The 56,522-nt window shown below is 65.9% G+C and carries 54 protein-coding genes (1 of these 54 only partly in view); 33 read left to right on the top strand and 21 right to left on the bottom strand.

What is annotated here, in order from left to right; genetic code table 11:
• The 7 genes from QCE48_RS21185 to QCE48_RS21155 all read left to right on the top strand — a co-directional run.
• Positions 1 to 703: the final stretch of a sugar ABC transporter ATP-binding protein gene (locus tag QCE48_RS21185; protein WP_309783933.1), read on the top strand. 872 nt of this gene lie to the left of the window's left edge; the window shows 703 of its 1,575 coding nt (coding positions 873–1,575); its start codon lies beyond the left edge, outside the window; it ends in the stop codon at positions 701 to 703.
• Complete coding sequence (locus QCE48_RS21180) at positions 700 to 1,683, top strand: ABC transporter permease (protein WP_309783932.1); 984 nt, start codon at positions 700 to 702, stop codon at positions 1,681 to 1,683. Before QCE48_RS21185 ends, QCE48_RS21180 begins: the two co-directional genes overlap by 4 nt.
• A 19-nt stretch (positions 1,684 to 1,702) precedes the next feature.
• Complete coding sequence (locus tag QCE48_RS21175; RefSeq protein WP_309783931.1) at positions 1,703 to 2,659, top strand: ABC transporter permease; 957 nt, start codon at positions 1,703 to 1,705, stop codon at positions 2,657 to 2,659.
• 240 nt (positions 2,660 to 2,899) lie between these two features.
• Positions 2,900 to 3,172 (top strand): hypothetical protein, encoded by a 273-nt coding sequence (locus QCE48_RS21170; protein WP_309783930.1) that lies wholly within the window; start codon positions 2,900 to 2,902, stop codon positions 3,170 to 3,172.
• A 73-nt stretch (positions 3,173 to 3,245) separates the two neighbouring features.
• Positions 3,246 to 4,298, top strand: a complete 1,053-nt coding sequence (locus QCE48_RS21165) for a Gfo/Idh/MocA family oxidoreductase (RefSeq protein WP_309783929.1) — start codon at positions 3,246 to 3,248, stop codon at positions 4,296 to 4,298.
• A 108-nt stretch (positions 4,299 to 4,406) separates the two neighbouring features.
• Positions 4,407 to 5,942 carry an FGGY-family carbohydrate kinase gene (locus tag QCE48_RS21160; protein ID WP_309783928.1) on the top strand — a complete coding sequence of 512 codons (1,536 nt, stop codon included), beginning with the start codon at positions 4,407 to 4,409 and terminating at the stop codon, positions 5,940 to 5,942.
• A gap of 117 nt (positions 5,943 to 6,059) precedes the next feature.
• Entirely contained in the window at positions 6,060 to 7,178 is a 1,119-nt protein-coding gene (locus QCE48_RS21155; RefSeq protein ID WP_309783927.1) for a 3-deoxy-7-phosphoheptulonate synthase, read from the top strand.
• Between the two features lie 7 nt (positions 7,179 to 7,185).
• On the opposite strand, the gene QCE48_RS21150 is transcribed toward QCE48_RS21155, so the two are convergent.
• Positions 7,186 to 8,640: an NAD-dependent succinate-semialdehyde dehydrogenase gene (locus QCE48_RS21150; protein ID WP_309783926.1), complete on the bottom strand. Its 1,455-nt coding sequence runs from the start codon at positions 8,638 to 8,640 to the stop codon at positions 7,186 to 7,188.
• A 282-nt stretch (positions 8,641 to 8,922) separates the two neighbouring features.
• Here QCE48_RS21150 and QCE48_RS21145 point away from each other — a divergent pair, with 282 nt between their 5' ends.
• The 11 genes from QCE48_RS21145 (at position 8,923) to QCE48_RS21095 (ending at position 20,172) form a co-directional block, all read left to right on the top strand.
• A complete protein-coding gene (locus QCE48_RS21145) occupies positions 8,923 to 9,306 on the top strand; it encodes a tautomerase family protein (protein WP_309783925.1) in 384 nt (127 codons plus the stop codon).
• 9 nt (positions 9,307 to 9,315) lie between these two features.
• Complete coding sequence (locus QCE48_RS21140; RefSeq protein WP_309783924.1) at positions 9,316 to 9,906, top strand: TetR family transcriptional regulator; 591 nt, start codon at positions 9,316 to 9,318, stop codon at positions 9,904 to 9,906.
• 194 nt (positions 9,907 to 10,100) lie between these two features.
• Positions 10,101 to 10,745 (top strand): GntR family transcriptional regulator, encoded by a 645-nt coding sequence (locus tag QCE48_RS21135; RefSeq protein ID WP_087631467.1) that lies wholly within the window; start codon positions 10,101 to 10,103, stop codon positions 10,743 to 10,745.
• A gap of 25 nt (positions 10,746 to 10,770) precedes the next feature.
• A complete protein-coding gene (locus QCE48_RS21130) occupies positions 10,771 to 11,577 on the top strand; it encodes an SDR family oxidoreductase (RefSeq protein WP_309783923.1) in 807 nt (268 codons plus the stop codon).
• A 31-nt stretch (positions 11,578 to 11,608) separates the two neighbouring features.
• Entirely contained in the window at positions 11,609 to 12,541 is a 933-nt protein-coding gene (locus QCE48_RS21125) for a 3-keto-5-aminohexanoate cleavage protein (protein WP_309783922.1), read from the top strand.
• 13 nt (positions 12,542 to 12,554) lie between these two features.
• On the top strand, positions 12,555 to 13,325 hold the full coding sequence (locus QCE48_RS21120) for an N-acyl homoserine lactonase family protein (RefSeq protein ID WP_309783921.1): 771 nt from the start codon (positions 12,555 to 12,557) through the stop codon (positions 13,323 to 13,325).
• A gap of 30 nt (positions 13,326 to 13,355) precedes the next feature.
• A complete protein-coding gene (locus QCE48_RS21115) occupies positions 13,356 to 14,483 on the top strand; it encodes a sugar ABC transporter substrate-binding protein (RefSeq protein ID WP_309783920.1) in 1,128 nt (375 codons plus the stop codon).
• Positions 14,484 to 14,508: 25 nt separating this feature from the next.
• Positions 14,509 to 16,017: a sugar ABC transporter ATP-binding protein gene (locus tag QCE48_RS21110; RefSeq protein WP_309783919.1), complete on the top strand. Its 1,509-nt coding sequence runs from the start codon at positions 14,509 to 14,511 to the stop codon at positions 16,015 to 16,017.
• A gap of 28 nt (positions 16,018 to 16,045) precedes the next feature.
• Entirely contained in the window at positions 16,046 to 18,145 is a 2,100-nt protein-coding gene (locus QCE48_RS21105; protein WP_309783918.1) for an ABC transporter permease, read from the top strand.
• A gap of 145 nt (positions 18,146 to 18,290) precedes the next feature.
• The gene (locus QCE48_RS21100; RefSeq protein WP_309783917.1) at positions 18,291 to 19,238 is read left to right on the top strand and encodes a 3-hydroxyacyl-CoA dehydrogenase; all 948 of its coding nucleotides are present in this window, start codon (positions 18,291 to 18,293) and stop codon (positions 19,236 to 19,238) included.
• 31 nt (positions 19,239 to 19,269) lie between these two features.
• The gene (locus QCE48_RS21095; protein ID WP_309783916.1) at positions 19,270 to 20,172 is read left to right on the top strand and encodes an SMP-30/gluconolactonase/LRE family protein; all 903 of its coding nucleotides are present in this window, start codon (positions 19,270 to 19,272) and stop codon (positions 20,170 to 20,172) included.
• A gap of 5 nt (positions 20,173 to 20,177) precedes the next feature.
• Here QCE48_RS21095 and QCE48_RS21090 read toward each other — a convergent pair whose 3' ends face one another.
• Positions 20,178 to 21,110, bottom strand: a complete 933-nt coding sequence (locus QCE48_RS21090; protein ID WP_309783915.1) for a helix-turn-helix domain-containing protein — start codon at positions 21,108 to 21,110, stop codon at positions 20,178 to 20,180.
• A 92-nt stretch (positions 21,111 to 21,202) separates the two neighbouring features.
• Between QCE48_RS21090 and QCE48_RS21085 the strand changes: the two genes are divergently transcribed.
• The gene (locus QCE48_RS21085) at positions 21,203 to 22,450 is read left to right on the top strand and encodes a DUF1479 domain-containing protein (protein ID WP_309783914.1); all 1,248 of its coding nucleotides are present in this window, start codon (positions 21,203 to 21,205) and stop codon (positions 22,448 to 22,450) included.
• 50 nt (positions 22,451 to 22,500) lie between these two features.
• Here the strand turns inward: QCE48_RS21085 and QCE48_RS21080 are convergent, their stop codons facing one another.
• Complete coding sequence (locus QCE48_RS21080; protein ID WP_309783913.1) at positions 22,501 to 23,415, bottom strand: SMP-30/gluconolactonase/LRE family protein; 915 nt, start codon at positions 23,413 to 23,415, stop codon at positions 22,501 to 22,503.
• Positions 23,412 to 24,233 (bottom strand): NAD(P)-dependent oxidoreductase, encoded by an 822-nt coding sequence (locus QCE48_RS21075; protein WP_309783912.1) that lies wholly within the window; start codon positions 24,231 to 24,233, stop codon positions 23,412 to 23,414. Before QCE48_RS21075 ends, QCE48_RS21080 begins: the two co-directional genes overlap by 4 nt.
• 192 nt (positions 24,234 to 24,425) lie before the next feature.
• Here QCE48_RS21075 and QCE48_RS21070 point away from each other — a divergent pair, with 192 nt between their 5' ends.
• Positions 24,426 to 25,418, top strand: coding sequence for a LacI family DNA-binding transcriptional regulator (locus tag QCE48_RS21070; protein WP_309783911.1), 993 nt, complete (start codon positions 24,426 to 24,428; stop codon positions 25,416 to 25,418).
• A 43-nt stretch (positions 25,419 to 25,461) separates the two neighbouring features.
• On the opposite strand, the gene QCE48_RS21065 is transcribed toward QCE48_RS21070, so the two are convergent.
• The 5 genes from QCE48_RS21065 to QCE48_RS21045 all read right to left on the bottom strand — a co-directional run bounded on the left by QCE48_RS21065 (position 25,462) and on the right by QCE48_RS21045 (position 29,695).
• Positions 25,462 to 26,751 (bottom strand): MFS transporter, encoded by a 1,290-nt coding sequence (locus QCE48_RS21065; protein ID WP_309783910.1) that lies wholly within the window; start codon positions 26,749 to 26,751, stop codon positions 25,462 to 25,464.
• 363 nt (positions 26,752 to 27,114) lie between these two features.
• Positions 27,115 to 27,540, bottom strand: a complete 426-nt coding sequence (locus QCE48_RS21060) for a cupin domain-containing protein (protein WP_309783909.1) — start codon at positions 27,538 to 27,540, stop codon at positions 27,115 to 27,117.
• A gap of 29 nt (positions 27,541 to 27,569) precedes the next feature.
• Positions 27,570 to 28,241, bottom strand: a complete 672-nt coding sequence (locus tag QCE48_RS21055; RefSeq protein WP_309783908.1) for an NAD(P)H-dependent oxidoreductase — start codon at positions 28,239 to 28,241, stop codon at positions 27,570 to 27,572.
• Positions 28,242 to 28,319: 78 nt separating this feature from the next.
• A complete protein-coding gene (locus tag QCE48_RS21050) occupies positions 28,320 to 28,757 on the bottom strand; it encodes a carboxymuconolactone decarboxylase family protein (protein ID WP_309783907.1) in 438 nt (145 codons plus the stop codon).
• Positions 28,758 to 28,918: 161 nt separating this feature from the next.
• Complete coding sequence (locus QCE48_RS21045) at positions 28,919 to 29,695, bottom strand: NAD(P)H-dependent oxidoreductase (protein WP_309783906.1); 777 nt, start codon at positions 29,693 to 29,695, stop codon at positions 28,919 to 28,921.
• A gap of 85 nt (positions 29,696 to 29,780) precedes the next feature.
• On the opposite strand from QCE48_RS21045, the gene QCE48_RS21040 reads away from it, so the two are divergent.
• Positions 29,781 to 30,674 (top strand): LysR family transcriptional regulator, encoded by an 894-nt coding sequence (locus QCE48_RS21040; protein WP_309783905.1) that lies wholly within the window; start codon positions 29,781 to 29,783, stop codon positions 30,672 to 30,674.
• A gap of 37 nt (positions 30,675 to 30,711) precedes the next feature.
• On the opposite strand, the gene QCE48_RS21035 is transcribed toward QCE48_RS21040, so the two are convergent.
• On the bottom strand, positions 30,712 to 31,635 hold the full coding sequence (locus QCE48_RS21035) for an AlkA N-terminal domain-containing protein (RefSeq protein ID WP_309783904.1): 924 nt from the start codon (positions 31,633 to 31,635) through the stop codon (positions 30,712 to 30,714).
• Positions 31,636 to 31,814: 179 nt separating this feature from the next.
• Here QCE48_RS21035 and QCE48_RS21030 point away from each other — a divergent pair, with 179 nt between their 5' ends.
• Positions 31,815 to 32,483 (top strand): DNA-3-methyladenine glycosylase I, encoded by a 669-nt coding sequence (locus QCE48_RS21030; protein WP_309783903.1) that lies wholly within the window; start codon positions 31,815 to 31,817, stop codon positions 32,481 to 32,483.
• Between the two features lie 21 nt (positions 32,484 to 32,504).
• Here the strand turns inward: QCE48_RS21030 and QCE48_RS21025 are convergent, their stop codons facing one another.
• On the bottom strand, positions 32,505 to 33,329 hold the full coding sequence (locus QCE48_RS21025) for an isocitrate lyase/phosphoenolpyruvate mutase family protein (RefSeq protein ID WP_309783902.1): 825 nt from the start codon (positions 33,327 to 33,329) through the stop codon (positions 32,505 to 32,507).
• Between the two features lie 152 nt (positions 33,330 to 33,481).
• Between QCE48_RS21025 and QCE48_RS21020 the strand changes: the two genes are divergently transcribed.
• Positions 33,482 to 34,237: a YoaK family protein gene (locus tag QCE48_RS21020; protein ID WP_309783901.1), complete on the top strand. Its 756-nt coding sequence runs from the start codon at positions 33,482 to 33,484 to the stop codon at positions 34,235 to 34,237.
• 19 nt (positions 34,238 to 34,256) lie between these two features.
• Here the strand turns inward: QCE48_RS21020 and QCE48_RS21015 are convergent, their stop codons facing one another.
• Entirely contained in the window at positions 34,257 to 35,003 is a 747-nt protein-coding gene (locus tag QCE48_RS21015) for an SDR family oxidoreductase (protein WP_309783900.1), read from the bottom strand.
• Between the two features lie 34 nt (positions 35,004 to 35,037).
• A complete protein-coding gene (locus QCE48_RS21010) occupies positions 35,038 to 35,784 on the bottom strand; it encodes a glucose 1-dehydrogenase (protein ID WP_309783899.1) in 747 nt (248 codons plus the stop codon).
• 159 nt (positions 35,785 to 35,943) lie between these two features.
• On the opposite strand from QCE48_RS21010, the gene QCE48_RS21005 reads away from it, so the two are divergent.
• The gene (locus QCE48_RS21005; RefSeq protein WP_309783898.1) at positions 35,944 to 36,831 is read left to right on the top strand and encodes a LysR substrate-binding domain-containing protein; all 888 of its coding nucleotides are present in this window, start codon (positions 35,944 to 35,946) and stop codon (positions 36,829 to 36,831) included.
• On the opposite strand, the gene QCE48_RS21000 is transcribed toward QCE48_RS21005, so the two are convergent.
• From QCE48_RS21000 to QCE48_RS20970, 7 genes are all read right to left on the bottom strand, one after another.
• A complete protein-coding gene (locus tag QCE48_RS21000; RefSeq protein ID WP_309783897.1) occupies positions 36,828 to 37,508 on the bottom strand; it encodes a DUF5074 domain-containing protein in 681 nt (226 codons plus the stop codon). The genes QCE48_RS21005 and QCE48_RS21000 overlap by 4 nt on opposite strands.
• Positions 37,509 to 37,543: 35 nt before the next feature.
• Positions 37,544 to 38,764, bottom strand: coding sequence for a helix-turn-helix domain-containing protein (locus QCE48_RS20995; RefSeq protein ID WP_309783896.1), 1,221 nt, complete (start codon positions 38,762 to 38,764; stop codon positions 37,544 to 37,546).
• 242 nt (positions 38,765 to 39,006) lie between these two features.
• The gene (locus QCE48_RS20990) at positions 39,007 to 40,659 is read right to left on the bottom strand and encodes an FAD-dependent oxidoreductase (RefSeq protein ID WP_309783895.1); all 1,653 of its coding nucleotides are present in this window, start codon (positions 40,657 to 40,659) and stop codon (positions 39,007 to 39,009) included.
• 163 nt (positions 40,660 to 40,822) lie between these two features.
• Positions 40,823 to 41,494 (bottom strand): glycoside hydrolase family 19 protein, encoded by a 672-nt coding sequence (locus QCE48_RS20985; protein ID WP_309783894.1) that lies wholly within the window; start codon positions 41,492 to 41,494, stop codon positions 40,823 to 40,825.
• A 253-nt stretch (positions 41,495 to 41,747) separates the two neighbouring features.
• Positions 41,748 to 42,602 carry a FecR family protein gene (locus QCE48_RS20980; RefSeq protein WP_309783893.1) on the bottom strand — a complete coding sequence of 285 codons (855 nt, stop codon included), beginning with the start codon at positions 42,600 to 42,602 and terminating at the stop codon, positions 41,748 to 41,750.
• Complete coding sequence (locus QCE48_RS20975) at positions 42,589 to 44,283, bottom strand: TIR domain-containing protein (RefSeq protein ID WP_309783892.1); 1,695 nt, start codon at positions 44,281 to 44,283, stop codon at positions 42,589 to 42,591. Before QCE48_RS20975 ends, QCE48_RS20980 begins: the two co-directional genes overlap by 14 nt.
• Before the next feature lie 229 nt (positions 44,284 to 44,512).
• The gene (locus QCE48_RS20970) at positions 44,513 to 45,934 is read right to left on the bottom strand and encodes an MFS transporter (RefSeq protein WP_309783891.1); all 1,422 of its coding nucleotides are present in this window, start codon (positions 45,932 to 45,934) and stop codon (positions 44,513 to 44,515) included.
• Positions 45,935 to 46,114: 180 nt separating this feature from the next.
• Between QCE48_RS20970 and QCE48_RS20965 the strand changes: the two genes are divergently transcribed.
• Entirely contained in the window at positions 46,115 to 46,795 is a 681-nt protein-coding gene (locus QCE48_RS20965; protein WP_309783890.1) for a hypothetical protein, read from the top strand.
• 30 nt (positions 46,796 to 46,825) lie between these two features.
• Here the strand turns inward: QCE48_RS20965 and QCE48_RS20960 are convergent, their stop codons facing one another.
• On the bottom strand, positions 46,826 to 47,668 hold the full coding sequence (locus QCE48_RS20960) for a DMT family transporter (RefSeq protein WP_309783889.1): 843 nt from the start codon (positions 47,666 to 47,668) through the stop codon (positions 46,826 to 46,828).
• A gap of 102 nt (positions 47,669 to 47,770) precedes the next feature.
• Between QCE48_RS20960 and gcvA the strand changes: the two genes are divergently transcribed.
• The 8 genes from gcvA (at position 47,771) to QCE48_RS20920 (ending at position 56,415) form a co-directional block, all read left to right on the top strand.
• On the top strand, positions 47,771 to 48,697 hold the full coding sequence (gcvA, locus tag QCE48_RS20955; RefSeq protein WP_309783888.1) for a transcriptional regulator GcvA: 927 nt from the start codon (positions 47,771 to 47,773) through the stop codon (positions 48,695 to 48,697).
• Between the two features lie 81 nt (positions 48,698 to 48,778).
• Positions 48,779 to 49,228: a hypothetical protein gene (locus tag QCE48_RS20950; RefSeq protein ID WP_309783887.1), complete on the top strand. Its 450-nt coding sequence runs from the start codon at positions 48,779 to 48,781 to the stop codon at positions 49,226 to 49,228.
• A gap of 141 nt (positions 49,229 to 49,369) precedes the next feature.
• Entirely contained in the window at positions 49,370 to 50,383 is a 1,014-nt protein-coding gene (gene deoC, locus QCE48_RS20945) for a deoxyribose-phosphate aldolase (protein WP_309783886.1), read from the top strand.
• Positions 50,384 to 50,426: 43 nt separating this feature from the next.
• Positions 50,427 to 52,823 (top strand): aldehyde dehydrogenase family protein, encoded by a 2,397-nt coding sequence (locus tag QCE48_RS20940; RefSeq protein WP_309783885.1) that lies wholly within the window; start codon positions 50,427 to 50,429, stop codon positions 52,821 to 52,823.
• A 63-nt stretch (positions 52,824 to 52,886) separates the two neighbouring features.
• On the top strand, positions 52,887 to 53,357 hold the full coding sequence (locus QCE48_RS20935; RefSeq protein ID WP_087631393.1) for an RbsD/FucU family protein: 471 nt from the start codon (positions 52,887 to 52,889) through the stop codon (positions 53,355 to 53,357).
• Positions 53,354 to 54,304: a ribokinase gene (gene rbsK / locus QCE48_RS20930; protein ID WP_309783884.1), complete on the top strand. Its 951-nt coding sequence runs from the start codon at positions 53,354 to 53,356 to the stop codon at positions 54,302 to 54,304. Before QCE48_RS20935 ends, rbsK begins: the two co-directional genes overlap by 4 nt.
• Before the next feature lie 3 nt (positions 54,305 to 54,307).
• Positions 54,308 to 55,351 (top strand): ABC transporter permease, encoded by a 1,044-nt coding sequence (locus QCE48_RS20925; RefSeq protein ID WP_309783883.1) that lies wholly within the window; start codon positions 54,308 to 54,310, stop codon positions 55,349 to 55,351.
• A gap of 59 nt (positions 55,352 to 55,410) precedes the next feature.
• Positions 55,411 to 56,415: an autoinducer 2 ABC transporter substrate-binding protein gene (locus tag QCE48_RS20920; protein WP_309783882.1), complete on the top strand. Its 1,005-nt coding sequence runs from the start codon at positions 55,411 to 55,413 to the stop codon at positions 56,413 to 56,415.
• Positions 56,416 to 56,522 lie beyond the last annotated feature (107 nt).

Raw genomic sequence — 56,522 nt, 5'->3', positions numbered from 1 at the left:
AGCGGTCGGGCTGGCGGGTCTGCTCGGCTCGGGCCGCACGGAGACGATGCGGCTGTTGTTCGGCGCCGACCGCCCGGAGCGCGGCTCGCTCTCGATCGGCGGCGAGACCGTGACGCTGAGGTCGCCGCAGGACGCGATCGCGCGCGGCATCGCGTATCTCACGGAAGACCGCAAGGCCGAAGGCATCGTGCCGGAGCTTTCGGTGCGCGACAACCTCACGCTCGTCTGCCTGCGCACGCTGACGAAGAACGGCGTCGTCGACGTGGCGCGGCAGCGCGAGATTGTCGATCGGTTCATCGAATCGCTCGGCATCAAGCTGCGCTCGCCCGACCAGCCGATCCGCGAACTGTCGGGCGGCAACCAGCAAAAGGTGCTGCTCGCGCGCTGGCTCGCCACCAACCCGAAACTGCTGCTGCTCGACGAACCCACGCGCGGCATCGATGTCGGCGCGAAAGCCGATGTCGCGAAGATCGTGCGCGAGTTGCGCGACTCGGGGCTCGCGGTGCTGCTGTCGGCGTCGGAACTGGAAGAACTGACGGCGGTGGCGGACCGCGCGGTCGTGATCCGCGACGGCGAAACGGTCGCTGAACTCGACGGCGCGCGCATGAGCGAGGCGTCGATCATGGACGCGATCGCCTACGGCTCGGGCGAGCAATCGACGCTCGCGCAGGCCGTCACGACAAGCGAAGGAACGAGGCCATGACGCAGCAGAAGACGCAACCCGCCGTGGCGCTTTCGCAGACCGCAACGAAGAAGCGGCATCGCCTGACGATCCAGCGCGAGATTGCCGTGCTGCTCGCGATGATCGTGTTCAACCTGCTTTTCACCGACCACTTCTGGTCGCTGCAAACCTTCAACGTCAACCTGACGCAGGTCGTGACGATCGTGATCGTCGGGATCGGGATGACGCTCGTCGTCGCGACGGGCGGGATCGACTTGTCCGTGGGCGCCTCGATGGCGATTTCCGGTGCGCTCGCGCCGATGCTCTTCATGAACATCGACGGGCCGCTCGGCATCGTGCTCGCCTTCACGCTGCCGATTCTCGCGGCCGCCGCGTGCGGCGTCTTCAACGGCTTTCTCGTGACGCGGCTCGAGGTGCAGCCGATCGTCGCGACGCTCGTGCTGTTCATCGCCGGACGCGGCATCGCGCAGGTCGTCACGGACGGCAGTTTGCAAGCGTTCAACAATCCGGCCTTCCAATGGATCGCGCTCGGCAAGGTCGCGGGCGTGCCGTTCCAGATCCTGCTGATGTTCGCGCTCGTCGCGCTGTTCGCGTGGATCGTGAGGAAGACGCTCTTTGGCAAGTATCTGCTCGTCACGGGCGGCAACGAACAGGCGGCGTATCTCTCCGGCATCCCGACCGCGCGCGTGAAGATGATCGCGTACACCGTGTGCGCCGCGCTCGCGGGACTCGCCGGGCTGATCTCGATTTCGGTGAATTCGTCGTCGGATGCGAACGTGATCGGCCTCGGCTCCGAACTCGATGCGATCGCGGCCGTCGCCGTCGGCGGCACGGCGCTGACGGGCGGCAAGGCGTATATCGCGGGCACGCTGATCGGCGCGCTCATCATCCAGCTGCTGCGCTACACGCTGCTCGCGCATGGCATCCCGGACGCCGCCGCGCTCGTCATGAAGGCGGGCATCATCATCGCAGCGGTGTACGTGCAGCGGCGCCGCGCGTGAGCGGCCAGGGAACGACGACATGAAAAAGAACCTTCCGATTCTCATCGCGCTCGTGGCGCTCCTCGTGCTCGGCGTCACGCGCTACGAGCATTTCGCCTCCGCCTACAACATCACGTCGTTCTGGCGCTACAACGCGATGTTCGCGCTGATTTCGATCGGCATGGCGTTCGTCATCATGACGGGCGGCATTGATTTGTCCGTGGGCGCGGTCGCCGCGCTCGGCAGCGTGGTCGCGGCGCTCGCGAGTTCGCACGGCGGCGTGGCGGCGGTGCTCGCGGGATCGTGCGCGGGGCTCGCGGTCGGCGTGCTGAACGGCCTCGTCATCACGCACATGCGCATCCTGCCGTTCATCGTCACGCTCGCGACGAGTCTCGGCGCGCACGGCCTCGCGCTGCTGCTCGGACACAACGATGCGGTCGCGATTTCCGCCGAATCGAACTTCGCCGACTTCGGCCAGGGCGACCTGTTCGGCCTGCCGATCCCGGGTCTCGTCGCGGCGGCGGCGGCCGTGCTCGGCTGGATCGCGTTGCGCAGTACGCGTTTCGGCCGGCACGCGCTCGCGATCGGGGGCAGCGAGGAGGCGTCGCGGCTGATGGGCCTCAACGTCGACCGCACGCTGGTCTCGGTCTACGCGATGAGCGGCCTGCTCGCGGGCATCGCGGGCGCGATCCTCGCCGCGCAGTTCGGGGCGGGGCAGCCGAACGAAGGCGTCGGCTGGGAGCTGTTCGCGATTTCGGCGGTGGTGCTCGGCGGCACGCGACTGACGGGCGGCGAGGGCTCCATCGCGATGACGATCGCCGGCGTCGCGCTGCTCGGACTCGTCTTCAATCTGCTCAATTTCGAGAACGGGCTCGGCTACATCAGCTTGTCGGCGTATTGGCAGTCCGTGATTCGCGGATTGTTCTTGCTGCTCGTCATCGTGCTTCAGGCGCGCGTGCTCCGGCGACGAACAGCGCCGGCAAAAGTCGCGCACTGAGAAAATTTCGTGGATTTTGTCGTGGTCAAATCTGTTTAAAGGAAACGCGGGATTATCGTTTTCGTATGTAGTTCGGCCTCTCCAGGCATCGATGACCGATCGTTCGGAAAATATTTACCGAAACAAGGGAAAACCCCGAATGATTCGATGTTTATGTTTATCGACAATAGGTAAACATAACCGACGCTCCGGGGAACATTTACCGGAGTGAAAAAGGCCAGAACCTGGAGAGAATCGACAATGCGAGATACCGAGGTCGCATATAAGAACGTTGTCCTGATTCCGCTCGCTGCTTACGACGAAGGTTTATACGCCGCCATGCTGATCGTCAGGGAAGTGAACGGATTGCAGCGCGCGAGCGGCGTGCTGGGTCATTTTTCGGGGCCGATCGAGGCCCGCCAATTCGCGCTGACCTATGGCATGGCCGAAATCGACGACCGCGCGCCGGGCGCGCACGCCGCGCTGCGGCAGTCGTCGGGACCTGAAGGCGCCATGCTGAGGTGCGCGGCGTGAGGCCCGCTCGTTAGCTGATCCGTCAGAAGCTCGATACACACCCGAATCGTCGCCACCGGTCGACAGGATAAGCATGGAAACGACCCGCATCGCCGTGGCAGGCGCCGGTTATATCGGACTCGCGCATATCGGCGTGATTCAGGCGAACCCGGCGTGCACGCTCTCGGCGATCGTCGATCCTTCACCGGGCGCGGCAAGCGTCGCGCAGAAGGCGGGCGTGCCGCTTTATCGCTCGCTCGACGAACTCCTCGACAAGGCGCGTCCCGACGGCGTCTTGCTCGCGACGCCGAACGCGCTTCACGTCGAGCACGCGCTGACGTGCATCGCGGCCGGCGTGCCGATGCTGCTCGAAAAGCCGATCGCGCCGAGCGTCGCGGAAGCCGAGACGCTCGTGGCCGAAGCGGAGCGCGCAGGAGCGACAATCCTGATCGGCCATCACCGCGCGCACAGCCCGATCATGGCGCGCGCGAAACAACTGATCGACGAGGGCCGGCTCGGCCGGCTCGTCGCGGTGATGGGCAGCGCGGTCTTCTTCAAGCCCGATTCGTATTTTGCCGACGCGCCGTGGCGCAGTCAGCCGGGCGGCGGTCCGATCCTGCTCAACCTGATCCACGAGGTGCACAACCTGCGCATGCTGTGCGGCGACATCGTCGCGGTGCAGGCGTTCGCGTCGAACGCGACGCGCGGCTTCGCGGTCGAGGACACGGTCGCGATCAACCTGCGCTTCGCGAACGGCGCGCTCGGCACGTTCATGCTGTCCGATACGGCGGCGAGCGCGCGCAGCTGGGAACAGACCTCGCAGGAGAACAAGGCCTACGCGACCTACCCGGACGAAGACTGCTACGTGATCGCGGGCACGTCGGGCTCTCTGTCGGTGCCGACGATGCGCCTGAAAACCTACAGCCGCGCCGAAGACCGTTCGTGGTGGAAGCCGTTCGACGAGCGCGTTGTGGCAGTCCGGCGCGACGATCCGCTCGCGAACCAGATCGCGCATTTCGTGCGGGTCGTGCGCGGCGAGGCCGAGCCGATCGTCAGCGCGCGCGACGGTTTGCAGAACCTGCGCATCACCGAGGCGATCGCGAAGGCCGCGCGGACCGGCGCAATCGTCGATACGACGCCCGCCTGATCCGCCCGACCCTGCCGCTCCGCTCCCGTCGATATAAGATGGCAAATCACGCCGGACCACGCGCGTCCGGACGATGAGCCAAATACAAGAAACCCGGAGCGAGACGAAATGGACCATGTGATCGGCATCGACATCGGCACGCAGAGCACGAAGGCGCTCGTCGTGAATGCGAACGGCGACATCGTCGCGCAGAGCACGCGAGCGTATCACCCGGACACGCCCCGGCCGCTGTGGGCGCAGCAATGGCCGGATGTCTGGTTCGACGCGGTGGCCGAATGCATCGCCGAATGCGTGAAGAAGGCGAACGTGAAACCCGGCTCGATCCGGAGCCTCTGCGTGAGCAGCCTCTACGGCGGCTCGGGCATTGCGGTCGGCGAGAACATGGAGCCGCTCTATCCGTGCCTCATCTGGATGGATCGGCGGGCGACGAAGGAAGTCGAGTGGGTGAAGGCCCAGGTCGATCTGGCGCGGCTCGGCGCGATCACGGGCAACGGCGTCGACAGCTACTACGGTTATACGAAGATGCTCTGGCTGCGCAACAACGAGCCCGACGTCTGGGCGAAGACGCGCTATTTCGTACCGCCGAACGCCTACGTGATCCAGCGGCTGACGGGCGAACTCGCGGTCGATCACAGCTCGGCGGGCAACATCGGCGGCGTGTACGACATCGCCAAGCGCGCGTGGTCGCCGGAAGCGCTCGACATGCTCGGCATTCCCGCCGCGCTGATGCCGCCGCGGCTCGTCGAATCGACGGAAGTCGTCGGCGGATTGTTGCCGGACTGGGCCCAGCGGCTCGGCCTCGCGGCGGGAACGCCGGTCGTCGCGGGCGGTATCGACGCAGCCGTCGCGACCTTCGCCGCGGGCGTCACGAAGTCCGGCGAACACGTCGCGATGATCGGCACCAGCATGTGCTGGGGCTACATCAACCAGAGCGTCGATGCCGGGCACGGACTCGTCAGCTTCCCGCACGTCTTCAACGGCCTGAAGGACCTGTACGTGTTCGGCGGCGCGATCACGGCGGGCGCATCGGTGACGTGGTTTCGCGAGCAGTTCTGCCACGGCGAGACCGAAGCCGCGAAGGCGCTGCCTCACGGCGATCCACACCGTATTCTGGAAGAAGAGGCGTCGAAGGTCGCGGCGGGCTCGGACGGCGTCGTGTTCCTGCCCTATCTGATGGGCGAACGCAGCCCGGTGTGGGACCCGAAGGCGAGCGGCACGTTCGTCGGCCTGAGCCTCTTTCACACGCGCGCGACGCTCTACCGCGCGGTGCTGGAAGGCGTCGCGTATGCGCTGCGGCACAACATCGAAGCGGGGCGGCGCGGGGCGCGCTCGCTCGACGAACGGCTGATCGTGGTCGGCGGCGCGGCGCATTCCGATTTGTGGATGCAGATCATCGCGGACGTGACGGGCTTTCCGGTGCTGTCGATCGAAGAGGACGTGGAGGCCGCGATGGGCGCCGCGATGCTGGCGGCGCTCGGCATCGGGCTCGTTTCGCGCGAGACGGCCGACGCGGGCTGGGTGACACTCGTCGAGCGCGCGCAGCCGGATGCCGCGCGCAAGAAACTGTATGACGAGCGCTTCGGCGTCTATGTCGATCTGTATCCCGCGCTCAAGCCGCTGATGCATCGGCTGCAGGCGAATTGAGCGGAGCGCCGGGTCGAGCCGGCCGGCGGTTCGATTGCCGTCGCGCAAAATGACATGCCTCAGCGGATGCGAATGCGATAATCGCCGTTTGCTTACCGCCAGCCCGGGAGAACGACCTTGAGCCGCATCGACAATCCGCAACTCGATCAGGAAGTCGGCCTCGCCGATTCCACGCAGGACACGACCCGCATCGACGACGTGCGGATCGGCGCCGTGCGCCCGCTGATCTCCCCGGCGCTCCTTCAGGACGAACTGCCGGTGCCGACCGCCGTGCAGGCGCTCGTCGAACAGAGCCGCGTCGCGATCGCCGATATCCTGCACGGCCGCGACGACCGGCTCGTGGCGGTGGTCGGCCCGTGCTCGATCCACGATCACGATCAGGCGCTCGACTACGCGCACCGCCTGAAGGCCACCGCCGACGCACTGTCCGACGACCTGCTGGTCGTAATGCGCGTGTACTTCGAGAAGCCGCGCACGACGGTGGGCTGGAAAGGCTATATCAACGACCCGCGCCTCGACGGCAGCTATCGCATCAACGAAGGCCTGCGGCGCGCGCGGCAGTTGCTGCTCGACGTGAGCAGCATCGGCCTGCCGACCGCGACCGAGTTCCTCGATCTGCTGAGTCCGCAATACATCGCGGATCTGATCGCGTGGGGCGCGATCGGCGCGCGCACGACCGAGAGCCAGAGCCATCGGCAACTGGCTTCCGGCCTCAGTTGCCCGATCGGTTTCAAGAACGGCACCGACGGCGGCGTGCAGATCGCCGCGGACGCCATCGTCGCGGCGGGCGCGAGCCACGCGTTCATGGGCATGACGAAGATGGGCATGGCCGCGATCTTCGAGACGCGCGGCAACGACGATGCGCACGTGATCCTGCGCGGCGGCAAGAAAGGACCGAACTACGACCGCGAATCGATCGAGGCGTGCTGTGCCGCGCTGAAGACGGTCGGCTTGCGCGAGCAGGTGATGGTCGACTGCTCGCACGCGAACTCGGGCAAGTCGCACCTGAAGCAGCTCGACGTGGCCGCGGACGTCGCGGGGCAGCTTGCGAACGGCGACACGCGCATCATCGGCGTGATGATCGAGAGCAATCTCGAGGAAGGCAGGCAGGATCTCAAGCCGGGCGTGCCGCTGCGCGCGGGCGTGTCGATCACCGACGCGTGCCTCGGCTGGGCGCAGACCGAACCCGCGCTCGAAGCGCTCGCGAGCGCGGTGCGCGAGCGGCGCGCGCGCTGAGCGGGGTTTAGCTCACGTTGCCATAGCAGACGTACTTGGTGTCGAGATATTCCTCGACGCCATAGTGCGAGCCTTCCCGGCCGATGCCCGATTCCTTCACGCCGCCAAACGGGCCCATTTCGCTGAACACGAGGCTTTCGTTCACGCCGACCACACCGCATTCCAGCGCTTCCATCATGCGAAACGAGCGGTTCAGGTCGGCGGTATAGAAGTACGCGGCGAGTCCGGTACGCGGCCGGTTCGCAAGACGCAGCGCTTCGGCTTCATCGTGGAAACGGGTCACGTTCGCCACCGGACCGAGAACTTCATCGCCGCAAATCGCCATCTCGGGGCTGACGTTTGTGAGCACCGTGGGCTGATAGAAGTTCGGGCCAGCCGCGTGGCGCTGGCCGCCCGCCATCACCCTCGCGCCCGATTCGATGGCGTCCCTCACCAGCGCGTCGATCCGTTCGACCGACGCGCGGTCGATCAGCGGGCCGACCTGCGTCTCGTCGCGCATACCGTCGCCCGTCTTGAGCGCCTTCACCTTGTCGACCAGTCGTCGCACGAATTCGTCGTGCACGCCGTCCTGAATCAGAAAACGGTTCGCGCACATCGCCGCCTGACCCGTATGACGAAAGCGCGCCGCAATGGCGCCGCTCACGGCGAGGTCGAGATTGGCGTCGTCGAAGACGATGAACGGCGAACTCGCGCCGAGTTCGAGCGAAACCCGCTTTACGGTTTCCGCGCAACGGGCCATCAGCTTTTTGCCCGCTTCGATGCTGCCAGTGAACGACACTTTCCTGACCTGCGGGCTGTCGATCAGTGCGCCGACGAGCGTTTCGTCGTCGCCCGTGAGTACCGAGAGCACGCCGCGCGGCAAGCCTGCGTTCTCGGCCAGCACGCAGAGCGCGAGCGCGGAGAACGGTGCCTGCGAAGCCGGCTTGAGCACGACCGTGCAGCCGGCGGCGAGCGCGGCGCCGATCTTGCGCGCGACCATCGACGACGGAAATGTCCACGACGTGATCGCCGCGCACACGCCGAGCGGCTCGCAGATCACGCGTATGCGCTGGCTGCGGCGCGCGGCCGGGAGGGTGTCGCCGTGAATGCGCCGCGCCTCTTCCGAGAACCACTCGATGTAATTCGCGGCCTGCGCGACTTCGGCGCGTGCTTCGTGGATTGGCTTGCCCTGCTCGGAGCTCAGGATGATCGCGAGGTCGTCGCGATGCGTCTTCAATAACTGCGCCCATTCGCGCAGCACGCACGCGCGCTCGCGGCCACTCCACTCGCGCCACTCTTCGAAGGCCGTCGCCGCGTGCGCAATAGCCTCCTTCGCCTGCGCGGCGGTCAGCCGGGGCACGTGGCCGATCGGCTCGCCGTTGGCCGGATTGACGACGGTGTCGTGCGGCTGCGAGGCCGCTTCGATCCACGTTCCGCCGACATACGCGGACTGCTCGAACAGGTTGGCGCACTTGAGTTGCATGAGTGTTGCTCCGATCGGATGTTTGCGCGACGTCGCGTGTCCCGCGCGGGATTCACTTTAGCGGAGTTCGCCGCCCGGTGACAAAGGGAACGTGTCGAGTGAGCCGCGATATTCGGATCGCGATATGAGGCGTCTCACGCGCATGTAAGCGTCTGCTGAGATTCGTCACGACAGCGACCACGTGCTTAGCTTGCCAAAAATGACGATCATCATCTATTGAATAAAGTACGGTCATCATCTATTGTGGAAAGCCAACCTGACCCACATCGAAAGGAGCTGGACATGCCGCTCGTACGCATCGATCTCGCACAAGGCCAATCGGCCGAATACCGCGCCGCGCTCGCCGACGAGGTCTATAACGCGATGACCAAAACGCTGAACGTCCCGGCCAACGACCGCTTCATGGTCGTCACCGGGCACGAAGCCGGCGACTTCATCGCGGACCCGAGCTACCTCGGCATCGAGCGAACGCCGGAATGCGTGATCGTGCAGATCACGCTGAATGCGGGGCGCGACGTGAACATGAAGCGCGCGTTCTACAAGGCGCTCGCGGACGGCCTGCATGAACGCGTCGGGCTGAGACGGGAGGATTTGTTCATCAGTCTCGTCGAGGTGGCGAAGGAGAACTGGTCGTTCGGCAACGGCGAGGCGCAATACGCGACCTGAACCACGACCATGCCACGCGTCTCTCGCGAACAGACCGAGCGCAACCGCCTGCTGATCGAGGCGGCTTCGGCGCGCCTCTTCAAGGAGCACGGGCTCAACGGCGTGTCGGTCGCCGACATCATGGCGGGCGCGGGCCTCACGCATGGCGGCTTCTACGGGCATTTCGAATCGAAGGACGAACTCGCGTCGATTGCCTGCGCGCGCGCCTTCGAGGAATCCGCGGCGCGCTGGGAGGCGTTCGGCGAGCACGGCGCCACCGAACAGGCCGCGCTCGCGACGCTGGCGAAGCATTATCTGAGTGCAAAGCAGCGCGACGATCCGGGCTTTAGCTGTCCCGCGCATTCGCTCGCTGCCGACGTGGGACGCGAAGAGGCGTCGAAGCCGGTTCGCAGCGCCTACGCGCGCGGGCTGAAGACGCTGTTGGGCGTGCTGATGTCGTATTCGAAAGCGCGCCGGACCAGGCGCGAGCGACGCCGCGCGCTCGCGCGCATGTCGATGCTGGTAGGCGCCGTGACACTCGCCCGGGCGGTTCGCGGTGACCCGCTTTCCGACGAAATTCTGGAAGCCGCGCGCGAGCATCTCGCGCTCGAAGCGCGGTAGTCACGGCAATCGACGTACCGCTCCGCCTCCGCGTTTATCCCTATCCCCCACGGGTTGACTCCCACGTCCTCAAGGTCGAAACTGCGACACATCATCTGTGATCACAGGTCACACAATTCGCAGGGAGGCACGAAGTGGCAACACGTTCTGCTGGCAACGACCTGCCCGCGCTCGAACTCGTGGCGCGCGAAACGATGGCGGGCCGCGTCTACGCCCAGTTGCGCGAGGCGATCATGACCGGCCGCTTTGCGCCCGGGCAGTTGCTCTCGCTGCGCGGTGTCGCCGAAGCGGTCGGTTCGTCGACGATGCCCGTGCGCGCCGCGCTGACGCGGCTGCAGGCGGAAGGCGCGTTGATCGACGGTCCCGGCCGCGCACTGATGGTCCCGCCGATGACGCTCGATCTGCTCGACGAACTACGCGATGTGCGCATCGCGCTCGAAGGCTGCGTGGCGAAGCGCGCCGCCTCGCGCATGACGCAGGAGCATCTCGCCGCGTTGCAAGCCGTCTTTGACACGATGGACGCGCACGTCGAAGCAGGCCATGTCGCAGCCTATCTGCGCAGCAACTTCGAGTTCCACATCGCCATCTACACGCACGGCGCAAGCGACCTCACGCTCGCGACGATCCAGAACCTCTGGATGCGCATCGGCCCGTTTCTCAACCTCGTCGCGCCGGACATTCCGCATATGCGGCGCTCGATGGCGGCGCACCGCAAGATCGTTGATGCGCTCTGGCGCGGCGATGGCGAAGGTGCGCGCGCGGGGATCGAGCAAGACATCGGCGACGCAGCCGCCGATTTGCAGGAGCGCCTGCAGGGCAGGGAAGCCGCGAGCGCCTGAGGCTTTTAAAAACAACGGAGGCAGCATGACGGTTCTACAGATGTTGAAACCGCACGCCGGCTTGCGCGTGCTCGTCACGGGCGGCGCTTCGGGCATCGGGCTCGTGATCGCGCGCGCGTTCGTCGATGCCGGGTCGCGCGTGCATGTCTGCGACGCGAGCCAAGCGGCCATCGACGCGCTGCTCGAAGTCGAAAGCCAGGCGGAGTGCAACGCGATCACCGCAACGCTCGCCGACGTCGCCGACAAGGACGCGGTCGAGCGCGTCTTTGCCGATGCCGATGCGCAACTCGGCGGCCTGGACGTGCTGATCAACAACGCGGGCATCGCGGGTCCGACGGCCGGCATCGACGAGATCGACGTGAGCGAGTGGGAACAAACCATCGACGTCAATCTGAACGCGCAGTTCTATTTCGCGCGCCGTGCGGTGCCACTCCTGCGCGGCGCGCGCGACGGCGGCGCGATCATCGCGCTCTCGTCCGTGGCGGGGCGTCTCGGCTACGCGTACCGCACGCCGTATTCCGCGACGAAGTGGGCGGTCGTCGGCCTCACCAAGAGTCTCGCGATCGAACTGGGACCGGCGGGTATCCGCGTGAACGCGATCCAGCCGGGCATCGTGAAGGGACCGCGCATCCAGCGCGTGATCGAGGCGCGCGCGAAGCAGCTCGGCCTCTCCTACGAAGACATGGAGAAGGAATATCTCGCGAAGATTTCGCTGCGCCGGATGACGACACCCGAGGAAGTCGCGGCCACCGCGCTCTTTCTGTGCTCGCCGGGCGGCAGCGGCATCTCGGGACAGGCGATCTCCGTGTGCGGCAACGTCGAAGTGCTTTGAACGAATTCGAGTCTCCAGTCGAGAGGATCATATGGCAACGAAACGCAAGGTCATCATCACCTGCGCGCCCACGGGCGCGATTCACACGCCATCGATGTCGCCGTACCTGCCGGTGACGCCGCAGGAAATCGGCGACGCGGCGCTCGCCGCCGCCAAAGCGGGCGCGGCGATCCTGCACCTGCATGCGCGCGATCCCGAGGACGGTCATCCGACGCAGGACCCTGCGGTGTTCCAGCAGTTCCTGCCGCGCATCAAGTCCGAGACGGACGCGGTCATCAACCTGACGAGCGGCGGCAGTCCGCACATGACGGTCGCCGAGCGTTTGAAGCCCGCGCATCACTTCAGGCCGGAAGTGGCGTCGCTCAACATGGGGTCGATGAACTTCGGGCTTTATCCGATGCTCGATCGCTTCAAGGAACTGAAGTACGACTGGGAACGCAAGCATCTGGAAAACAGTCGCGATCTGGTCTTCAAGAACACGTTCGCGGACATCGAATACATCCTCACGTCATGCGGCGCGAACGGCACGCGCTTCGAGTACGAGTGCTACGACATCTCGCATCTCTACAACCTCGCGCATTTCGTCGATCGCGGGCTCGCGAAGCCGCCGTTCTTCGTGCAGAGCGTGTTCGGTTTGCTCGGCGGTATCGGCGCGCATCCGGAAGACCTCGCGCACATGAAGCGCACAGCGGACCGGCTCTTCGGCAACGACTACGTGTGGTCGATCCTCGGCGCCGGACGCAACCAGATTACGCTCGGATCGATCGGTCTTGCGCAGGGTTCGAACGTGCGCGTCGGGCTGGAAGATTCGCTGTGGATCGAGCCGGGCAAGCTCGCGGAATCGAGTGCCGCGCAGGTCGTGAAAATCCGCCAGGTGATCGAAGGACTCTCGCTCGAGATCGCGACGCCCGCCGAAGCGCGCGCGATGCTCGGCCTGAAGGGCGCGAGCGAAACGAACTTCTGACCCGGAGGCCGCCTTGAACAAGCTGAAGGTTGTCGCGATGCCGACGGGCTGGCTCACCGTCGACCGCTCGTCGCAAGTGTATGGCCGCTACTTCGGCCAGCAGATGAAAGTGCCGGTCTGGTCGACGGCGATCGTGGGCGCGCAGAAGAAGATCGTCGTCGATACCGGCATTCACGATCCCGCGTGGGTGTCGAGCTTCGTGTGTCCGTGCGAGCAGGCGCCCGAGGAAAAGCTCGAACGCGCGCTGAAGGAATATGTCGGCTGGAGCGCGGACGAGGTCGATATCGTCATCAACACGCATCTGCATTACGACCACTCGGGCGGCAACACGCTCTTTCGCAACGCGCGCTTCGTCATTCAGGCCGCCGAGTGGGAATACGCGGGCCGCCCGTTGCCGACGCAGGCCACGTACTACCAGGAGTTCCTGATCGGCCGCGAGCCGCTTGCGTACTTTCGCTGGCAGTTCGTCAACGGCGTCGCGGACATCGTGCCCGGCGTGCGCGTCGTGCCGACACCGGGCCACACGCCGGGCCATCAGTCCATTGCAGTCGATACCGACGACGGCGTCGTGATGATCGCGGGCGACTGCGCGAACTGCATGGAGAACATCGTCGACCTCGTGCCGGTGGGGATCGTCCACGAGACCTTCGCCGAACTGGCTTCGCTTAAGCGCATCCGGCAGATCGCCGATTTCGTGATTCCCGGACACGACCCGAATGTCGTGCCCGGATCGTCGGGCATCGAACTGCCCGCAAGTGCACGTCTGCAACACGTCGAAAGCTAGAACACAAACATACGTTGGATGGAGGAAGACATGAAAGCACTGACGCACACGATTCGTCATGCGGGCCGGCTCGCGCTCGGCGCCGCTTTCCTGGGCGCGCTCGCGCTGTCGGGACCGGCTTCGGCCGCGGACAAGTACAAGATTTTCCTGTCGATGAGCTATGTCGGCAACGACTGGCAGACCGAAGCCGCGAACATGGTCAAGGCGATGGCGGGCACGCCTGCGCTAAAGGACAAGGTCGATCTCGAAGTGCAGGTCGCGGGCACCGACGCGCAAAAGCAGATCCAGCAGATCAACTCGATGGTGCAGGCGGGCGCGAAGGCGATCGTCATCTATCCAATCTCGCCGACCGCGCTCAATCGCGCGATCAAGAACGCGTGCTCTAAGGGCGTCGTGGTGGCCGCATACGACGGCGAAGTGACCGAGCCGTGCGCGCACAACGTGACGATCGACCAGCATCAGGCGGGAACGGTGACGGCGGAGTGGCTTGCGAAGACGATCAACGGGAAGGGCAATATCGTGATGATCAATGGCGTGCCCGGCACCTCCGTGGACCGCGCGCGCACCGAGGCCGCGAAGGCGGTGTTCGCGAAGTTTCCGGGCATCAAGGTCGTGGCCGAAGGCACCGGCATGTGGAGCCAGGCGACGGCGAAGACGGAGCTCTCGAAGATCCTCGCGACGAATAGCTGGGACAAGATCGACGGCTTGTGGATGCAGGTCGGCTGCTTCACGGCGGCGTCGATGCAGCTCGAAGCGGGCGTCGCCGACGACAAGGTGAAGCCGTGCGCGGGCGAATCGTCGAACGGGCATCGCGTGCAGATGCTGCCGCCGGGCACCGTGAAGGGCGAAGGCGCATACCGCTCGATCGGCTACCGCTCGATCTCGTATGGCGCGCCGCCGTACTCGGGTGCGATGGCGCTCAAGATGGCCGTGCAGAAGCTCGATGGCAAAGACTTTCCGCAGCGCGTGACGCTCAAGCTGCCGCTCGTCGAGACGCCGCAGTCGAAGCTTTGCAAGACCGGTTCGATCGACGAACTCAAGGCGGGTTGCACGGCGTTCATGCCGGACAAGGTGCCGCCGGGCTGGTTCGCGGACATCTACTCGGACGACACGCGTGAGGTCGGCTTCAACGCGGCGTTGACCGGCAAGCAGGATTGAGTTCATCACGAAGGAGAGACACGAGATGACGACCGACCTGGCGATCGATCTGTCGAAAGTCACGAAGCGCTTCGGTGCGACAGTCGCGCTCGACGGCGCGTCGTTTCGCGTGAAGCGCGGCGCCGTTCACGCGCTGCTCGGCGAGAACGGCGCGGGCAAGTCGACCACGGTCAAGCTGCTCTCGGGACTCATGCAGCCGGACTCGGGCAGCATCGCCGTGATGGGGCGCGACGTGTCGATGAAGAACCCGATGGACGCGCATCGCGCCGGTGTGCAGACCGCGTTTCAGGAGATGACGCTCGTGCGCGACCTGACCGTCGCGCAAAACCTGATGATGTCGTATGAACCGACGGGCTGGTTCGGCCGCATCAAGAAACGCGAGTCGCAGCGCATGGCGGCCGAATGGCTCGAACGGCTCGAACTCGACGACGTGCGGCCCGGCGCCTACATCCGCGATCTCGCGCTTCCCGTGCGGCAGAAGATCGAGATCGCGAAGGCCATCGTGCGTGGCCCGCAAGTGCTGCTGCTCGACGAGCCGACGTCCGCGCTTTCGGGACGCGATGTCGCGTGGCTCGCACGGCGCATCGACGAGATGAAGTCACGCGGCGTCACGTTCGTCTTCATCTCGCATCGCATGCAGGAAGTGCGCGAGTTTTGCGACAGCCTCACGGTGTATCGCAATGGCAAGGACGTCGGTGCGTTCGATACCGCTTCCATTTCCGATGACGAGGTGATCCGCCTCGTCATCGGCCGCTCGATGGAGGCGAAGTATCCGCCGAAGGTGCCCGCGAACATCGAGAGCGAAGTGCCCGCAATGGAAGCGCGCGGCATCAAGGTCGACGGCGTGGTGAGCGACTTCAACCTCACGCTCAAGGCGGGCGAAGTGCACGGCATCGCGGCGTTGCAGGGCATGGGCCAGCGCGAACTGTTCGAAGCGCTCTTCGGCGCCGAGTTCATCGACGACGGCGAGATTCTGATCGACGGCAAGCCGGTCACGCTCACGTCGACCGCCGATTCGCTGAAGGCGGGCGTATCGACGAGCTTTCTTCCCGAGGACCGCAAGACCGAAGGCCTTTTTCTGCGCTTGCCCGGCGGTGAGAACGTCTCGCTGCCGGTCATCACACGATTCACGCGCTTTGGCCTGATCGACCGCAAGCGCGAGCAGGCCGCGATCAAGCGGGCGCTCGCGCAGATGGAAGTCAACCCCCGCGCGGTCTATAAGCCGTGCCTGTCGTTCTCGGGCGGCAATCAGCAGAAGATCGCGATGGCGAAGTGGCTCCTCACGCAAAGCCGCGTGTGGCTGATGTTCGATCCGACGCGCGGCATCGACGTCGGCACCAAGCATCAGATTTTCGTGCTGATGCGCGCGTTCGCCGCGGCGGGCGGTTCGGTGCTGTTCTATTCGACCGACGTGCCCGAACTCGTCAATGTCTGCGACCGCGTGTCGGTGGTGTATCGCGGCCGCAACGTCGCCGAGCTAGAAGGCGATGCGCTGACCGAAGAAAACGTGATGCGCAAGATGCTGGCGAGCTAAGACCGATTCAAGCAAACAGAGGTGTTTCATGAACAACGCCATTGCGTCGCCCGATAGCGAGATCGTGCGGCCCGGCGCGCGCGTCGGACTGGGCGCGCGCATCGATCATTATCGCGGTCTGATCATCGCCATCGGTGCGTTGCTCGCGATGCTGATCGCGTGGGTGTCGCTCTCCGGGACGCCCGTCGGCATGTATGACATCGGCTCGGTCATATCGAGCAGCACGACGCTCGCGCTCGCGGCGATCGGACAGACCATCGTCGTGCTCTCGGGCGGCTTCGATCTGTCGGCGTCGGCGGTCGTCTCGCTCTCCAACGTGCTCGCGGTGCGCTTCGTGCAGGGGACGCCGCTCGAACAGTGGGGCGGCGTCGCGCTCATCATCGCGATAGGCGGCGGCATCGGGCTCGTCAACGGCGCGGTGATCGCGTGGTTCCGCTTGCAATCCATCGTCGTCACGCTCGCGACGATGTTCATGGTGCAAGGCCTCACGCTCCTGATCCAGAACAAGCCGGGCGGCACCATCGGCGAGCAGTTCGGCGCGTTCGTCACATCGGACCTGATTGCCGACAAGGTGCCGATGTCGGCCGCGGTGCTCGTGCTCGCGCTCATCGTCTGGTCGTTCGTGAAGCGCACGCGCTTCGGCGTGGGCCTCTATGCCCTCGGCAGCGATCCGGACGGCGCGTATGCGAACGGCATGCCGGTGACGCGTTACCGCATCGCGACCTACGCGCTAGCGGGCATGTTCTACGCGGCGGCGGGTTTATACGTATCCGCGCAGACCGGTTCCGCCGATCCGCTCGTCGGGCGGCCGCTGCTGCTCTCGATGTTCACGGCCGTGGTGCTCGGCGGGACGTGGCTCGGCGGCGGACGAGGCGGCTGCGTCGGCACCGTATTCGCCGCGATGACGCTCATGATCACCGTGAACATCCTGCTCGTCTTGAACGTGTCGGCGTTCTTCACGACGATCGCCGAAGCGGTGATCCTGATTCTCGCCGTCCTGGGTTCGTCGATCGGCAAGCAGTCCGCCGCGCATCACTGCGCGCGCTATGCATCGCAATGGCTCAAGGCGCTGCGAACCGGCACGCGCGCGAAGGATGCCAGCGATGCGCGCCGTGTCAGTTTCGAAGTGGAGAACTTTCGTCCGATCGACAATACGGAGCTGAAAGGCCGTGCGATCGGCGACTGGATCGAGCGCAATCGCGAATGGGTCAAGTATGTGATGCCTGCGTATCTGCTGTTCGTCGCGGTGGTGGCTATCACCGGCTTCGTCTACGGTCCGGGCGTGCTCGCGAGCGCGAACTTCTATAGCAGCCTGCTCACGCTCACGCTGTTTCTCGCGATCCTCGGTCTCGGCCAGGGCGCGGTGATCCTGACGGGCGGCCTCGACTTGTCGATGCCGTGGCTCATCACGCTGTCGGGCGTGCTGCTGACCGGTCTCACGCATGGCATCAACGGCGCGGCGGTGTGGGCGGTGCCGCTCGTGCTGGGCGTCGGGCTGCTTGTCGGTGTGTTCAATGGCGTCGGGGTCGTGGTGCTGGGGCTGCCGCCGATCGTCGTCACGCTTGCCGCGAACGGTCTGCTTCAAGGTCTTACGCTGATCTATTGCAACGGCTCGCCGCAAGGCTGGGCGCCGTCTTCGATCAGCGAGTTCACGAATGGCCGCGTAGGTCCGCTCTCGCTCGCGGCGTGGAGCGTGCCGGTCTTTCTTGCGGTGGCGCTGCTGCTGCTGCATCGCACGGCGTTCGGGCGGCGCGTCTATGCGGTCGGCAATTCGCCCATCGCCGCGAAGCTCTCGGGCGTGCGGGTCGGCGCGACGCTGATCGCCGTGTACTGTCTTTCGGGGCTTTGCTCCGCCATCGTCGGGTTGCTGCTTGCGGGCTTTAGCAGCCAGGCGTTTCTCGGCATGGGCGATCCGTACTTGCTGCCGTCGATTGCTGTCGTCGTGGTTGGGGGCGCGCTGATTACGGGCGGACGCGGACACTATCTCGGGGTGTTCGGTGGCGCGCTCTTGCTTACCGCGCTCGGGACGCTGCTCGCAGGGACGACCGTGCCGCCGGCCGTGCGGGACATCATCAATGGGCTCGTCGTGCTCGCGGCCGTGATTACTCTGCGGGACAAGAAGGCTTGAGGGATTGGTCGGGTTCTTTTTGCTGCGCTTGTGTCTTCGGGGAACTTGCTTTCACGTCGGTCTATTAGTCCCGCCCGGACAGGGGCAGAGCAAACAGACCGACGCGAAAACAAATTCCACAGAAGCACAAAACCAGGAGACATCGATGGCGAATCGACGAGTAGCAGTAATCGGATCGGGCCGCATCGGCCGGGCATGGTCGATCGTATTCGCGCGCGCAGGCTTCGACGTGCACCTCCACGACGCAAACCTCGCCATGCTCGACGGCGCGCTACCGGCGATCGGCGAAAGCGTCCGCGACCTGGCCGAGTTCGGCCTGATCGAAGAGGATGCCGCCGCGATCGTCGCGCGCATCACGCCATGCGCGAGCCTCGCGGATGCCGTGCGCGACGTCGAACTCGTGCAGGAAAACATCGCGGAGATCGTCGAGGCGAAGCGCGCACTCTTCACCGAACTCGACCGCCTGACCCAGCCCGACACGCTGCTGTCCAGTTCCACTTCCGGCCTGCCCGCGTCGACGTTCACCGAAGGCTTGCACGGCCGCGCGCGCTGCCTCGTCGGACATCCGGTGAATCCGCCGTCGCTCGTGCCGCTCGTCGAACTGTGCGGCGCGCCCTGGACCGCGCGCGAAACGCTCGAGCGCGCCCGCACGCTGTATGCGGAAGCAGGGCAGAAGCCGGTGACGGTCAATCGCGAGATCGCGGGCTTCCTGCTCAACCGCCTGCAAGGCGCGGTGCTCGACGAAGCGATGAGCCTCTACGAGCAAGGCTACGCAAGCGCCGCCGATCTCGACACCGTCATGCGCGACGGCCTCGCCATGCGCTGGTCCTTCATGGGCCCGTTCGAAACCATCGACCTGAACGCGCCGGGCGGCGTGCAGGACTATGCGGATCGCTATGGCGGCACCTATCGCTCGATTGCAGCGGAGCGCGTGCCGTTCGGCTGGTCCGCCGACACGATCGCGAAGCTCGATGCCGAGCGCCGCGCGGTGCTCGATCGCGGCGACATCGAAACGCGCAGCCGCTGGCGCGATCGCAGGCTGATGGCGCTGCTCGCCCATCGCCGCGCGATTGCAAAGAAGGAGCAGGACTGAAGCGCTGCTGAACCAAAAAACGGAGACGACGATGATCGAAGCGCGATTGCTGGTCGATGCGAACAATCACCTCGGCGAAGGGCCGCTCTGGGATGTGAAGGAGGAACGGCTCTACTGGATCGACAGTACCGCCGCCGAGATCTACCGTTGCCGCGCGGACGGCAGCGAAGTCGAGCGCTTTTTCGTGCCGCGCCACATCGGCTCGATGGCGCTCAGGGAGAAGGGCGGCGCGGTGGTCGCGCTTGCGAACGGTCTGCATTTCTACGACTTCGACAAGCAGACGGTCCAACTGATCGCGGACCCGGAGAGCGACGATCCCGAAACGCGCTTCAACGACGGCAAGGTGGATCGCAAGGGCCGTTTCATCGCGGGCACGATGGCCTACGATTTCGATCGCTACGACGCGGATCGCGGACAACGTCCGACGCGAAGCGGCGGTCTCTACCGGCTCGATACGGACGGCAAGGTGACGCGGCTCGACGGCGGGATCAGTTGCTCGAACGGTCCGTGCTGGAGCCCCGACAATCGCACGCTCTATTTCACGGACACCTACGACAAGCAGATGTACGCCTACGATTACGACATCGAGACGGGCGCTGCATCGAACCGGCGCGTGTTCGCATCGGCACGCGACATGGCCGGCACCTTCGACGGCGCGACCGTCGATGAGCAAGGCTACGTCTGGTCGGCGCTCGTGTTCGGCGGACGCATCTTGCGCTACGCGCCCGATGGCACGCTCGATCGCGTCGTGCCGTTTCCGGTGCGCAACCTGACGAGCGTGATGTTCGGCGGCCCGAATCTGGACACCCTGTACGTCACGACGATGGGACGTCCGATGTGGGGCATTCCGCAGAAAGAGCGCGACAAGGGCGGACTGTTCGCGGTGACGGGTCTCGGGGTCAAAGGCTTGCCGGAGCCGCGCTTCGGCGGCTAGGCGGATCAGCGGCGTTCCAGCGATGGCGAGCGCGAGTCGAGCGGTTCGCCATCGCCCGCATTGCGCGCCGCGCCGGCAAACTCCTTCCGATAGGCGGCCGGCGTCGTCTCCTTGAGCGCGCGGAACTGCCGGTTGAAATGGGCGACGTTCGGAAAGCCGGATCGTGCCGCGATCACCGAAACCGGCCACGACGTATCGGCGAGCATCCGGCAGGCGTGACCGACGCGCACGCGGTTCACATAACGCCCCGCGCTCTCGCCGAGATGCTGCACGAAATAGCGATTGAGCGTGCGTTCGGAAAGCCTCGCGGCCGCCGCCAGTTCGCCGACCGTCAGCCGCTCCGCAAAGCGCGCCTCGATTACCGCCAGCGCGCGGTTGAGCCGTTCCGGCTCGTGGCCCGACGGGCGTCCGGCGCTGTCGACATCGAACGCACTCGGCGACGCGAGCGGCGTCGCGTCTTCATCGGCGAGCGCGCATAGCGCATTGAGCACGACGCCGAGCCGCTCGCGCGGAGAGTCAGAAAGCAGTCCCGCGGCACGCGCGCGCAGTGCGGCGCCCGCTTCGGGAGCGAACGCCAGTCCGCACGCGGCGCGTCTCAACAGCCGATGCAGTGCCTCGAACTCCGGACAGCAGTCGGCCACCCGCCGCGCCCAGTCGCCGCTGAACCACACGACGATGGCGACCTGCGGCGCGCCGCCATCGATCGAACGGTTCGACGACCACGTGTGCGGCAGATCCGGCGGCACCAGCACGAGATCGTCGCCTTCATAGGTCGCGATCGAATCGCCGATGTAGCGCTTGCCGCGGCTGTTCATCGTCAGCGTGAGTTCGTATTCGGGATGGTGATGCCATTCGAAAGGAATGCGCGGCAGCTTTCGATGAAAAACGCGCACCGAGCAGCCCGCGCCCATCGCGACGTGTTCGTAGGAAGGCTTCATGTCTGGAAATGCAAAGAAGTTGACCGGATGGTATCACTCAGCGCGGGCGCATCGGACTAAGCTCAGGGCATTCGACAACCTCAGGAGACGCCATGAGTGCCCTTGAAATCGACGACTTGCCGTGCGCGATCCGCGCAGTGAAACGACAACTCCGGGCCGCGTTGCCCAACTACAAAGAGGTGTTCGGGCAGGTCGAAGCGGAGATCGAGCGGAAGGTCGCGGTCATCGTGAAAGAGCGCGCGCGCGGTGAATCGGTGATCCCCGAAATCCGCTTCGCGGACATCGCGGGCGGACGGGTCAGCGACGAACAGATCGCGCGCGTCAAGGAACGCGGCGCGTGCGTGGTGCGCGGCGTGTTCAGTCCCGAACGCGCGGGCGAATGGGACGCGCGCATCGCCGCGTATGTCGAGGAAAACCGGCTCGACGACAAACTCGCGCATCGGGCCGAAGACAAGTATTTCGGCAATCTGGCGTCGAGCAAGCCGCAGATCTACGGCATCTACTGGTCCGCGCCGCAGGTAGAGGCCCGGCAATCGCCCGAACTCACGCAAACGCGCGTGTTCCTCAACCGCCTGTGGAAATGGGAGAGCGAGGGCCGTGTCCATTTCGATCCCGAGCGGGTTCCCGTCTACGCGGACCGCCTGCGACGCCGGCCGCCCGGTTCGGAGTCGCTCGGGTTGTCGGCGCATTGCGACGGCGGCTCGGTCGAACGATGGCTCGACGACAACTTCAGGCGCGTCTACCGGCATGTGTTCAGCGGCGACTGGCGTCGCTACGACGCCTTCGATGCCGCCTACCGGCCCGAGGTGCGCGAGTTGCCTTCGCCGGCCGTCTGCTCGATGTTCCGCACGTTTCAGGGCTGGACGGCGCTGACGCCGCAAGGCCCCGGCGACGGCACGCTGCAACTCGTGCCGATCGCGAACGCGATGGTCTACGTGCTCTTGCGCGCGCTGCAGGACGACGTCGCCGACGATGATCTGTGCGGCGCCCAGCCCGGCCGTGCGCTGTCCATCAAGCCGGAGTGGCATGGTCCGCTGCGGGAGGCGCTGTCGTCGATTCCGCAGATGCAGGCCGGCGACACCGTGTTCTGGCATAGCGACGTGATCCACGCGGTGGAGGATGCGCATCGCGGAACGGGGTACAGCAACGTGATGTACATCTCGGCGGCGCCGGCCTGCGCGAAGAACGACGCCTATCTGCGGCGCCAGTTGCCGGCGTTTGTGAAGGGAGAGAGTCCGCCCGATTTTCCGGCCGACCATTTCGAAACCGATTTTGCCGGCAGAGCGACCGAAGCCAGCCTGACGCCTCTCGGCAAGGCGCAACTGGGCTTCGGTCTCTGAATTGCGCTCGATCGTGCGCGCGCGGCTAAAACGCCACCGTCACGCCACCGTCACGCGACTGGCAAACTCCCGGCGTAGAGCGGCTCGGGCAAACCTTTCACGCCCGGGCGCAGCGCGAACACGTGGCCGTCGTCGTCGTTCGCGTTCGTGCCTGGGCGGATCGAGGTGACGAACAGCGTGTCGAAATCGCTGCCGCCGAATGCGCACATCGACGGCTTGCTCGCCGGCACCGCGATCTCGCGGTCGAGCCGGCCTTGCGGGGTGAAGCGCAGCAGCTTCCCGGCATCGTTCGCGCAGGTCCAGTAGCAGCCGTCGGCGTCGACGGCGGCGCCGTCCGGGCGGCCCGAATAATGATGCAGGTCCGCGAAGACGCGGCGATTGCGCGGCGTGCCGGTTTCGATGTCGAAGTCGAATGCCCAGATGAGACGCCGCGTTGGATGCGAATCCGACAGATACAGCGTCGTGCCATCCGGCGACCACCCGAGGCCGTTCTGCGTGATCAACCCGTCCACGATGGGTGAAGAAAGCTCGCCATTCGCGTCGAAGCGATACAGCGCGCCGGCCGTGCTGGCAAGCGACATATCCTGCACCATCGTGCCGGCCCAGAAGCGTCCCTGGCGGTCGCAGCGGCCGTCGTTGAAACGCATGCCGTCCGCCGCGAAATCGGGCGCGGCGAGGCGGCGCGCGGTGATATCGGCGGCATCGGCGGCATCCAGCTTCACGGCGAAGAGGCCGCTTTCGAGGCCCGCGAGCACCGTGCCGTCGCGATCGAACGCAAAGCACGCGACTTGTTCCGGCATCGCCCATTCGCTGCGACGCCCGCTCGCGGCCGCAAGCCGCACAATGCGCCGCGCCGGAATGTCGACCCAATACAGCGACGCTTCGCCCGCGTGCCACACGGGACACTCGCCGACCGTCGCGCGCCCGGCCGCGTCGAGCCGCTCCACGCGCGGCGCCGCGCTCATCGGCTGCGCTCCATCGGTTCGCCGAGCACGAACGGGCCGCCCTGGAAGCGCTGGGCGGGATCGTCGTGGTCGTCGGTCGGGGCCGAAGCCGGGAAGCGCTCGGCGAACGGCACGGAGCTGTCGCGCGGGTTGAAGCCGAGGAAACCCGCCTTCGTGTTGTCCCACCACTTGACCGGATTGTTCGACGCACCATACGCAACGACGTGTCCGACGCGGTTCGTGAAGAGCGAGCAGCGCACGAGTTCGATGAAATCGCGATAGCTCAGAAACGTGACGAGCATGCGCGGATTTTTCGGTTCCTCGAACGACGAGCCGATGCGCAGGCACACCGTCTCGATGCCGAAGCGGTCGTAGTAATAGCGCGAAAGCGATTCGCCGAAGCATTTCGTCACGCCGTAGAGGCTGTCCGGGCGCTGCGGCGAGTCGGCGTCGAGCACTTCGGTCACGGGATGAAAACCGATCGTGTGATTCGAGCTCGCGAACACGACGCGCTTCACGCCGTGCCTGCGGGCCGCTTCGTAGAGGTTGTAGGTGCCGCGGATATTGGCTTCGATCAGGTCGTCGAACGGCGCGTCGATCGAAATGCCGCCGAGATGCACGATCGCATCCACGCCTTCGACGAGATGCATCACCGCTTCGCGGTCGGACAGGTCGACGACGTTCGCTTCCTCGTGCGGCGCGGGTTCGCCGAGCGCGGCGATATCGCTCACGCGCACGATGTCGGCCCAGTTTGCGAGCGCGCCGCGAAGCTGACAGCCCAGATTGCCGGCCGCGCCCGTCAGGAGCAGACGGTGGAACGGTTTTCGTGTCGGGTTCATGGGAATTCCTCCAGGATGCTTAAAAAATTCGATTTCAGGAAAACGTTTTCCATACTATAACGGGGCGTCTCGCTCATCGTCAATGGCGCGAGCGGCTGGCGATTTCCTGTCAGGAACACCTGCTGACATGCGCCCGCGAATCGCGTTTTCTGCGACAATCCGTTAACAGACAGAGAAAACGTTACCCTCCGTATGAAAAAACTTTCCCCGACGATTCGCGACGTTGCTGCCGCCGCCGGCGTGTCGGTGGCGACGGTCTCCAAGTACATGAACGGCGCGCAGCGCTTCTCGGCGCCCGTCGAGGCGAAGCTGAAGGCGGCCATCGAAGAGCTCGGCTACCGTTCGAACCCGCTCGCGCGCTCGATGATCACCGGACGCACGCGCACCATCGGCCTCACGATTCTCGACATCGCCAATCCGCACTTCACAAATGTCGTGAAAGGCGCGAACCGCATCGCGCTGCGGCACGACTACACGCTGCTGCTCGTCGACATCGACGAAACGCAGGCGCTCGAACGGCCGCTGATCGAAGCGCTTGCGCAGCGCGTCGACGGCCTGATCGTGAGTTCGCGTCTCTCCGACGAGGAAGCCCGCTGGATGCTCGATCTCGACAAGCCACTCGTGCTTCTGCGCCGCAGCGACGAATTGCCGATTCCGAGCGTCGGCATTGACAACCGGCTGGCCGCCTACATGCTCGCCCGGCATCTGGTGAATCTCGGGCATCGCCAGATCGCGTATCTCGGCTTCGGCCACGCGCGCATCAACGACGAGCGGATTCGCGGCGTGCGCGAGTGTCTCGACGAAGTGGGGCTCACGCTCGACGTTCACGACGCTCACGCGCCGACCGCCCGCGCGGGCGAACATGCCTGCTCGCGCGTGATGCTCGGGCCGCACCGGCCGCAGGCGGTGATCTGCTACAACGACCTGATCGCGCTCGGTTTCATGAAGGAAGCGGCTTCGCTCGGCATTCGCGTGCCGGAAGACGTCTCGGTGACGGGCGTCGACAACGTTCCCTACAGCGAGTACGCGTCGCCCGCGCTGACCACCGTCGACGTGCAAAGCGAGAAAATGGGCGAACTCGCGATGCAAAAGCTCATCGACGCGCTCGCCGGTCATCCGGATACCGGGCATTCGATGTTCGAGCCGCGGCTGATCGTGCGGGACTCGACGGCGCCCTGCCGTTGAAACGCGGCGCCCGCGAATCGAAACAGGCGGGCGCCGCATTGCTTCAGACCTCGAGTTTCGCCGGCTGCATGCGCGGCGTGAGGACGTGCATGATCGCGAAGGCGATGAGATACGCCGACGCGCCGATTGCGAAGAGCACCCAGTAGTGCCCCGTGCGTTGCAGCACCTGGCCGATCACTTCCGAGAACAGCACGCCGCCGATCGAACCGGCCATGCCGCCGATGCCGACCACCGCGCCAAGCGCACGCTTCGGGAACAGGTCCGACGCGGTCGTGAACAGATTCGCCGACCAGCCCTGGTGCGCCGCCGCCGCGAGACCGACGATCGCCACCGCGCCCCAAAGATTGTCGACTTGCGAGACGAACGCGATCGGCAGCACGCAGCAGGCGCAGATGAACATCGCGGTCTTGCGCGCGCCGTTCACGCTCCAGCCGGCGCGCAGCAGCGCCGACGAAATCCAGCCGCCGCCGATACTGCCGACGGTCGTCATCGCGTAAATCACGACGAGCGGCAAGCCGATGTGCTGCATGTCCATGCCACGCGATTCGTTGAGCCACTTCGGCAGCCAGAACAGGTAGAACCACCACACCGGATCGGTCAGGAACTTGCCGATGATGAACGCCCACGTCTGGCGCTTCTTGATCAGCACGCCCCAGCCCGGCGCGCGGGCGTTGACGTTGGCGGCGTCGAGCGCTTCGACTTCGTCCTGCGCTTCGGCCATTTCCTGGTCGCGGGCGGCCGGCTCGGCCGAGCGGTAGAACGCGAACCAGAAGCCCAGCCAGACGATGCCGATCGCCCCGATGATCACGAACGCCGCGCGCCAGCCGAAGGCGAGCGCGAGCGGCGGAATGATCGCGGGTGCGAACACGGCGCCGATGTTCGCGCCCGAGTTGAAGATGCCGGTGGCGAGCGCGCGTTCACGGCGCGGAAACCATTCCGCCGTCGTCTTGATCGCGGCCGGGAAATTGCCGCCTTCGCCGATGCCGAGCAGCGCACGCACCATCGCGAATCCCGTCACCGAGCCGACCGCCGCGTGCAGCATCGCCGCGATGCTCCAGACCAGCATGGCGAGCGCGTAGGAAACGCGCGTGCCGAGCCAGTCGACGATCCGGCCGAAACCCAGGAGGCCGACCGCGTAGAACGCCGAGAACGCGATCACGATCCGTCCGTACTGAATCTGCGTCCAGCCGATGTCGTGCTGCAGGAGCGGCGCGAGCAAGCCGAGAATCTGCCGGTCCATGTAGTTGATGACGGTCGCGAAGAATAGCAGCGCGCACACGGTCCAGCGGTAGCGGCTGGCGGCGCGCACGACGCCGGCGACGGCAGTGTTCATGAGTGTCTCCGTTGCGCGGCATCGCTCGTCGCGCCGCGCTCTCTGATCGGTAATGGCGACGAGCGCCGGGGCCTTTAGCGTCGCGCGGCGAGGCCTGCCGTGCGATGCGTCTGCCGGATTTGGAAAACGTTTTTCAAGAATAGTGGCTTTGCCGCGGATTGCCTAGTGCTCGATTTCCCGAGGTTCGGCGCTGCGGGCCGTCGTGGCAGGCTTCGTTTGAGTTAATCGTTTTCTAAAGTCCAGACGGCGGTACAGATTGGTCTGATCAAAAGCCGGAGAAAGTAAAACGACCGGAAGCGCGTTTCGCGTTTCCGGTCGTGGAGGCGGCGTGGTGTTGATCCGCCGCGTTGCGCGGCGTCGGGGCTATTTCTTGTCGAACGTGACGAGATTCTTGTCTTTCGTGTCCGCGATGAAGATCGCGAGCAGTTTTGCCGGTTCGGTATCGCTCGCGTTTTCGCTTACCGTGTGATGCGCGCCGGGTTTTTCGGTCCAGTGCTCGCCTGCGCGAAAGACGCGTGCCTCGCCGCCATCGACCTGGCTGCGGATCGCGCCGGAGAGCACGTAGCCGACGACGAACGCCTGTCCGTGCCGATGCGAAGGCGACTTGGCGCCGGGCGCGTACTCGACGACCAGCGCGGTCATCGTCTTGCCGGGAACGTTCGGAATCGCTTCGGCGAGCGCCGGCGTGATCGTTTCGTGCGCGGCGGCTTCGGCGGCGAAGGCGGTTTGCGAAGCCGTCGCGAGGGACAGCACGGCGAGCGCGGCCGCCGCGATCGAGCGGATATTCATGATGATTCTCCTGAGAATGTGCGTTTCAATCAGAGCGCGTCGGCTTCTTCTTGCGCGTCCGATGACGATTCCACCTGCGCCCAGCGCGCCGCGATCGCGGACAACTCGTCGCGCGCCCGTTCGAGCGCCTGGGTGCGCGCTTCCTGATCCGAGAACTGGAGCGGCTGCGCATCGACGAAGGTCGGCTCCGCGACGCCGAGGAACCCGAACGCGGCCCTGAGCGCCGGCGTGAGCGCGTCCATCGGCGAGAACGGCGTGCCCGGGCGCAAATCGGCGCCGCGGCTCGTGATGAAGATCACCTTCTGGCGTCCGAGCCGCCCCTCGATGCGGCCGTCTTCCGTATGGACGTAGGTGATGCCGGTGCGCGTAATGCTGTCGACGAAAGCCTTGAAGGCGGAAGGCATCGACCAGTTGTACATCGGCATGGCGAAGACGAGCGCGTCGGCTTCGAGCACGCGCCGGCACAACGCGTCGGAGGCGGCGAGCGTCGCTTTCATCGCGGGCGTGCGGTCTTTCTCCTGCGTATAGATGGCGATGGCATACGCTTCGGTGACGTGCGGCGGGGTATCGACCGTGACGTCGAGGTAGTCGATTTCGACGTCCACCCCTTCGGTGCGCAGACGCTCGATGAAGAATCGGCTCAACGCGCGCGAGTTGGATCGTTCGCGCTTCGCGCTCGCATCCACATGCATGACTTTCACGACTTTTCTCCTGGAAACAATGACGAACTGAAGTGGCCGCGTGTGCCGCGGCGGTTCGAATGACGGACGCGCGCGATCTCAGGCCGGCAGCTTGCGGAACGAAATCGCGAAGCGGTTCCACGCGTTGATGGCCGTGATGAGCAGCGTCAGGTCGACGAGTTCTTCGTCGCTGAAGTGCGGGCGCACCGCGTTCCACACGGCGTCGGGAACGTGTTCCTGCGACACCAGCGTCAGCGCTTCCGTCCATTCGAGCGCGGCGCGTTCGCGGTCGGTGAAGAACGGCGTTTCGCGCCACACGACGACCGTCGCCAGGCGGCGCTCGGTTTCGCCGCCCTTGCGTGCGTCGGTCGTGTGCATGTCGACGCAGTACGCGCAGCCGTTGATCTGCGACGCACGCAGTCGAACCAGTTCCGTCAGCGATTTTTCGAGCGCCGACTTGCCGATGCGCTTTTCGACACCGACCAGCGCTTCGATGGCGGCGGGGTTGGCTTTGTAGAAGTCGAGACGTTGTTCCATGATGGGCTCCTGAGGGTTGAACGCATGCAGCGATGCGATGAGTGAAGATTACGCGCTCGACTGGCCTTCGAAAACGACCAGTTTTGGCTAATTTAAGGTAGCCAGTGCATAGTCTTCGGGACCCGATTCAGGAGACTGGCGCGGACGGTCGCAGAGAGCGTCTAGCCGATGTGCGCGGCGAAGCCGTGCGTGTCAGGCGCGATTTCCGGGCGCAGCGTCAGTGCGGGGATGTCGTATGCGCCCGCGTTCTGCGGACGAAACGCGATCGGCGCCGTGTTCGCGAGGTCGTCGAGGCGTCGTCCGAGTTCGTCGCACAGCGTGGCGAATCGCGTTTCGTCGGTCCGGCCGGTTCGATAGACCACGAACGGCGGGAGGACGTCGAAGCCCGGGTAATACAGAATCCCGTGATGGATCGGGAACAGGATGTCGTCGATCGGTCCGTTGATGCCGCGCGCGCTGTAGTGCGACTCCCAGCCCCCCGCGGTGACGACGAGCATCGCCCGCTTGCCCGCGAGCGTGCCTTCTCCATAGCGGTCGCCCCAGCGCGCGTCGGAGTGCTCGCCGACACCATACGCGAAGCCGCAGGCGTAGACGCGCTCGACCCAGCCTTTCAGGATCGCCGGCATCGAAAACCACCAGAGCGGGAACTGCAGGATCAGCGTGTCCGCCCATCGCAGCTTCTCCTGCTCGCGCGCGATGTCCTCGCTTTGCAGGCCATGCTCGAAGGCATGCTTCGAGTCGAGCGATGGATCGAAGCGCAGATCGCGCGGCGCGACGCGGGTGTCGTTCGCATCCAGCGATGCCTTCCAGTTCATTGCGTACAGGTCGGATACCTGAACGACGTGGCCCGCGTCTTCGAGTCGCTTGATCGAGAAATTCCTGAGCGAGCCGTTCAGCGACCGTGGTTCGGGATGCGCGTAGACGAGATGAATATTCATGGATGACCTCCATTGCCGGGAAACAGGCAGGATAGGTTTGCGTCGGGTATATTGGAAATGAATTTCCAATATTGCAGGTATTGCGATGAATAATCTCAGGCGACTGGATCTCAACCTGCTCGTGACGCTCGATGCATTGCTCTCGGAACACAACGTCACGCGTGCGGCGGAACGCCTGAACTTCTCGCAGCCATCGGTGAGCGTGCATCTCGCGAAGCTGCGGGACATCTTCGGCGATCCCCTTCTGCTGCCGGGGCCGCGCGGGATGCGGCCCACCGCGCGAGCGGACGCGTTGCGCGCGCCCTTGAGGGAAGCACTCGAAGCGCTCGGACGCGCGGTGTCGCCCGCCAGTCCTTTCGACCCGGCTTCGGCGACCCACACGTGGCGCGTCGCCGCGACCGACTACAGTGAATCGACCGTTGTGCTGCCGGCGCTTGACGGATTGCGCACGGCGGCCCCGCGCACGCGGCTGGCGGTTCTGGAACTCGCTCCGCCGCACATCGCGAGGCAAGCGGAGCAGGGCGTGATCGACCTGGCCTTTCATACGAGCGACGAAGCGCCAGCGGGCTTGCGTCGCCGTCCGCTCTTTACCGAACGATATGTGCTGGCCGGGCGCGCGGGTCATCCGCGTCTGAAGAGAAAGCCCACGCGAACGCAATTCTGCGCACTCGATCATGTGATCGTGTCGCCGGATGGCGGCGGGTTTCGCGGCGTCACGGATGAAGCGTTGTCGGAGGCCGGTCTCACGCGGCGCGTCGTGCTGTCCGTGCCGCACTTCTTGTTCGTCATGTCGGTGCTGGCGAACACCGATCTCGTCGCGATGCTGCCCGCGCGGCTGGTTCGCGGTTCGCCTGCGCTGAAGATCGTCGAGCCGCCCGTCGATGTGCCGGGCTACGAGATGGCGATGCTCTGGCATGAGCGCTCGCATCGCGACCCCGCGCATGCATGGCTGCGGGAGCACATCGCGTCTTCGGTGTGAAGCGATGCCGATGCGTTCCTTTCGCGCTAAAGAGCGCTTAACCGCCTCGCGCGAGCCCCGTTTCCCTCGCGACGCCATTCCACAGATGCATCGCGGCATACGCACGCCACGGACGCCAGCGCTCGGTCCTCGAGCGCTGCTGCGCCGCCTTCACGAGCGACGGGTCGCGCCGGGCGATGGCCTGCATCAGCACGAGATCGGCTTCCGGCCACGCGTCGGGATCGCGCAATGCACGCATCGCGACATAGCCGACGGTCCACGGCCCGATGCCGGGCATCGCGAGCATGTCCCGCTGCAGCGCGAGCGGATCGGCGCCGGGCGTGTCGAGCGGCAGCGCGTCGCTCGCGACGGCCTGCGCGAAGCGCTGCACGGTGGCGATCCGCTTCGTCGGCATGCCGATGAGCTCGAGATCGGCTGCGGCCAGTTCGGCGGGCGTCGGGAAGCGCCAGGCGGTGCCTTCGTGCGGATGGCCGTCGATGCGCTTGCCCGCGCGTTGCACGATGCGGCTCATGATCGTCGATGCGCCTTTCACGCTCACCTGTTGCCCGACGATCGTCCGCACGACGAGTTCGAAGCCCGACCACGCGCCGGGCACGCGCAGCCCCGGCGCGGCTTCGATCAGCGGCGCGAGCCACGGGTCGGCTGACAGCGTGCGGTCGATTGCCTTGGGATCGGCGTGCAGGTCGAACATGCGCGCGATGGGCGCGGCGAGATCGTCTTGATGACGCCGCACGTCGCCGTCGATTGTCACGATGAGGCGATGCTTGCGCGGATGACGCGTGACCTCGATCGTGCCGCTGTCCCCGTTCCATTCGATCGCGCGGCGGTAGGTGTTTCCTTCGACCGATTCGACGCCTGCCGACGCCCGCCCCGCGATGAACGAGAGCAGACGCGTCCAGTCGAACGGAGCCTTGAACGGAAGTTCCAGCGTGGTCCTGGCCTGATGGATAGGGGTCGCCATGATTTCTTGCGGACGCGAGCTTCCCGGCTAGCGTGAATGACAGTGAGGGACACAGTGTAGGCGCTTTGCCGCGCGCGGCGGGCGCGCCCGGCTGTGCAGCACGGATTTTGCCGAAGCCGACTCGTGTGTTCGATAAGATTGAGCGGTCAAACAACTGCGAATCAAAAGAGAAAGTACACGTGGTCACCAAGAAGAACAGCCAGCCCGCAAAGCCCGCGGCGAAAAAAGCGGCGCTTCCCGCGCGGACGCAACCGGTCGACGTGATCGTCGGTGTGGATGGTCTCGCGCGTCCGCCGTGGGCCGCGACCGATGCGTTGCTGCAGGCGTATTACGACACCGAATGGGGCATGCCCGTGCGCGACGAGCGCGGGCTGTTCGAGCGCCTGAGCCTCGAAGCGTTCCAGTCGGGACTCTCGTGGGCGACGATCCTGCGCAAGCGCGATGCGTTCCGCGAAGTATTCCTCGATTTCGATCCGGACGCCGTCGCGGCTTTTTCGGAAGAGGACGTCGCGCGGCTGATGGCCGACGAGCGCATCATTCGCAACCGCGCCAAGATTCTCGCGACCATCGGCAACGCGCGGGCGACCGTGCGTCTGCGTGATGAAGGCGGGCTTGCCGCGTTCATTTGGTCGTTCCAGCCGAAGGTCACGCCCGCGCCCAAGCTGCTTTCCGACATTCCGACCACGTCGGCCGAATCGGTTGCATTGAGCAAGGCGCTGCGCGCGAAGGGTTTCGTGTTCGTCGGCCCGACGACGATGCACGCGCTCATGGAAGCGACGGGCATCGTCGATACGCATCTCGTCGACAGTCATCGCCGAGGGTCGTCGGGCGTGTGGCCGCGCGGGTAGCACGGCAAAAGCGCTGGATCGCTAGCGCTTGCCCGAGAAAAACGCGTCGAGCTGCGGATTCGACGCGGCCTTGGCGAACCCGTCGAAGCTCCCGCCCGCGAGCAATTGCGCCACGCGCATGAACTCGCCCCACACGGTGCGAGCGAGCGCGCTGCCGACGCTGATGCGCCGCACGCCGAGCCCGGCGATGTCGTCGAAGGTGAGGTCCGTCGCGGAACTGACGAGCAGGTTCAGCGGCGCCGGTGCCACGGCGGCGACCGCTTCGGCAATCTGCTCGCGCGTCTTCAGGCCCGGCGCGTACAGACAGTCCGCGCCCGCGTCGCGATAGGCGACCAGGCGGGCGATGGTGTCGCGCAAATCGTGGCGCCCGTGCAGGAAGTTCTCCGCGCGGCCGATCAGGAGCGCATCGTTGCCGGCTTCGTCGAACGCGCGTCGGGCAGCTTCGATGCGCGCGATCGCGGCGTCGAGCGGATAGATCGGATTGGCGGCGTCGCCGGTGGCATCTTCGATCGACAGGCCCGCGACGCCGGTATCGAGCGCAAGCCGCACGTGATGGGCGAGCTCGGCCGGATCGTGTGCGAAGCCGTTCTCGAAGTCCGCGTTCAACGGCAGGTCGGTTGCCGACGCCATGTCGCGCAGATGAGCGAGCACCTGGTCGAGCGTGACGCCGTTGTCGGGCTGGCCGAGCGTCCACGCGAAACCGGCGCTCGTCGTGGCGAGCGCCTTGAAACCCAGGCTCTCCAGATAGCGGGCGCTTCCGATGTCCCACGGATTCGGCAACACGAAGCAGCCCTCATTGTGCAACGCGCGAAACGTTGCGCGCTTTTCTGCGGTCGAACGCGGCATGGCTTGTCCCCTCTGAAATGTTGGCTGGAACGTCTTGGAGGATAGCCCGGCGTGCTGCACCCGGCTATTGTGCTCGCCGTGTACGCAAAACAATGGATTCGGGGAATTTTCGCGGCATAGAATAGGCGCTCGATGCCCGTCCCCCGCCCGTCATGCCGATCCACTACCTTCGCAGCCTGACTGCCCGCAATCGTACCGTCCTGGCTAACCGGCGGCTCGGGCTCGCGCTTGCGTTCGTCGCCGGCGCGGCCAACGCCGGCGGATTTCTCGCGGTGGGACAGTACACCTCCCACATGTCGGGCATCGTTTCGGCCCTCGCGGACAATCTGGCGGTCGGCGAAACGGTGCTCGTCGTCGGCGGACTGAGCGCGCTCGCGGCGTTCCTCTGCGGCGCGGCGGCGTCGGCGATGCTCATCAACTGGGGCCGGCGCAGGCAGGCTCACAGCGAATACGCGATGCCCCTGTTGCTCGAAGCGGTGTTGCTGCTGTGCTTTGGCCTCCTCGGCTCGAACCTCGAGCATCATCGCGTGATGTTCATGCCGGCGACGGTCGGCCTGCTGTGCTTTGTGATGGGCTTGCAGAACGCGATGATCACGAAGATCTCGAAAGCCGAAATCCGCACGACGCACGTGACGGGGCTCGTCACCGACATCGGCATCGAACTCGGCAAGCTCTTCTACTGGAACCTCGGCGAGGCGCTCGACGGCGGCGACAAAGTCCGCGCCGACCGCGCGCGCCTGCGTCTGCTGTCGTCGCTGCTCGGGATGTTTCTGGCAGGCGCGCTGGCCGGCGCGTTCGGATTCAAACACGCCGGCTTCGTCGCGACGGTTCCACTCGCGACGATCCTCGTCGCGCTCGCCGTCGTCCCCGTGCTCGACGACCTGCGCGGCAAGAGCATGCGCGTCTGAGCGCGCGACGCGTCGGTTGTCAGAGCTTCGAGCCTCCGTCCACCCGCAGCGTCTCGCCCGTGATCCAGCGCGCGGCGTCCGAAGCGAGAAACGCCACTGCGTCGCCGATGTCGTCGGGCTGGGCCACGCGTTTCAGTGCCTGCATGCCGAGCGTGGCCGCGCGTCCCGCGTCCGTCTTCGTGAAGTTCGACATGTCGGTTTCGACGACGCCCGGCGCAACGGCATTCACGCGGATACCCCGTTCGCCGAGCACCGAAGCGAAGTGCGTGACGAGCGTATCGACCGCGCCTTTGGTCGATGCATAGGCCGAAAGCGTGCCGACCGCAGCGCGCGCGGCGAGCGACGAGAGCAGCACGATGCTGCTGCCCTCGCACATCACCGGCAACAGTTGCTGGACGAGGAAATACGGCGCGCGCACGTTCACGGCGAACAGGTCGTCGAAGTCTTCGACCGTGGTCTCCTCGATGCTCGCGGCCTTCGAGACGCCCGCGTTCGCCACCAGAATGTCGAGACGCTGGCCGATCACGTCGCGCACGCGTGCCGCGAGCCGATGCGGGCCGTCCGCGTCGCGCAGGTTCGCCGCGACTTTCTGTGCAACGCCGCCGGCGGCGCGAATCGCCTCGACGACGGCCTCCGCTTCCTTTTCGCCGCTGCTGTAGTGGACGAGCACCTGCGCGCCGGCGCGCGCGAGTGCGAGCGCGCTGGCGCGGCCGATGCCGCGCGATGCGCCCGTGACGAGCGCGGTCTTTCCTGTGAGGCTGTTCATGACGAATCTCCAGTGACGTGAATGAAGGGCGCGCTCAGCCGGCGGTCTTGCCGCCGTCGACGGTGACGATCTGGCCGGTCACGAACGACGCCGCGTCGGAAGCGAGAAACTGAATCGCGCGGGCGATGTCGTCGGGCTTGCCGACGCGCCCGAGCGGCACCGACGCGGCGAGCGCCGCTCGGCGCTCGTCGGTGCCGGTGAAGCGGTCGAGCATGCCGGTGTCGGTCGGTCCCGGCGCGACGGCGTTCACCCGCACGCCCGAGCCCGCCACTTCGAGCGCCGCCGACTTCGTGATGCCTTCCACCGCGTGCTTGCTGCCCGCGTAGACCGAGGCGAACGCCGCGCCTTCGTGACCGTAAGTCGACGACACGTTGACGACGCTGCCGCTTCGCTGCGCCTGCATGACGCGCAATTCGTGCTTGAGGCTCAGCAGCGTGCCGAGCACGTTGGTTTCGAAGGTCGCTGCGTAGCTGCCGGCGGTTTGATCGACGATCGCGCCCGGCTCGCCTTCGGTGCCCGCGTTGTTCACGGCGGCGTCGATCCGGCCGAAGCGCGCGACGGCGGCGTCGACGAGGTCACGCACGTCGTCGTCGTGGCGGACGTCGGCGCGGACGAAGACGGCGTCCGCGCCGCGTTCGCGCAGTTCGGCTTCCAGCGCCCGGCCTTCGGCTTCGCGACGGCCCGACACGATAAGACGCGCGCCGCTCTCGGCGAAAGCGAACGCGGTCGCGCGGCCGATTCCGGTCAGTGCGCCGGTGATGAGGATGACTGGCTTGGTCATTTCATGCTCCTGAGATATAGATGAAAGGTATGGATAATGGCGGACGGGAAGTGCGTTTCGTCGTTGGCTGTCCAGCAATGTAGAGGGCGCTTGCGCAAAGGAAAAAGACTTTGTAGGCTGAGGAGCATGCCTGTGAGGCATGGCAACACGCGAGAAAAAATGGAACTGCGGCATCTGAAGTACTTCGTGGCGGTCGCCGAGACCGGCAGCCTGACGGTAGCGGCCGGGCGACGCCTGCACACGTCGCAGCCGTCGCTCAGCCGGCAGATTCGCGACCTGGAGGACGAGGTCGGTGCGGCGCTCTTCAGTCGCAGCGCGCGCGGCGTCGAACTGACGGCGGCGGGCAAGGCGTTTCTCGATCACGCGCGCCTCGCGCTCGCGCAGGTCGACGCCGCGACGGAAGCGGCGCGCCGCGCGTCGCAGCCGGCGAAGAAGGTGTTCGCGCTGGGTTTCCTGACGGGACAGGAGATGACGTGGCTACCGCGCGCGATGCAGGTGCTGCGCGACGAGCTGCCGAATATCGACGTGACGGTGTCGAGCCACTATTCGCCGGACCTGGCCGACGCCCTCGCGCGCGGCAAGCTCGATCTCGCGTTTCTGCGCGCCGAGCCGGGTTTCGATCTGACGTATCGCGTGGTGAGCCGCGAGAAGCTGGTCGTGCTGATGCCGAGCGATCACCGGCTGACGGAGCGCGCCGCCATCCGCGCGCAGGACCTGAGCGGCGAGACGTTCATCATGGCGTCGAACAAGGCGGCGGTGCTGCACGACGTGATCGAACGCTATCTGCGGGAGAACGACGTCGATATCGCGCGCGAGCACGGCGTCGACAACCTCGCGATGGCGATGTCGCTCGTCGCTTCCACGCGCGGCCTCGCGCTGATGCCGGAGTATGCGATCAACCTGCTGCCGTGGTCGGTCGTGAGCCGGCCGCTGGAAGGCGAGGCGCCGACGATCGACCTCGTCGTCGGGTACAGCCGGTCGAATGCTTCGCCCACGCTCGAACTCTTTCTGTCGCGAGTGGACGAATTGACGGCGGCGCGGACTTAGGCCGCTTCGTCCGGATTCTTCGTGGCTTCGAGGTCGTCCCGCTGACGCCTCGGGCGGCGGACGGCCCGCAGCTTCCCGCTGCTTCCGCCGCCGCAGTAGAACCGGTCGCCGCCATCCGATTCGAGCCCCGACACGCCGACGCCGGCCGGCATGTCGAGACGCTCCAGCAACTCGCCGGTGCGGGCATCGATGCGCCGCAGTTCGCTCTCGTCGGCTTCCAGCGTGGCGTGCCAGAGTTCTCCTTCGACCCAGGTCACGCCCGTGACGAAGCGGTTGGATTCGATGGTGCGAAGCACGGCCCCGGTTTGCGGATCGACCTGATGGATCTTGCGCTCCTGATACTGACCGACCCAGAGCGTTCCTTCGGCCCATGCGAGTCCCGAATCGCCACCGCCACCGGGCGCCGGGATCGTGGCGAGCACGCGGCCGGTCTTCGGATCGATCTTCTGGATGCGCGATTCGGCGATCTGATACAGATGCTCGCCGTCGAAGGCCGTGCCCGCGTGGGCCGCGACGTCGATGGAGCGCACTGTCTCGCCGCTCGATGGATCGAGCGCGTTCAGCTTGTCGCCCGTGGCGAACCAGACTTGCTGACCGTCGTAGGTGACGCCATGCACTTTGTCGATGCCCGGAAAGGGCCCATATTCACGCACGATTTCAGCCGCTGATCGGTTCATGGTCGGTTCCTGTTTGTCGGTTTCACGCTCCCATCCTAGTCGCCCGAAAGCGACGCGGGGAGTAACAAGGTCGTCGTGAATCCGGGCACGGGCGGAGTCATCCAGCGGCGCGCGCGTCCGCGGCCGAAGGACTGCACCTTGCCTGCCGTCGCGAGCGCATCGAGCGCCCGTTGCACGCTGCGCTGGCTGGCGCCGAGCGCGAGGGCAAGCGCGGAACTCGACCACGACTCGCCGTCCGCGAGACACGCGAGCATCGCCGCATGCGCCTCTTCGACGGGTCGCGTCATCACCACGACCTCGCGCGCGCCGCGTGGCGAGAGCGCAAAGCCTTGCTTCGTGGCGCTCACGTCGGCGAGCGGCCGGAGCATCGCGCGAAGCCGCCCGACTTCGACGCGCAACCGCGCGCGGTGCGTTTCGTCGGCGTGCTTCGTGCGAAACGCCCGCGCGATGAGCACGTCTCTCGGCACGTCCGACGGCCATGCCTCGCCGAGCGCACGCGCGAGCGCGAACAGCACGGGCCGGCTCGCGAGCGGCACGCGCGTGTGCGCATCGCGCACGACGAGACGACACGCATCCACGACGAGCGCCTCCGACGCATAGAGCGCCTCGACGTCGTCGAGCAGGAGCAGCCGTTCCGTGCCGCGCGCGATGAGGCGCGCCGCAGGAGCGTTCAAAACGAGAAAAGCGCTTTCGACTTCGGCCGCGAGCGCAGGGATGCGCGCCTGTTGCGCGGCGCGCTCGGCGCGGCCGAGCGCCGCGCGTGCGGGCTTCGTCCGCAGGCGCCGCATCGCGATGCCCGCGACCACCAGTTCGTGGGCGACACGCAATGCGGGCGGGAATGGCGTCGGGTCGAGCGCGTCGAGCGTGCGCTCGGCATCGTCGATGCGACCGATCAGGAGCAGACGCCGCACGTCGAGATAGCGCGCATGCGCGGCGTTCAGCCGGTCGCCGTGCGCTTCGAGCGTCGCGCGCGCTGCATCGAGCGCTTTCGTCGGCCAGTTCAGGTCGCGCGAGACGAGGGCGATTTCGGCCTCGGCGACGACGCATCGCGCCCGCGCCACCGCCTCCTTCGAACCGAAAGCACGGGCCGCGCTGCGCACGAGCGCCTTCGCGCGCACGAGCTCGCCGAGCTGTGCCATCGCGATGCCCCTGAGCGCGAGCGCGGGAGCGTCGTCGCGCAAGGCCACGCGGTTCAGCGCGCCGAGCGGATCGCCGGCTGCGAGCGCACGCGCCGCCGCCGTGATCAGCGAGTCCATCGTCTAGTCGAATCCCGCCACACTTGTCACTCCCCCCGTCCGAGGCCCGGTACTAATCTAGCACGACGATCCGGGAGCGGGCGATGTCAGGACGGACGGTTTCCGGGCGGGGTTTCATCGGTGTGGCGGTGCTGCTTTTCGCCGCGAGCGCTGCGGCGCCGTGGCGGTCAGCCTGGGGTTGTGGCTGGTCGTGCGGGCCGTCGTTTGCGGATGACGCGTGACATCCGGCGTCGTCGAAGCCGCTATCGGCCGTCGAGCTGAAGATACTTGTGCGCGAAGGCGATCGCCATGCTTCCCTCGCCAACCGCCGACGCCACGCGCTTGACCGGACTCAGTCGCACGTCCCCGCAGGCGAACACGCCGGGCACGCTCGATTCGAGCAGATACGGATCGCGGTTGTGCGGCCAGCGCCCGGCCTTGACGACGTCGTCGCCAGTCAGCACATAGCCGCGCTTGTCGCGCGCGATGTCGGGCGGCAGCCATTCGGTTTGCGCGTCGGCGCCGATGAAGACGAACAGGCCGCCGCAGTCGTGACGGCTGACGGTCGCCGTGGCGGCGTCGAGTATGTCGATGGCGGTGAGATGCGTGTCGCCATATGCGCCGACGACTTCCGAGCGCAGTTTCACCACGACATTCGATTTGCCGGCAAGCTGCTCCACCAGATAGCGGGACATGCTCTTGTCGAGTGCGTCGCCGCGCACGACGAGCGTCACCACGCGCGCGTGGCCCGCGAAGAACAGCGCCGCCTGCCCGGCGGAATTGCCGCCGCCGATCAGGTGCACGTCGAGTCCGTGAGTCGCGCCGGCTTCGCTGCGCGCCGCGCCGTAGTAGATGCCCTTGCCGATGAAGCGGTCGAAGCCTTCGATCGCGAGGCGCCGCCACGTGACGCCCGTCGCGAGGATCAGCGTGCGCACGCGAACGACGTCGCCGCCGTCGAGGTGAACGCAGCGCGACTCGACATCGATGCGCTCCACCGCGCGCGTCACCAGAATCTCCGCGCCCAGGCGCTTCGCTTGCTGCAAGGCCCGGCTCGCGAGTTCGTCGCCGGAAACGCCGCTCGGAAAGCCGAGGTAGTTCTCGATGCGCGACGAGGTGCCCGCCTGTCCGCCCGGCGCCTCGCGCTCGACCACGATAGTGCGCAGACCCTCGGACGCGCCATAGACCGCCGCGGCAAGGCCGGCGGGGCCGCCGCCGATGATCATCGTGTCGTATTCGGCGAGGCGAGGTTTCGTCTGTAGACCGAGCAGTTCGGCCAGCTCGCGCGTCGCGGGGCGGTTGAGCAGCGTGCCGTCGGCGAGGCGCAGCACGGGGCAATCTTCCTCGGCGGGGCAGGGGGCGTGCCAGCGCGTCGCCATTTCGGGCGCGTCCGGCGTCATCCAGTCGAAGCTGATCTGGTTGCGCGCGAGAAAGGTGCGCAGGCCCGCACACGCCGTGTCCCACCGGCTGCCGACCATCGTCACGCGCGGCTTGGGCGGCTCGGCGGCGATGCCCTGCAATCCGCCGATGCGCTCACGCGCCAGCGCGCCCATCTTCACCGCGACCTCCGGCGATGCCGCCGCCAGCGCGTAGTAGCGCGACGCATCGACGCGCATCACACGCGACGCCTCTGCGGCCCGGTACGCGCCGGGGAACGGCGAACTCAACGCGAGCGGCACTTCGCCGAAGATCGTGCCGGGCAGACGCCAGCCCAGCGTGCGCTCGACGCCGTCGAACAGCTTGACGACCTCCATCCTGCCGGAGAGCACCGCATAGAGCGCCCGCTCGCCGCCTTCGTGCACGGCGAATTCACCGGGAGACAGATGCAGGTCCGCCGATGTGTTCGCGAGATGGTCGAGTTCGGCGTCGGAAAGCGTGGAGAACAGCGGAATTGCCCGAATGTCGTCAAGGGTCAGCATGGCGTCGTCGAGAGCAGGCAAGCGAGGGATCGAGGGGCGGCCACGATGGAATGCGTGTCCACGCGAAGTATATGACCTGCGATGGAGAATATTGGTCTTACGGAAACGGCTGCATCGGCGATGGCGCTTCCGATCAGCTTCGCCATCGCCATGAGGTGCACCGTCAGGCCATCGCGTTGCCCCCGGACACCGCCGCGCCGAGCGCGTTGCTTGCCAGCTCGAACGCGTTGTCGCGTCCTTGCTCGCCTTCGTGCGCCGGATTGATCTTCGCCGTGATGGCGTGGAAGCTGCCCTGATCGGCGAGTTCGTTGCAGCCGTGCGATTGCCAGAACCATGCGGCGACGAGCGCGGCGATGCCGGCGTCGTTGCGCACGCTGTCCGGATTGGCAACGAGATCGACGCCGATGGCCTTGCCCGCCGCGTCGAAATTGCCCTTGAAGGTAAGCTGGATCAGGCCCGAGCCGCGATAGCGCCAACCGTCGCCGCTCGCAGCGGGCCCGTTGCCGCACTTGTTCTGATAGACGAGATTCGCGATCTGCTGCTGACGATCGGGCGGCACGCACGTTTCGCCGGTCTGTCGGCCGAGCGCGTTGCATTGCGTCTGCGTGAGCGAAGAGAAGACGGCATCCAGACGGGACGCCGCATAGTTGAACTTCTCGGCGACGGGCGGCAGCGGAAAGCCTCCGCTTTCGTAGGCGATTTGCGCCAGAAAAGCCGCCTGTCGCGCGGGCGTATTGATCTGATACCGCTCCATCGCCACCGAAATCGGCGCGAGCCAGAATGCCGCGCTCGCCTGGGATGCACCGGTTGCCGCCATGAACGTTGACTGGTCCATGCTGTTCTCCACATCGTGTTTCGTCGGGAGTGCGCGTCGTTGCACGCTGGACGGGCCGTACCCGAAGTGAAATGCCGCCGGGAATGTTTGAAGGGGAAGCTTTATTAGCAGGCGGGGATCGAGACGGCGCGCGATCGCCGGGTTGGATCAGCGCGACGTGAATAGCGTTTTAGCACGTATTCCCGCGGATGCACTGCTTAGGATGCCGTCTTATGAGCGCCGCATAACATTGTCGAAGCGAGCGTGTCTTCCGCTAACGGATAGGCGTCGATGGGGGCGTCGGCGGATTGTATGGCGCCGCGCGATTCCCGGCGCGTGGGTCCGTGCCGGTGCCGGTCGTCGAGCGCTCGTTCGACTGAGGGCCGCCCGGATAACGCGGACCGCCCATCGGTTCGACACCGGGCGCGACGCCCCACGTCACCGGCGAAGCTCGCGGCTTGCGAAGCCGCGATTCGGCTTCGTCGGCCCAGCGCGAGAGGGCGCCCGCTTCCACGCGCTGCGGTGCGGACGGCCCGCGAATTCCGGCGACGGTAAGCGAGAGGTTCTCGGTCAACAGAATCGGCGGCCAGCGTGCGCCGCTTTCCGGCGTGCACAGCACGCGCCCTTCACGCACGAAGACCGCCACGTTGCCGGGCGCCGTCGCCGGATAGCCGTCGCTGCGGCGCACGTCGAACTCCGTGCCTTCCACCGACGCCGACAGTTCCTTGGTCACCACCTGACCGCCGCCTTGCTTCGCAATGCTCTTGATCCTGGCGAACAGTTCGCCGACAAGCAGCTTGATCGATCCCAACTGAACGCGCGTCTGCCGGTTGAGAGTGACCGTGCTGCCGTCGTCGTATTCGATGACGGCCTGGCCGCCCGCCGTATCGACGATATCGCCGGGAAGCAGTTGCATGCCGGACGGATCGCGAATCACGCCCTTGTCCGGGCGCTCGACGCTTACGCCAGGGTCGGAATACAGGACCGTGCCTTTGTGCGACGCCCCCGCGCCCACGAAGAGCGGACCGACGCCGAACGACGCATCCGCGCAACCCGCAAGGAGCGCCACGCACAGCGCGAGTCGCACGATCGCGACTAGCGTTTCGGGACGACGTTCAGCGCCTGCCATGAGACCACCTCTTTTCGAGTGCCAGCAGCATCCACCATGTCACGCCAAAGGCGGCGAGGTGATAAAGGCTGTCGACGAGCAACCCAAATCTGGCGTAAAGCAGCACGGCGATCGCGAGAAAGGCGAAACAGGCCGCGGGCAGGACGACGACGTCGAGCCATCGCGACTTGCCCACGCGCCAGATGCGATAGGCGATGGCCGCCGCCACCATCACGAGCACGAGAAGCCATTGCTGAAGGTATCCGAGCGGCGTGACGATCGCCCCGGTCAGGAGGGCATTGACCGCGCCGGCCTGGAATTCGAAGCCGTAGCGCTGTGGCCCGGCTACGTCGAGCCGCGTCTGCAGCAGGTCCAGCGGATGCTCGGCGCCGACGACGATCACCTTGCCCTGCCACGCGGGCGCGGGCGAACCGAGGGCGAGCACGGCATCGGCGTTGAGCCGCCTCGCTGGATCGCGCAGACGTTCGCGATGCGACAGCGGAAAGATGATGCGCGCGAGCACGGCCCCCGCCGGACGCGCGGGACAGTCCTTGTCGGCCCATTCGGCGACTTCACGCAGCGAGAAGCGCACGTTTTGATCGTCGGCGCCGTTGCTCACATGCAGGATCGTGTCCGACGAAGAAATGCGCTCGATGTCCGTCGCGCCGGTCACCGCATACAGCGCGAACGACCCGTAGACGCTCTTGCCCGCCTGCATCGCGACCGTGCCGAATACCGCGTTGTCGAGCTTCTGGCCGATGCATGTCAGCCCGAGAAAGGCGCCGGACTCGCCGAGGCCCGGCAGCGCGACGGCGCGACCGTCGGGCGTGCGCGCCTTGAAGCCGAACACGACGCGCGTGCCGCTCTGACGCGCCGCGCGTATCGCGTCGATCAGGGCGACGTCGGCGGGGCCGGGCTCTTCCGTGGTGATGTCGAAGGCGATGGCCGTGGCCTTTTGCTGCGCCGCCAGCGCGATCAGGCGTGCATAGTCGGCGCGACGCGTCCGCGCGAGGCCGCGGGTTTCCGACGCGTTCGGCACGATGCCGACGAGCACCAGGTCCTTCGAAAGCGCCGGCTCGAAGAGCACGTCTCCGATCATCATGGTGAAGCTCGCGGTGCGCGTGTCGAGGCCGAGGAGATCGAATACATTGACCCACACGAACGAGAACGCCGTGGCACCCACCAGCACCGAAACGGCCGCGCTCGCGCGAAAGATCCGCAGCTTCTGCATGCTGAGCCTGATGGATTCGATCAGGCCGGTGCCTTCCAGTTGAGCGGCGATCGCAGCGATGTCGCGGTCGCGTGTGTCCCGCCTAAGCGGCATGGTGTGGAGGTTCGCCAGTTCGGCGACATCCGCGGGCAGGTCGTCCGCGTCGGGAAGCTGTGCGCCGTCGACCAGCACCGGAATGACGCGTTTCTTCTGCCGTAGCGCTTCGGCCACCTCCCAGCGCACGTAGTCGGTCGCGCCCTGTGCGGCACGCTCGTTGAGCATCGAGAGCCATGCCACGCCGACGACCGCCAGCATCACGTCGCATTCCCGGATTCGCTCCGACAACAGATTCCGCCAGTTGGCGCCGGCGGGTATGTCCTGAATGTCGAAGAACACGCGGTGTCGCGGAAACAGGGCGGCCAGCCGGTCGCGCAGCAGTTCGCTGGTCGCCGAGGTGTCGTCGCGTCTGTACGTGATGAAGATGTTGGGCATGGTCTGGATCGGCAGGCGACGAAGCAGGCCGTCCCAGGCGCGACCGGGACCGCGTACACGCGACGCGTCGATGCTTCGGCCTGCGTGTCATCCGCTGCGGTTAGCATGTCCAGCGGTGACGTTTCGCGCGCCCGATGCCGCGCGCCATAGGTCGCACAGTACTACATGCGGCAGATAATTCAATGGGATTCTCGCCCGTCGCAGTTTGCCCGGAAACCGACGCTACGCGTCATCGCGATGCGTTGCTCAACTTGTGTCCGGCATCGCCCGCGAGCTTCACGTAGCCGTAGATCGACACGAGCGTGAGCACGCCCGCGCCGAGAAAGGCGAGACGAAAGTCGTCGAGTGTGAAGACGTGCGCGTGCGTGGCGGCGTTGTCGTGGAAGGCCGACGCCGCGCGCAACGCGAGCGCGCCGAACGCGATGCCAAGTCCGATGCTCATCTGCGCCGCCGCGTTCCACATCGTGTTGGCGGCGCTCATCTGCGGCTGCGGCACGTCCGCGTAGGCGAGCGTCGCGAGCGACGAAAACTGCATCGAGCGGGTCACGCCGTAGACGAACACCACGAAGAGCGTGAGCGCGAGCGGCGCTGCGGGCGTGAGCAGGCCGCACGCAATCGTGAAGACGCCGCAGATGGCGCAGTTGATGATCACCACGTTGCGGAAGCCGTGCCGCCTCAGGATGGCGGTCGTCAGCGCCTTCATGCCGAGATTGCCGAGCGCGCTCGCGAGCAGCAGCAGTCCCGAATGAAACGCGGACAACCCGAAGCCGATCTGGAACAAGAGCGGCATCAGATAAGGCACCGCGCCGATGCCGATGCGCGTGAACGTGCCCGTGATCACCGTCACGGAAAACGTCGGGATTCGAAGCGTCGTCACGTCGATGAGCGGATGCGGGCGCCGCAGCGCGTGCTGGTAGGCGAGCACGCCGATCGCGAGACCCGCGGCGATGACGGCGAGCCCGATCCACGGATTGGTGTCTGGCTGGCTCGCCATGTCCGCGCCGTAGAGGATCGCGGTGAGCGTCAGGCCGCTCAGCACGAGCCCGCCGACGTCGAACGGGCGGCGCTCTTCGCTACGCAGATTCGGCACCCATTTGAGCACCGCGATCAGCACGGCGAAACACACCGGCAGGTTCAACAGGAAGATCCAGCGCCACGACGCATAAGTGGTGATGAAGCCGCCGATCGGCGGGCCGACCACGGGTGCGACGATGCCGGGCCAGGTGATCGTCGAGATGGCCTGCATCAGTTGCTTCTTGTCGATGCTGCGCACCACGGTCAGGCGGCCGACCGGCACCATCAGCGCGCCGCCGATGCCTTGCAACACCCGCGCCGCCGTGAACTGCACCACGTCCTGCGAAATGCCGCACAGGAGCGACGCCAGCGTGAACGTCACGATCGCGGTGAAGAACACGCTGCGCGAGCCGAAGCGGTCGGCGACCCAGCCGCTCGCGGGAATGAAGATGGCGAGCGCGATCATGTACGCGCTCATGCCGAGGCTCAACGCGTTCGGGCTCGTGCCGAACGAACGGGCCATCTGCGGCAGCGCGGTCGCGATGATGGTGGTGTCGAGGTACTCCATGAAGAAGGTCGCGGCCACCACGTAGGGAAGCGGGCCGAGCGAGGCGGAACGGGCGGTCGGATCTTTCATGCTCTGACTGAAGGCGATGACGTGCGAAGGGTGGGACGCATGCTACCAGCATTGCCTCTTACGCCGCTCGGCGTGCACCGTCGCGTATTCCACACACTATGGCCTCGGATCGCGTCACTTTTTTCAGAGGAATAGCGAAAATCCTTATACTTTCTGCTCCCACAGCTCTGAGGACGAATCATGTGGCAGACGCAGTGGCACGAGATGCCGGTTTTCCTGAAGCAGATCGACTGGCCGAGCTGGCTCGCGATCGTTGGTGTGTCGAGCGCCGTCAGCGCTTTCGTCGTCCTGGCGATGCAAAGCCTGCGCGACCGGTTTGCGCATCGGCGTGAATGTCGCGACGCCGCGCTGGAAATCGCCGTCTCGCTCGAAAGCTACGCGCGCGCGTGCCGGGCGATGATGCACCGCGCGGACTGGGCGCTCGCCGAAGTCAGCCGCACGGGCAGCCGCGACGCGCTGAAGAGCGTCATGCTGCCGGCCTTCCTGTTCCCCGAGCGCGTGCAATGGCGACGGCTCGGCCACAAGAGCGTATCCGAATTGCGCGACTTTCCGGCGCGCGTCCACGCGGGCAGGGAAGACCTGGCTTCGTTCGCTGAGTTCGGCGATCCGCTCGCGACCGGCGAGGAAGTGGGCCTGGAAAGCGCGAAGGCCGCACGAGATGCGCTGGCGCTCGCACGGACGACGCGCAAGAAGCACGGTTGTGTGCCGTGGCGTCCGGGTGCGAAGGACGCCGATCTCAGCCGCGAACTGGTCAACTACATTTCGAGCGCGGAAGAAAAGCGACAGACGCATCGCGATCGCCCCGCGTCCGGTTTTTCCCCCGCGCACGCGCCGACGCTCAAGTCCGTGGCGCTCGAATAGCCGCTTCTGGCGGACGCGCCGTGTCGTTGGTCAAAGTCCCAGACAAATCGCTCCGCCCGCGACCACCACGCACGACAGCCAGCGTTTTTTGCTGACGGCTTCCCGCAGAAACACCCGTCCGATCAGCACCGCAAACACGACGCTCGTCTCCCGCAACGCCGACACCGTGCCCATCGCGCCCGATTGCATCGCCCAGATCACGATGCCGTAGGCCGCGATCGACACCAGTCCGCCGGCGAGCGACGAAACGATCGACATCGGCGCGGCGCGTATCGGCGTCAACAATGCGTCGATGCCGCGCATCGCGATGAAAAGCACCGGCATCAGCCAATAGAACATGAACATCCACGCGGTGTAGGCGAGCGCGTGGCCGCTCATCGCGCGCACGCCGATGCCGTCGATCACGGTATAGACGGCGATCGTCGCGCCGACCGTCAATGCGGCTAGCGCGCCCGAACGCGACACGGACCCGCCTTCGAGCGCAAGCGAAATGATGCCGCCCGAAATCATCGCGATGCCGAGCGCGTGCAGCGGCCCGATCGCTTCGTGCGCAAAGAGCGCCGCGCCGAGCGCGACGAGCAGCGGCGAGGAGCCGCGCGCGATCGGATAGGCCTGCGCGAGATCGCCGCGTCGATACGCGCGCACAAGGCTCACGTTGTAGACGATATGCACGAGCCCCGACGCGATGATGCACGGCCAGGCGGCGTCGGGCGGCCACGGCACGAATCCGACGACGACCGTGGATACCACCGCGATAGCGATGCTCATCCACGTCATCGAGAGGAAGCGGTCGCGGTTGCCGTGCAGCATCGCGTTCCAGCTTGCGTGAAGCAGCGCGGCAAAAAGGACGAGACCGCCGGTATAGCTGAGCATGCGTATCAAGGTTAGGGAAGAACGAAAGGAAAGCTTAGCTATCTTGTAGTGCGTTGGCAAACCAGATAAATTGGGGCGTTCACGATAGAAAAACTCCTGCGAATGCAACGACCTCTGCCGCCGCTCAACGCCCTGCGCGCTTTCGAGGCCGCCGGACGCCTCGGCAGTTTCAAGCACGCGGCAGCCGAATTGCACGTGACTCACGGCGCGGTGAGTCAGCATGTGCGTTTGCTCGAAGCGTGGCTCGGCGCGCCGTTGTTCGAACGGCACAACCGGCGCGTGTCGCTCACCCCGGCGGCGCGGGCTTATCTGGAAGAGATCGGCCCGCTGTTCGGGCGACTAGCGCAGGCCACCGCGCGTTACGGCTTGCCGGCGACGGTCTCGCGAACGCTGTCGGTGAACGCGCCCGCGACGTTCACGTTGCGCTGGCTGGTGCCGAGACTTGCGCGTTTTAACGCAGCGCACCCCGGCGTCGACGTGAACGTTCAGACATCGAACGAGTCGGTCGAGCGTCTCACGGATGCCTGCGACCTCGTCATCCGTGGCGGTCCGGACACGTTTTACGGTTATTCGATGCGGCCGTTCCTGTCCGAAGAGCGGCTTCCGGTGTGCAGCCCGGCGCTTCTGCGGTGCGTGCCGCTCACGCAACCCGACGACATCCGCCGGCACACGTTGCTGCACACATCGAGTCTTCCGCGGCTCTGGCCGGACTGGCTCGCGAAGGCATCGATGCCCGCGTTCCGGCCCGCTGCGGTACTGACCTTCGACCACTTTTATCTGACGCTTCAAGCCGCCATCGACGGACTGGGCGTCGCGATGGGACCCACTGCGCTCGTCGCCGACGATCTTGCCGCCGGCCGGCTGGTCGCGCCGCTCGACGGTCCTCGTCTGCCGTCGCGCAGCTATTGCACTTACGTGCCGGACGACAAAGCCACGAACGAACTGGTCGCGGTGTTCCGCGCATGGCTCGAAGGCGAGGGAACGCGCTCGCAGACGGCTTCGTCCGCGCACGATGAACACGACGCCTAGGCGACGTAACGTGCGTCGGATTCATTGCAAGTTGCGTGCAACCGGTCAATGATGAGGGATGTCTTTGCAGAGGGAGTGACCGTGAATACCAAGCAGGGTAAAAAGGTGCACCTCGAGGCTGCCGCATCGCATCACGAGCAAGCTGCGCGATTTCATCGTGAGGCGTCGCAATATTACGAGGCAGGCAGTAATCAGGATCACGCCGCGCATCAGGCGGTGTTGGCGCAGGGCCATGCCCTTCATGCCATCGACGAAGCTAATGTCGCCGTCAAACATGCGGGCGCTGCTTCAGCGCCGGCCGGATCGGGTGAAAGCAACCTGACGGCCGCGCAACACCATGCGGCGGCGTCGGAGCTGCATGTGCAGGCGGCACAACATCTGCGACGCGCGGTGAAACTCTTCGAGACTGACCGCAGCGCGGTCGCTCATGAGACGCAACTCGGATTCACTCTTGCGCTACGGGCGATAGCGCACGGCAACGAAGCGGCCAAGCAACATGTCACGATGCTGCGGGAAAAGGGCACGTCCTGACGGCCGTCGAGAACCACTTATTTGCAACGTGGCCCCGGAAGCCTCCGCATTTTCCCTATGTTACGATCGTAACAACGATGTTATAAACTGAGATCAATCTATCAAAAAGGTGTTGTGCGTCGCACAAGCCTAAACGATCTCATGCTCGATGCTGCTTCGAAATCCGTTCTCGCGTGGCCCGGCTCAAGCCGGCCGCATCCGGAAACGCTCACGCGCAATCCCGGCGTTCCGTTCGACCTCGCATGGCTCGACGGCTTGCGCGTGAATCAGTCGGCCGTGGCCCGGCGCGCCTCGACGCTCGGCACGCGCCGCGCGGTCAAGAAAGACGCGCAGGCCGCGTGGCTGCTCAAGGCCATCACCTGCATCGACCTCACGACGCTCAACGGCGACGACACCACCGCGCGCGTCGAACGCCTGTGCGCGAAAGCACGCCGTCCGTTGCGCGACGACCTGCTCGAGGCGCTCGGCATGGCGCCCGGCTCGATCAAGACCGGCGCCGTGTGCGTCTATCACCGTTTCGTGAAGGCGGCGGTCCACGCGCTCGAAGGCAGCGGCATTCCGGTCGCGGCGGTATCGACGGGCTTTCCCGCCGGGCTCATTCCGCATCCGCTGAAGTTGCGCGAAATCGAGGCGTCGGTGGCGGACGGCGCCGCCGAAATCGACATCGTCGTGACGCGTGAACACGTTCTGACCGGCAACTGGCAGGCGCTTTACGACGAGATGCGCGACTTCCGCGCGGCGTGCGGCGACGCGCACGTAAAGGCGATTCTCGCGACCGGCGACATCCGCACGCTGTCGAACGTGGCGAAGGCGTCGATGGTCTGCATGATGGCCGGCGCCGATTTCATCAAGACCTCGACGGGCAAGGAAGGCGTCAACGCGACACTCGACGTCTCGCTCGTGATGGTGCGCATGATCCGCGAGTACCTCGCGCGCACGGGCGCGGCGATCGGCTTCAAGCCGGCGGGCGGCGTATCGACGGCGAAGTCGGTGCTCGAATACCAGATCCTCATGAAGGAAGAACTCGGGCGCGACTGGCTCGAAGCGGACCTGTTCCGCATCGGTGCGTCGAGCCTGCTCTCCGACATCGAGCGCCAGCTCGAACATCACGTGAGCGGCCGCTACTCGGCGTTCAACCGTCATCCCGTCGCGTGAGCACGCGCCTTTTCTCGACTCGTCGATTCAACCAGACCTCCTCATGAGCGTAGCCGAATACTTTTCTTCGATGGAATACGGACCCGCACCGGAAGACGATCGCGCCGCGCGCGCATGGCTCGATCAGCATGCGAGCGGCTTCGGCCATTTCATCGGCGGCGCGTGGCGCGCGCCTTGTGCAGCCGATCAGGCCGAGCGCTTCGAATCGCGCGAGCCGGCAACGGGCCGCGTGCTCGCATCGATCGCACAGGGCGACAGCGCCGATGTCGCCGCCGCGGTCGAGGCCGCGCATGGCGCGCTCGCCGCATGGCAGGCGCTCGGCGGCCCGGGCCGCGCGCGTCATCTATATGCGCTCGCGCGCATGGTGCAGCGTCACAGCCGGCTTTTCGCGGTGGTCGAATCGCTCGACAACGGCAAGCCGATCCGCGAGACGCGCGACATCGATATTCCCCTTGTTTCGCGGCACTTTTATCATCACGCGGGCTGGGCGCAGTTGCAGGAGCGCGAGTTCGCCGACTGGGCGCCGCTCGGCGTGATCGGCCAGATCGTGCCGTGGAATTTTCCGCTGCTGATGCTGGCCTGGAAGATCGCGCCCGCGCTCGCGATGGGCAATTGCGTGGTGCTCAAGCCCGCCGAATACACGCCGCTCACGGCGCTCCTGTTCGCCGAACTCGCGACGCGCGCGGGTTTGCCAGCGGGCGTGCTGAACGTCGTGACGGGCGACGGCCGCACGGGCGCGGCGCTCGTCGAGCACCGTCAGGTCGCGAAGATCGCGTTCACCGGATCGACGGAAGTTGGTCGGCAGATTCGCGTCGCGACGGCGGGATCGGGCAAGTCGCTCACGCTCGAACTCGGCGGCAAGTCGCCGTTCATCGTCTTCGATGACGCCGATCTCGACAGCGCTGTCGAAGGCGTCGTCGATGCGATCTGGTTCAATCAGGGGCAAGTGTGCTGCGCCGGCTCGCGGCTGCTCGTGCAGGAAGGCATCGAGGCGCGCTTCGTCGAGAAGCTCAAGCGCCGCATGGAAACGCTGCGCGTCGGGCCGTCGCTCGACAAGGGCATCGACATGAGCGCGATCGTCGATACCGTGCAGCTCGAACGCATCCGCGCGCTGGTCGCGCTCGGCGAAAGCGAAGGCTGTGCGATCCATCAGCCGGCGAGTCTCAGGTTGCCCGAAGGCGGCGCGTTCTTCCCGCCGACGCTCGTCACCAACGTCGCGCCCGCATCGACGCTCGCGCAAGAAGAGATCTTCGGCCCGGTGCTCGTGACGATGAGCTTTCGCACGCCCGAAGAAGCGGTCGCGCTCGCGAACAACACGCGCTACGGGCTCGCGGCCAGCGTATGGAGCGAAAACATCAGCCGGGCGCTCGACGTCGCGCCGCGTTTGCAGTGCGGCGTCGTGTGGATCAACGCGACCAATCTCTTCGACGCGGCTGTCGGCTTCGGCGGCTATCGCGAATCGGGTTTCGGGCGCGAAGGCGGACGCGAGGGAATCTACGAATATTTGCAGCCGCGCGCGTGGAGCAGACTTCCGGTTCGCAAGACGGCCGACGCGCGCACCAACGAAACGCAAGCGTCATCCGATGCGAACGTGAGCGCGCTCGACCGCACCGCGAAGCTCTTCATCGGCGGCAAGCAGGCGCGTCCGGACAGCGGCTATTCGCGGCTCGTGCATGCGCCTTCCGGCGCGATCGTCGGCGAAGTGGGCGAAGGCAATCGCAAAGACATTCGCAATGCGGTCGCCGCGGCGCGCGGCGCGCAAAAGTGGTCGAGCGCGAGCGCGCACAACCGCGCGCAGGTGCTGTATTACCTTGCCGAGAACCTCTCGGCGCGCTCGGCGGAATTCGTGCGCCAGCTCGTCACGCGCACGGGCGCGAGCGAACGCGATGCCGCGCGCGAAGTCGAAGCGTCGATCACGCGTCTTTTCACTTACGGCGCGTGGGCCGACAAGTTCGATGGCGCGGTGCATGCGCCGCCGTTGCAAGGCGTCGCGCTCGCGATGCACGAGCCGCTTGGCGTGATCGGCGTGGTGTGTCCGGATGAAGCGCCGCTGCTCGGTTTCGTGTCGCTCGTCGCACCGGCGCTCGCGCTCGGCAATCGCGTGGTGGCCGTCCCGAGCGAAACCTGCCCGCTGATGGCGACGGATTTCTATCAGGTCGTCGAGACCTCGGACGTGCCGGGCGGCGCGCTCAATATCGTCACGGGCGAGTCGCTCGCGCTTGCGAAGACGCTCGCGCAGCACGACGATGTCGACGCGTTGTGGTGCTTCAACGGCGCTGAATTTTCGTCGATGGCGGAGCGCGAATCGGTCGGCAACCTGAAGCGCACTTTCGTGGACCGCGGCCGCGCGTTCGACTGGCACGATGCCGCGAGCGAAGGCCTGCCGTTCCTGCGCCAGGCAGTGCAGGTGAAGAACATCTGGGTGCCGTACGGGGACTGAAACCCAATCAACTCAAGGGCGAAGACTTCACGACGAAGCACGCCCATGCATGGAGGAGACGCTGTGCTGAAGAACATCGATCCGCTGTTGAACGCCGACATCCTGCACGCGTTGTGCGCGATGGGTCACGGCGACGAAGTCGTGATCTGCGATGCCAATTTCCCCGCCGATTCGGTCGCGCGCCAGACCGTGCTCGGCAAGCTGCTGCGCATCGACGGCGCGAGCGCGCCGCGTGCGATTCGTGCCGTGCTCTCGGTGATGCCGCTCGATTCGTTCGTCGATCATCCGGCCGAGCGCATGGAAGTGGTCGGCGATGCCAGTGCGCTGCCCGCCGTTCAACGCGAAGCGCAGCGCGAAGTCGACGATGCCGAAGGCCGCGCGATGCCGTTCGCCTCCGTCGAGCGCTTCGCATTCTACGAACGCGCGAAGCAAGCCTATTGCGTGATCGCGACGGGCGAAGCGCGCGGCTATGGCTGCTTCATCTTCAAGAAGGGCGTCGAACTCGCGCCGGACGCGCCGGAGTCCGCACAATGAGCCGTCGCAGCGTAGTGATCCTCGGCATCTACGTGACGGACCTCGCGTTTCGCGCCGAGCGCATGCCGCTGATCGGCGAGACGATTCCCGGCTCCGCCTTCGCGATGGGGCCGGGCGGCAAGGGCTCGAACCAGGCGGTGGCGGCGGCGCGCGCGGGGGCGGACGTGATCTTCTGCACGCGCATCGGCGCCGACGCGTTCGGCGAGATCGCGCAATCGACCTGGCGCGCCGAAGGCATCACGTCGCGCGCGACGGTGCTGGATGACGTGTCGACGGGCGCAGCGCACATCTTCGTCGACGAGCATACCGGCGGCAACGCGATCATCGTCGCGGCCGGCGCGGCGGGCACGCTGTGTCCCGCGGACGTCGAGGCGATCGAGTCCGATATCGCCGACGCGGCGGTGTTCGTCACGCAGCTCGAACAGCCGATCCCGGCCGCGCGGCGCGGCCTCGAACTCGCGCGCAAGCATGAGGTCACGACCGTGTTCAATCCGGCGCCCGCCTTGCCGCTGCCCGCCGACATCTATCCGCTTTGCGACTACATCACGCCGAACGAAACCGAAGCGACGGCGCTGACGGGCATCGCGATCGCGTCGGTCGACGATGCGCGCCGGGCCGCCGATGCGCTGCTCGCGAAAGGCGCGCGCGCGGTGATCGTGACGCTCGGCGAGCAGGGCGCGCTGCTGCATTCGGCGCACGAATCGGTGCTGGTGCCTGCATTTGACTGCGGCCGGGTGGTGGAAACGGCCGGTGCCGGCGATGGCTTCACCGGCGGGTTCGCGGCGGCGCTTGCGCGCGGCGAATCCGCGCTCGACGCGGTGCGCTTCGGCTGCGCGCTCGCGAGCCTTTCGGTGACGCGCGCGGGCACGGCCCCTTCGATGCCGGCGCTCGCCGAGATCGACGCGGTGCTCGCCGAGCGCGGAACCGTCGCTGCGAACGGAGGCTGAGCGATGAAAGCGTCGAAGTGGCTCGCCGATCGCCAGCTCAACTTTCTGGTCGGCGTGAACCTGCTCGTCGTGATCGCGGCGACCTGGCTCTCGAACGGCCAGTTTCTCGACATCGACAACCTTCAGTCGATGGGCGGACAGTTGCCCGAACTGGGTCTGCTCGCGCTCGGCATCATGCTTTCGATGGTGTCGGGCAACGGCGGCATCGACTTATCGGGCGTGGGGCTCGCGAACCTGTCCGGCATGGTCGCCGCAATGATATTGCCGAAGCTCGTCGTCGCCGACGATTCGCCCGCGCTCTACACCGCCGTTTTTACGGGCGTGGTGCTCATCGTCGGCTTGCTCGGCGGTCTGCTCAACGGCGTCGTGATCGCGCGCTTGAGGCTCACGCCGATCCTCTGCACGCTCGGCACGCAACTGCTCTTCACGGGCATCGCGGTGGTGTTGAGCAACGGCGCGTCGGTGCGGGTCGAGTACGTCGATCCGCTCTCGAACATCGGCAACGGCACCTTCCTGCAAGTGCCGATCTCGCTCTGGATCTTCATCGCGGCCGTGCTCGTGCTCGGCTGGGTGCTCAAGCGCACGCCGTTCGGGCTGCGCCTCTACCTGATGGGCACGAACCCGAAAGCGGCGTTCTACGCGGGCATTCCGCGCGCCCGCATGCTGATCGTGACCTACGGCATCTGCGGCGTGCTCGCCTCGCTTGCGGGACTCATCAGCGCGGCACACACATCGAGCGCGAAGTGGGACTACGGCAACTCGTATCTGCTGATCGCGATCCTGATCGCCGTCATGGGCGGCGTGAATCCCGCAGGCGGCTATGGACGCATCGTCTGCGTGCTCCTCGCCGCGACCGTGTTGCAGTTCCTGTCGAGCCTCTTTAACCTGCTCGGCGTCTCGCAGTTTTTCGGCGACTGCGCATGGGGCTTCCTGCTGCTCGCTTCGCTCGCCTTCGCAGGCGGCGAGCGCGTGCGTGCGATCTTCGGTATCGGCGGCGCCGCGCCTACGCCCAAAGTGCCGCCGCCGCCCGCATCGACGGGACGCTAGTTCTTCCTCTGCATCTTCATCACATTTGCAGCACATTCGAACCATAAAGGAGACATCGCATGAAACTCAAACGACTCGGAACCGCGCTCACCGCGATTGCACTCGCCGCTGGCGCGATTGCCGCCGCACAGGCCGCGACCAACGAAACCATCGTGACCGTGGTGAAGGTGACCGGCATCAACTGGTTCAATCGCATGGACGACGGCGTGAAGGAATTCGGCAAGGAAAATCCGGGCGTGACCGTCTATCAGACCGGCCCGGGACGCGCAGATGCCGCGCAGCAATTGAAGATCATCGAAGATCTGATCGCCAAGAAGGTCACGGCGATCGCGGTCGTTCCCTACGATCCGCCGACGCTCGAACCTGCGCTCAAGAAGGCGATGGATCGCGGCATCAAGGTCGTGACGCACGAAGCCGACAACGCGAAGAACACGATGGTCGACCTCGAAGCGTTCGATAACACCGCCTATGGCGCGGGCCTGAACGAACGCCTTGCCAAATGCATGAACTCGCAGGGCAAGTGGGCCGTGCTGGTGGGGTCGCTTGGCAGCCGCTCGCAGGTGCAGTGGGCCGACGGCGGCATCGGCAACGCGAAACAGAAGTACCCGAAGATGGACCTCGTCGAGCCGAAGCTCGAAACGAATAACGATGGCGAGCGCGCGTATCAGGTCGCGAAGGAAGTGCTGCGCAAGCACCCGGACCTCACGGGCTTCCAGGGATCGTCGTCGCTGGATGTGATCGGCATCGGCCGCGCGGTGGAAGAGGCGGGCAAGGTCGGCAAGATCTGCGTGTACGGCACGGGTCTCCCGACCGAAGCGGGCAAGTTCCTCGAAAGCGGCGCGATCAATGGCATCGCGTTCTGGGATCCGAAACTCGCCGGCCTCGCGATGAACAAGGTGGCGAAGATGCTGGTGGACGGCAAGACGGTCGCCGACGGTGCCGATCTCGGCGTGCCGGGCTACACGAAGGTCACCGTCAGCAAGGGTCCGGGCAAGGGCGTGATCGTGCGCGGAACGGGCTGGGTCGATGTCGACAAGTCGAACTACAAGCAGTATCCGTTCTGATGCGCAGGCGGGGGGGGGGGGGGGGGGGGGGGGGTGGGGCGGGGGGGGGGGGGGCCCCCCACAAAAACAACCAGAAAAAAAAGAAACCCACAGGACAGCCGACCAAC

Source organism: Caballeronia sp. LZ024, from assembly GCF_031451455.1.
Taxonomy (GTDB): domain Bacteria; phylum Pseudomonadota; class Gammaproteobacteria; order Burkholderiales; family Burkholderiaceae; genus Caballeronia; species Caballeronia telluris.
Note: the sequence above shows the minus strand (reverse complement) of the source record. Positions and strands in the feature narration are given on the sequence as shown.

Coding starts and splice junctions, on each gene's coding strand:
- QCE48_RS20940 (WP_309783885.1), top strand. CDS start 50,427: ATGAGCGTAGCCGAATACTTTTCTTCGATGGAATACGGACCCGCACCG.
- QCE48_RS21150 (WP_309783926.1), bottom strand. CDS start 8,640: ATGCAACTCAAGTGCGCCAACCTGTTCGAGCAGTCCGCGTATGTCGGC.
- QCE48_RS21000 (WP_309783897.1), bottom strand. CDS start 37,508: ATGAACCGATCAGCGGCTGAAATCGTGCGTGAATATGGGCCCTTTCCG.
- QCE48_RS20995 (WP_309783896.1), bottom strand. CDS start 38,764: ATGGACTCGCTGATCACGGCGGCGGCGCGTGCGCTCGCAGCCGGCGAT.
- QCE48_RS21180 (WP_309783932.1), top strand. CDS start 700: ATGACGCAGCAGAAGACGCAACCCGCCGTGGCGCTTTCGCAGACCGCA.
- gcvA (WP_309783888.1), top strand. CDS start 47,771: ATGCAACGACCTCTGCCGCCGCTCAACGCCCTGCGCGCTTTCGAGGCC.
- QCE48_RS21100 (WP_309783917.1), top strand. CDS start 18,291: ATGGCGAATCGACGAGTAGCAGTAATCGGATCGGGCCGCATCGGCCGG.
- QCE48_RS21085 (WP_309783914.1), top strand. CDS start 21,203: ATGAGTGCCCTTGAAATCGACGACTTGCCGTGCGCGATCCGCGCAGTG.
- QCE48_RS21045 (WP_309783906.1), bottom strand. CDS start 29,695: ATGAATATTCATCTCGTCTACGCGCATCCCGAACCACGGTCGCTGAAC.
- QCE48_RS20970 (WP_309783891.1), bottom strand. CDS start 45,934: ATGAAAGATCCGACCGCCCGTTCCGCCTCGCTCGGCCCGCTTCCCTAC.
- QCE48_RS20975 (WP_309783892.1), bottom strand. CDS start 44,283: ATGCCCAACATCTTCATCACGTACAGACGCGACGACACCTCGGCGACC.
- QCE48_RS21115 (WP_309783920.1), top strand. CDS start 13,356: ATGAAAGCACTGACGCACACGATTCGTCATGCGGGCCGGCTCGCGCTC.
- QCE48_RS21020 (WP_309783901.1), top strand. CDS start 33,482: ATGCCGATCCACTACCTTCGCAGCCTGACTGCCCGCAATCGTACCGTC.
- QCE48_RS21065 (WP_309783910.1), bottom strand. CDS start 26,751: ATGAACACTGCCGTCGCCGGCGTCGTGCGCGCCGCCAGCCGCTACCGC.
- QCE48_RS20965 (WP_309783890.1), top strand. CDS start 46,115: ATGTGGCAGACGCAGTGGCACGAGATGCCGGTTTTCCTGAAGCAGATC.
- QCE48_RS21075 (WP_309783912.1), bottom strand. CDS start 24,233: ATGAACCCGACACGAAAACCGTTCCACCGTCTGCTCCTGACGGGCGCG.
- QCE48_RS21015 (WP_309783900.1), bottom strand. CDS start 35,003: ATGAACAGCCTCACAGGAAAGACCGCGCTCGTCACGGGCGCATCGCGC.
- QCE48_RS21025 (WP_309783902.1), bottom strand. CDS start 33,329: ATGCCGCGTTCGACCGCAGAAAAGCGCGCAACGTTTCGCGCGTTGCAC.
- QCE48_RS21005 (WP_309783898.1), top strand. CDS start 35,944: ATGGAACTGCGGCATCTGAAGTACTTCGTGGCGGTCGCCGAGACCGGC.
- QCE48_RS21160 (WP_309783928.1), top strand. CDS start 4,407: ATGGACCATGTGATCGGCATCGACATCGGCACGCAGAGCACGAAGGCG.
- QCE48_RS21125 (WP_309783922.1), top strand. CDS start 11,609: ATGGCAACGAAACGCAAGGTCATCATCACCTGCGCGCCCACGGGCGCG.
- deoC (WP_309783886.1), top strand. CDS start 49,370: ATGCTCGATGCTGCTTCGAAATCCGTTCTCGCGTGGCCCGGCTCAAGC.
- QCE48_RS21010 (WP_309783899.1), bottom strand. CDS start 35,784: ATGACCAAGCCAGTCATCCTCATCACCGGCGCACTGACCGGAATCGGC.
- QCE48_RS20990 (WP_309783895.1), bottom strand. CDS start 40,659: ATGCTGACCCTTGACGACATTCGGGCAATTCCGCTGTTCTCCACGCTT.
- rbsK (WP_309783884.1), top strand. CDS start 53,354: ATGAGCCGTCGCAGCGTAGTGATCCTCGGCATCTACGTGACGGACCTC.
- QCE48_RS21060 (WP_309783909.1), bottom strand. CDS start 27,540: ATGAATATCCGCTCGATCGCGGCGGCCGCGCTCGCCGTGCTGTCCCTC.
- QCE48_RS21175 (WP_309783931.1), top strand. CDS start 1,703: ATGAAAAAGAACCTTCCGATTCTCATCGCGCTCGTGGCGCTCCTCGTG.
- QCE48_RS21070 (WP_309783911.1), top strand. CDS start 24,426: ATGAAAAAACTTTCCCCGACGATTCGCGACGTTGCTGCCGCCGCCGGC.
- QCE48_RS21165 (WP_309783929.1), top strand. CDS start 3,246: ATGGAAACGACCCGCATCGCCGTGGCAGGCGCCGGTTATATCGGACTC.
- QCE48_RS20920 (WP_309783882.1), top strand. CDS start 55,411: ATGAAACTCAAACGACTCGGAACCGCGCTCACCGCGATTGCACTCGCC.
- QCE48_RS21130 (WP_309783923.1), top strand. CDS start 10,771: ATGACGGTTCTACAGATGTTGAAACCGCACGCCGGCTTGCGCGTGCTC.
- QCE48_RS21035 (WP_309783904.1), bottom strand. CDS start 31,635: ATGGCGACCCCTATCCATCAGGCCAGGACCACGCTGGAACTTCCGTTC.
- QCE48_RS20980 (WP_309783893.1), bottom strand. CDS start 42,602: ATGGCAGGCGCTGAACGTCGTCCCGAAACGCTAGTCGCGATCGTGCGA.
- QCE48_RS20960 (WP_309783889.1), bottom strand. CDS start 47,668: ATGCTCAGCTATACCGGCGGTCTCGTCCTTTTTGCCGCGCTGCTTCAC.
- QCE48_RS21140 (WP_309783924.1), top strand. CDS start 9,316: ATGCCACGCGTCTCTCGCGAACAGACCGAGCGCAACCGCCTGCTGATC.
- QCE48_RS21095 (WP_309783916.1), top strand. CDS start 19,270: ATGATCGAAGCGCGATTGCTGGTCGATGCGAACAATCACCTCGGCGAA.
- QCE48_RS20925 (WP_309783883.1), top strand. CDS start 54,308: ATGAAAGCGTCGAAGTGGCTCGCCGATCGCCAGCTCAACTTTCTGGTC.
- QCE48_RS21110 (WP_309783919.1), top strand. CDS start 14,509: ATGACGACCGACCTGGCGATCGATCTGTCGAAAGTCACGAAGCGCTTC.
- QCE48_RS21040 (WP_309783905.1), top strand. CDS start 29,781: ATGAATAATCTCAGGCGACTGGATCTCAACCTGCTCGTGACGCTCGAT.
- QCE48_RS21135 (WP_087631467.1), top strand. CDS start 10,101: ATGGCGGGCCGCGTCTACGCCCAGTTGCGCGAGGCGATCATGACCGGC.
- QCE48_RS21090 (WP_309783915.1), bottom strand. CDS start 21,110: ATGAAGCCTTCCTACGAACACGTCGCGATGGGCGCGGGCTGCTCGGTG.
- QCE48_RS21105 (WP_309783918.1), top strand. CDS start 16,046: ATGAACAACGCCATTGCGTCGCCCGATAGCGAGATCGTGCGGCCCGGC.
- QCE48_RS21080 (WP_309783913.1), bottom strand. CDS start 23,415: ATGAGCGCGGCGCCGCGCGTGGAGCGGCTCGACGCGGCCGGGCGCGCG.
- QCE48_RS21170 (WP_309783930.1), top strand. CDS start 2,900: ATGCGAGATACCGAGGTCGCATATAAGAACGTTGTCCTGATTCCGCTC.
- QCE48_RS21145 (WP_309783925.1), top strand. CDS start 8,923: ATGCCGCTCGTACGCATCGATCTCGCACAAGGCCAATCGGCCGAATAC.
- QCE48_RS21050 (WP_309783907.1), bottom strand. CDS start 28,757: ATGGAACAACGTCTCGACTTCTACAAAGCCAACCCCGCCGCCATCGAA.
- QCE48_RS20985 (WP_309783894.1), bottom strand. CDS start 41,494: ATGGACCAGTCAACGTTCATGGCGGCAACCGGTGCATCCCAGGCGAGC.